General features: G+C 35.7%; 51 protein-coding genes and 1 tRNA gene. 5 read left to right on the forward strand and 47 right to left on the reverse strand.

All coding sequences use genetic code 11. The features are described 5' to 3' along the window. Positions 1-430: 430 nt before the first annotated feature. From lysS to D2K62_RS13185, 16 genes are all read right to left on the reverse strand, one after another. Positions 431-1,918 (reverse strand): lysine--tRNA ligase, encoded by a 1,488-nt coding sequence (gene lysS / locus D2K62_RS13110; protein ID WP_112179212.1) that lies wholly within the window; start codon positions 1,916-1,918, stop codon positions 431-433. A gap of 402 nt (positions 1,919-2,320) precedes the next feature. Beyond that, the gene (locus tag D2K62_RS13115) at positions 2,321-2,548 is read right to left on the reverse strand and encodes a helix-turn-helix domain-containing protein (RefSeq protein ID WP_112179210.1); all 228 of its coding nucleotides are present in this window, start codon (positions 2,546-2,548) and stop codon (positions 2,321-2,323) included. After that, positions 2,518-3,030 (reverse strand): 2-amino-4-hydroxy-6-hydroxymethyldihydropteridine diphosphokinase, encoded by a 513-nt coding sequence (folK, locus tag D2K62_RS13120; RefSeq protein ID WP_112179209.1) that lies wholly within the window; start codon positions 3,028-3,030, stop codon positions 2,518-2,520. Before folK ends, D2K62_RS13115 begins: the two co-directional genes overlap by 31 nt. Then, positions 3,027-3,392 (reverse strand): dihydroneopterin aldolase, encoded by a 366-nt coding sequence (gene folB, locus D2K62_RS13125; protein ID WP_112179208.1) that lies wholly within the window; start codon positions 3,390-3,392, stop codon positions 3,027-3,029. Before folB ends, folK begins: the two co-directional genes overlap by 4 nt. Continuing rightward, entirely contained in the window at positions 3,385-4,221 is an 837-nt protein-coding gene (gene folP, locus D2K62_RS13130; protein WP_232828019.1) for a dihydropteroate synthase, read from the reverse strand. The genes folB and folP overlap by 8 nt, the downstream gene beginning before the upstream one ends. Before the next feature lie 204 nt (positions 4,222-4,425). After that, entirely contained in the window at positions 4,426-5,352 is a 927-nt protein-coding gene (gene cysK / locus D2K62_RS13135; protein ID WP_112179206.1) for a cysteine synthase A, read from the reverse strand. Between the two features lie 101 nt (positions 5,353-5,453). Beyond that, positions 5,454-6,353: a peptidylprolyl isomerase gene (locus D2K62_RS13140; RefSeq protein WP_112179205.1), complete on the reverse strand. Its 900-nt coding sequence runs from the start codon at positions 6,351-6,353 to the stop codon at positions 5,454-5,456. Positions 6,354-6,364: 11 nt separating this feature from the next. Further along, entirely contained in the window at positions 6,365-7,234 is an 870-nt protein-coding gene (gene hslO, locus D2K62_RS13145; RefSeq protein WP_117161596.1) for an Hsp33 family molecular chaperone HslO, read from the reverse strand. Positions 7,235-7,268: 34 nt separating this feature from the next. Further along, positions 7,269-8,048, reverse strand: coding sequence for a type III pantothenate kinase (locus tag D2K62_RS13150; protein ID WP_112179201.1), 780 nt, complete (start codon positions 8,046-8,048; stop codon positions 7,269-7,271). Positions 8,049-8,747: 699 nt separating this feature from the next. Further along, entirely contained in the window at positions 8,748-10,760 is a 2,013-nt protein-coding gene (gene ftsH / locus D2K62_RS13155; protein WP_117149409.1) for an ATP-dependent zinc metalloprotease FtsH, read from the reverse strand. A gap of 126 nt (positions 10,761-10,886) precedes the next feature. After that, on the reverse strand, positions 10,887-11,429 hold the full coding sequence (hpt, locus tag D2K62_RS13160; protein WP_112179197.1) for a hypoxanthine phosphoribosyltransferase: 543 nt from the start codon (positions 11,427-11,429) through the stop codon (positions 10,887-10,889). A gap of 10 nt (positions 11,430-11,439) precedes the next feature. Continuing rightward, positions 11,440-12,843 (reverse strand): tRNA lysidine(34) synthetase TilS, encoded by a 1,404-nt coding sequence (gene tilS / locus D2K62_RS13165; RefSeq protein ID WP_117149410.1) that lies wholly within the window; start codon positions 12,841-12,843, stop codon positions 11,440-11,442. A gap of 110 nt (positions 12,844-12,953) precedes the next feature. After that, positions 12,954-13,922 carry a protein kinase domain-containing protein gene (locus D2K62_RS13170; RefSeq protein ID WP_117149411.1) on the reverse strand — a complete coding sequence of 323 codons (969 nt, stop codon included), beginning with the start codon at positions 13,920-13,922 and terminating at the stop codon, positions 12,954-12,956. Next, entirely contained in the window at positions 13,891-14,676 is a 786-nt protein-coding gene (locus D2K62_RS13175; RefSeq protein WP_255421368.1) for a vWA domain-containing protein, read from the reverse strand. The genes D2K62_RS13170 and D2K62_RS13175 overlap by 32 nt, the downstream gene beginning before the upstream one ends. A 52-nt stretch (positions 14,677-14,728) precedes the next feature. Further along, complete coding sequence (gene spoIIE, locus D2K62_RS13180; RefSeq protein WP_112179189.1) at positions 14,729-17,176, reverse strand: stage II sporulation protein E; 2,448 nt, start codon at positions 17,174-17,176, stop codon at positions 14,729-14,731. 339 nt (positions 17,177-17,515) lie between these two features. Further along, a complete protein-coding gene (locus tag D2K62_RS13185; RefSeq protein ID WP_117149412.1) occupies positions 17,516-18,088 on the reverse strand; it encodes a histidine phosphatase family protein in 573 nt (190 codons plus the stop codon). A 485-nt stretch (positions 18,089-18,573) separates the two neighbouring features. Here D2K62_RS13185 and D2K62_RS13190 point away from each other — a divergent pair. Continuing rightward, positions 18,574-18,647: transfer RNA gene (locus D2K62_RS13190), tRNA-Met, on the forward strand. A gap of 45 nt (positions 18,648-18,692) precedes the next feature. Here D2K62_RS13190 and D2K62_RS13195 read toward each other — a convergent pair. The 5 genes from D2K62_RS13195 to D2K62_RS13215 all read right to left on the reverse strand — a co-directional run bounded on the left by D2K62_RS13195 (position 18,693) and on the right by D2K62_RS13215 (position 23,517). Further along, entirely contained in the window at positions 18,693-19,505 is an 813-nt protein-coding gene (locus tag D2K62_RS13195) for an energy-coupling factor transporter transmembrane component T family protein (protein ID WP_117149413.1), read from the reverse strand. Next, positions 19,502-20,359, reverse strand: a complete 858-nt coding sequence (locus D2K62_RS13200) for an energy-coupling factor transporter ATPase (RefSeq protein WP_117149437.1) — start codon at positions 20,357-20,359, stop codon at positions 19,502-19,504. The genes D2K62_RS13195 and D2K62_RS13200 overlap by 4 nt, the downstream gene beginning before the upstream one ends. Continuing rightward, a complete protein-coding gene (locus tag D2K62_RS13205) occupies positions 20,350-21,165 on the reverse strand; it encodes an energy-coupling factor transporter ATPase (protein WP_117161597.1) in 816 nt (271 codons plus the stop codon). The genes D2K62_RS13200 and D2K62_RS13205 overlap by 10 nt, the downstream gene beginning before the upstream one ends. A 365-nt stretch (positions 21,166-21,530) precedes the next feature. Then, the gene (gene menA / locus D2K62_RS13210; RefSeq protein WP_117161598.1) at positions 21,531-22,472 is read right to left on the reverse strand and encodes a 1,4-dihydroxy-2-naphthoate polyprenyltransferase; all 942 of its coding nucleotides are present in this window, start codon (positions 22,470-22,472) and stop codon (positions 21,531-21,533) included. A gap of 1 nt (position 22,473) precedes the next feature. After that, the gene (locus tag D2K62_RS13215; RefSeq protein WP_232828020.1) at positions 22,474-23,517 is read right to left on the reverse strand and encodes an FAD:protein FMN transferase; all 1,044 of its coding nucleotides are present in this window, start codon (positions 23,515-23,517) and stop codon (positions 22,474-22,476) included. 409 nt (positions 23,518-23,926) lie between these two features. Here D2K62_RS13215 and D2K62_RS13220 point away from each other — a divergent pair, with 409 nt between their 5' ends. From D2K62_RS13220 to D2K62_RS13230, 3 genes are all read left to right on the forward strand, one after another. Next, positions 23,927-25,801, forward strand: coding sequence for an FAD-dependent oxidoreductase (locus tag D2K62_RS13220; protein WP_117149414.1), 1,875 nt, complete (start codon positions 23,927-23,929; stop codon positions 25,799-25,801). A gap of 239 nt (positions 25,802-26,040) precedes the next feature. Continuing rightward, the gene (locus tag D2K62_RS13225) at positions 26,041-26,571 is read left to right on the forward strand and encodes a Gx transporter family protein (RefSeq protein WP_112182603.1); all 531 of its coding nucleotides are present in this window, start codon (positions 26,041-26,043) and stop codon (positions 26,569-26,571) included. A 29-nt stretch (positions 26,572-26,600) separates the two neighbouring features. Beyond that, positions 26,601-27,581: a polyprenyl synthetase family protein gene (locus tag D2K62_RS13230; RefSeq protein WP_112179177.1), complete on the forward strand. Its 981-nt coding sequence runs from the start codon at positions 26,601-26,603 to the stop codon at positions 27,579-27,581. 68 nt (positions 27,582-27,649) lie between these two features. On the opposite strand, the gene D2K62_RS13235 is transcribed toward D2K62_RS13230, so the two are convergent. Then, the gene (locus D2K62_RS13235; protein WP_112179175.1) at positions 27,650-28,585 is read right to left on the reverse strand and encodes an ATP-grasp domain-containing protein; all 936 of its coding nucleotides are present in this window, start codon (positions 28,583-28,585) and stop codon (positions 27,650-27,652) included. Between the two features lie 216 nt (positions 28,586-28,801). On the opposite strand from D2K62_RS13235, the gene D2K62_RS13240 reads away from it, so the two are divergent. After that, positions 28,802-30,475, forward strand: a complete 1,674-nt coding sequence (locus tag D2K62_RS13240; RefSeq protein ID WP_112179173.1) for a methyl-accepting chemotaxis protein — start codon at positions 28,802-28,804, stop codon at positions 30,473-30,475. Positions 30,476-30,567: 92 nt separating this feature from the next. On the opposite strand, the gene D2K62_RS18980 is transcribed toward D2K62_RS13240, so the two are convergent. The 25 genes from D2K62_RS18980 to pth all read right to left on the reverse strand — a co-directional run bounded on the left by D2K62_RS18980 (position 30,568) and on the right by pth (position 57,043). Then, positions 30,568-30,738 carry a hypothetical protein gene (locus D2K62_RS18980; RefSeq protein WP_198663184.1) on the reverse strand — a complete coding sequence of 57 codons (171 nt, stop codon included), beginning with the start codon at positions 30,736-30,738 and terminating at the stop codon, positions 30,568-30,570. Between the two features lie 70 nt (positions 30,739-30,808). Next, positions 30,809-31,651: an SDR family oxidoreductase gene (locus tag D2K62_RS13245; RefSeq protein WP_112179172.1), complete on the reverse strand. Its 843-nt coding sequence runs from the start codon at positions 31,649-31,651 to the stop codon at positions 30,809-30,811. A 135-nt stretch (positions 31,652-31,786) separates the two neighbouring features. Then, the gene (locus tag D2K62_RS13250) at positions 31,787-33,181 is read right to left on the reverse strand and encodes a DHA2 family efflux MFS transporter permease subunit (RefSeq protein WP_117161599.1); all 1,395 of its coding nucleotides are present in this window, start codon (positions 33,179-33,181) and stop codon (positions 31,787-31,789) included. A gap of 103 nt (positions 33,182-33,284) precedes the next feature. Next, complete coding sequence (locus D2K62_RS13255) at positions 33,285-35,144, reverse strand: ABC transporter ATP-binding protein (protein WP_117161600.1); 1,860 nt, start codon at positions 35,142-35,144, stop codon at positions 33,285-33,287. Continuing rightward, the gene (locus tag D2K62_RS13260) at positions 35,141-36,868 is read right to left on the reverse strand and encodes an ABC transporter ATP-binding protein (protein ID WP_117161601.1); all 1,728 of its coding nucleotides are present in this window, start codon (positions 36,866-36,868) and stop codon (positions 35,141-35,143) included. Before D2K62_RS13260 ends, D2K62_RS13255 begins: the two co-directional genes overlap by 4 nt. A gap of 29 nt (positions 36,869-36,897) precedes the next feature. Continuing rightward, a complete protein-coding gene (locus D2K62_RS13265; RefSeq protein WP_112179164.1) occupies positions 36,898-37,347 on the reverse strand; it encodes a MarR family winged helix-turn-helix transcriptional regulator in 450 nt (149 codons plus the stop codon). Between the two features lie 208 nt (positions 37,348-37,555). After that, positions 37,556-38,485 carry a methyl-accepting chemotaxis protein gene (locus D2K62_RS13270; RefSeq protein ID WP_117149420.1) on the reverse strand — a complete coding sequence of 310 codons (930 nt, stop codon included), beginning with the start codon at positions 38,483-38,485 and terminating at the stop codon, positions 37,556-37,558. Continuing rightward, positions 38,482-39,084 carry a hypothetical protein gene (locus tag D2K62_RS13275; RefSeq protein WP_117149421.1) on the reverse strand — a complete coding sequence of 201 codons (603 nt, stop codon included), beginning with the start codon at positions 39,082-39,084 and terminating at the stop codon, positions 38,482-38,484. The genes D2K62_RS13270 and D2K62_RS13275 overlap by 4 nt, the downstream gene beginning before the upstream one ends. 258 nt (positions 39,085-39,342) lie before the next feature. Then, on the reverse strand, positions 39,343-39,549 hold the full coding sequence (copZ, locus tag D2K62_RS13280) for a copper chaperone CopZ (protein ID WP_112179160.1): 207 nt from the start codon (positions 39,547-39,549) through the stop codon (positions 39,343-39,345). A 23-nt stretch (positions 39,550-39,572) separates the two neighbouring features. Beyond that, positions 39,573-41,960 carry a heavy metal translocating P-type ATPase gene (locus tag D2K62_RS13285; protein WP_117161602.1) on the reverse strand — a complete coding sequence of 796 codons (2,388 nt, stop codon included), beginning with the start codon at positions 41,958-41,960 and terminating at the stop codon, positions 39,573-39,575. A 39-nt stretch (positions 41,961-41,999) separates the two neighbouring features. After that, the gene (locus tag D2K62_RS13290) at positions 42,000-42,320 is read right to left on the reverse strand and encodes a metal-sensing transcriptional repressor (protein ID WP_112179156.1); all 321 of its coding nucleotides are present in this window, start codon (positions 42,318-42,320) and stop codon (positions 42,000-42,002) included. Positions 42,321-42,469: 149 nt separating this feature from the next. Then, on the reverse strand, positions 42,470-43,018 hold the full coding sequence (locus tag D2K62_RS13295; RefSeq protein WP_112179155.1) for a hypothetical protein: 549 nt from the start codon (positions 43,016-43,018) through the stop codon (positions 42,470-42,472). A gap of 274 nt (positions 43,019-43,292) precedes the next feature. Continuing rightward, a complete protein-coding gene (locus D2K62_RS13300) occupies positions 43,293-43,697 on the reverse strand; it encodes a S1 domain-containing RNA-binding protein (protein WP_112179152.1) in 405 nt (134 codons plus the stop codon). A 75-nt stretch (positions 43,698-43,772) separates the two neighbouring features. Continuing rightward, entirely contained in the window at positions 43,773-44,153 is a 381-nt protein-coding gene (locus tag D2K62_RS13305) for an FtsB family cell division protein (RefSeq protein ID WP_112179150.1), read from the reverse strand. Between the two features lie 7 nt (positions 44,154-44,160). Beyond that, positions 44,161-44,760 carry a spore cortex biosynthesis protein YabQ gene (gene yabQ / locus D2K62_RS13310; protein ID WP_112179148.1) on the reverse strand — a complete coding sequence of 200 codons (600 nt, stop codon included), beginning with the start codon at positions 44,758-44,760 and terminating at the stop codon, positions 44,161-44,163. Next, positions 44,757-45,059 (reverse strand): sporulation protein YabP, encoded by a 303-nt coding sequence (gene yabP / locus D2K62_RS13315; RefSeq protein WP_112179145.1) that lies wholly within the window; start codon positions 45,057-45,059, stop codon positions 44,757-44,759. The genes yabQ and yabP overlap by 4 nt, the downstream gene beginning before the upstream one ends. Positions 45,060-45,123: 64 nt before the next feature. Continuing rightward, positions 45,124-45,381, reverse strand: coding sequence for an RNA-binding S4 domain-containing protein (locus tag D2K62_RS13320; RefSeq protein WP_112179143.1), 258 nt, complete (start codon positions 45,379-45,381; stop codon positions 45,124-45,126). Positions 45,382-45,407: 26 nt separating this feature from the next. Beyond that, positions 45,408-46,859 (reverse strand): bifunctional methyltransferase/pyrophosphohydrolase YabN, encoded by a 1,452-nt coding sequence (gene yabN / locus D2K62_RS13325; protein ID WP_112179141.1) that lies wholly within the window; start codon positions 46,857-46,859, stop codon positions 45,408-45,410. After that, positions 46,843-48,456, reverse strand: a complete 1,614-nt coding sequence (locus D2K62_RS13330; protein WP_112179140.1) for a putative polysaccharide biosynthesis protein — start codon at positions 48,454-48,456, stop codon at positions 46,843-46,845. Before D2K62_RS13330 ends, yabN begins: the two co-directional genes overlap by 17 nt. Before the next feature lie 100 nt (positions 48,457-48,556). Then, positions 48,557-50,575: a glucose-specific PTS transporter subunit IIBC gene (gene ptsG, locus D2K62_RS13335; RefSeq protein WP_112179138.1), complete on the reverse strand. Its 2,019-nt coding sequence runs from the start codon at positions 50,573-50,575 to the stop codon at positions 48,557-48,559. A gap of 245 nt (positions 50,576-50,820) precedes the next feature. Beyond that, positions 50,821-51,663, reverse strand: a complete 843-nt coding sequence (gene glcT, locus D2K62_RS13340) for a glucose PTS transporter transcription antiterminator GlcT (protein WP_112179137.1) — start codon at positions 51,661-51,663, stop codon at positions 50,821-50,823. Positions 51,664-51,805: 142 nt separating this feature from the next. Further along, complete coding sequence (gene spoVT / locus D2K62_RS13345; protein ID WP_112179136.1) at positions 51,806-52,339, reverse strand: stage V sporulation protein T; 534 nt, start codon at positions 52,337-52,339, stop codon at positions 51,806-51,808. A gap of 115 nt (positions 52,340-52,454) precedes the next feature. Continuing rightward, the gene (gene mfd, locus D2K62_RS13350; protein WP_117149426.1) at positions 52,455-56,006 is read right to left on the reverse strand and encodes a transcription-repair coupling factor; all 3,552 of its coding nucleotides are present in this window, start codon (positions 56,004-56,006) and stop codon (positions 52,455-52,457) included. A 155-nt stretch (positions 56,007-56,161) separates the two neighbouring features. Beyond that, positions 56,162-56,392, reverse strand: a complete 231-nt coding sequence (gene fin / locus D2K62_RS13355; RefSeq protein WP_112179132.1) for an anti-sigma-F factor Fin — start codon at positions 56,390-56,392, stop codon at positions 56,162-56,164. A 90-nt stretch (positions 56,393-56,482) separates the two neighbouring features. Continuing rightward, on the reverse strand, positions 56,483-57,043 hold the full coding sequence (gene pth / locus D2K62_RS13360; RefSeq protein ID WP_112182602.1) for an aminoacyl-tRNA hydrolase: 561 nt from the start codon (positions 57,041-57,043) through the stop codon (positions 56,483-56,485). Positions 57,044-57,671 lie beyond the last annotated feature (628 nt).

Consider the following 57,671-nt stretch of genomic DNA (forward strand, 5'->3'; position numbering starts at 1 on the left):
AGCGTTCGTCCTGAGCCAAGATCAAACTCTCCATAAAATGCGAGCTTGCTGCTCAAATACTTAACTAGCTTGTTGTTTCTACTTACTTAACATACTGTGTGTTTCGTTCAGTTTTCAAAGATCAATTTATTTTGCTGTTGTTTTCGACAGCTTTTATATTATATAAAACTATTTGATTAAAGTCAAGAATTTTTTATAATAATTTTCGTTTGCTATTCTTCAGTCGAAAAGTAGCGACCTAATTAATATACCATTGTCCAGATATATTGTCAACAAATAATTTCTCTCCGCTGATTACGTTCTGTACAACAGCAATTAATATATCATTATTATGATTGAAATGCAATCCTATTATTATGATTGACTATAAAAATATTTAAAAACCTCGCAATTATGTGGCTGCAAGGTTTTTAAAAGTACTACTAGTTTATTATTCACCACGGTTTCGCATTTGAGGAAACAATAACACATCACGAATAGAAGGAGCGTTTGTTAAAAGCATTACTAAACGATCAATACCAATTCCTAATCCACCTGTTGGAGGCATGCCATACTCCAACGCTTCTAAGAAATCTTCATCCATTTCATGTGCTTCATCATTACCTTGCTCTTTTTCTTTCACTTGTGCTTCAAAACGTTCACGCTGATCGATTGGATCGTTTAACTCCGAAAATGCGTTTGCATGCTCGCGTCTAACAATAAATAATTCAAAACGATCTGTAAAACGTTCATCTTCTTTATTTTTCTTTGCAAGTGGCGATATCTCAACAGGATGTCCATAAACAAATGTTGGTTGGATTAACTCCTCTTCTACCCGTTGCTCAAAGAATTCATTAACAATGTGTCCATAAGTCATAGAATCTTTAATTCCAATGTTATGTTGTTTCGCTAATGCTTTAGCTTCTTCATCGGTCATCTGTTCCCAGAAGTCAACACCAGTATATTCTTTAATGGCATCAACCATATGAACCCTTTTCCATTGTGGTTCTAAATTCACTTCGTCTTCTCCATACATAATGGTAGTAGATCCATTTACCTCTTTTGCAATGTGGGATACCATTTCTTCCACTAATGCCATAACATCATGATAATCAGCGTAGGCTTCATATAATTCTAGCATAGTAAACTCTGGGTTGTGACGTGTTGATACTCCTTCATTACGAAATACACGGCCAATTTCATATACTTTTTCCATACCACCTACTACTAATCGTTTTAAGTGGAGCTCTATAGCAATACGCATGTACAATTGCATATCTAATGCATTATGATGTGTAATAAACGGTCGGGCAGAAGCTCCACCAGCAATCCCGTGCATCATCGGCGTTTCTACTTCAAGAAAACCCGCTCCATCTAAATACCGGCGCATTGATTGAATGATTTTACTACGCATAATGAATGTCTCTTTACTTTGCGGATTTGTAATAAGATCTAAATAACGCTGACGATAACGTTGTTCTACATCCTTTAGTCCATGAAATTTTTCCGGTAGTGGACGTAAAGATTTAGTTAGAACTTGAAATTTAGACGCTTTTACAGAAAGCTCTCCCACTTTTGTTTTAAAAACTGTTCCAGTTATTCCAACAATATCACCTAAATCCGCTGAGTTGAAAAGCTCATATGCCTCTTCTCCAATTTTATCTGTACGAATATATAATTGAATTTGTCCACTAAAGTCTTGGACATGAGAAAAACCAGCTTTCCCTTTCCCCCGCTTTGTCATAATTCTTCCTGCTATTGTTGTTTCAATCGCTTTTTCTTCAAGTTCTTCTTTTGTAAATTGATCATATGCTTCTATTAAGTCAGACGCTAAATGAGTACGCTCAAACTTATCCCCGAACGGATCAATTCCCTTTTCCCAGAATACTTCTAATTTATCGCGTCGCACCTGCATATGTTCATTCAATTCTTCTGACATCTACATTTCACTCCCGTTTACTCATTTAGTTTATTATGTATAAAGGAAATTACACCCTAAACCTTCTTTAATTAGTAATCTGCTTCTAATCATAACATATTAACAAAGAATTACACCTATAAAGGACTGCCAGTGTATACTGCGCAGTCCTTTATTTCAATATAAGTTAGTTGAAGACTATAAACTTACCGTTCGCTAACCTTACCATTTCCTAATAAGCCATTATAGATGTAACGCTTCTTTTTACATATCTCCATTATCACTAATCTTCATACATTTGTTCTTCATCAATCGCATACCAAATATTTGTAAGTTAGTAGGTTTCTCTCATCGTCCATATATAGCATTTCCTTCATTTTCTTATTTTATTGACAGTACTATACATCTATATTATCTCTTTATTTAAACTTGTTGTACTTGATCCTCAAGCTCAGGCTGCAATTCTTCTAATGATATTTCTAAAATTTGTGTTGCCTTAACCAAAAAATCATGTGGAGGATTTCGCATCCCTCGTTCAATTTCTCCCATGACAGATACAGAAACCCCAACTTTTTTTGCAAATTGAATTTGTGTATACCCTTTTAATTTACGAAATGCCTTTATTCTTCTTCCCCAGTGCATGGAATCCATTTGATTACGCCTCTTTTCTCTTCTGTTGGTAAGTCGTTTAAAATACGTGAGACATCTTTATTTATAGATTGGATATGAATATTAGGATTCACATCCTGTAACGGCACTAATACAAAAGCACGTTCGTGCATTCTGGGATGTGGAATAATTAATTTATCCGTCTTCATATTTTCTTTATTATACAATAAAATGTCAAGGTCTATTGTTCGGGGCCCCCACCTTATATCTCTATTACGACCAAGCTTTCCTTCAACAGCTTGGCATGAATCAAGTAAGTTAAAAGCGGATAGGCTCGTCTCAATTTCAATAACCATATTCAAGAAATTTGCTTGATCTGTATATCCAACAGGTACTGTTTCATAAACATCTGACTTATTTAAAACTACGACTTTCGCAATTTGTTCCAACTCTTTTATTGCTTTTTTTAGATAAGAATATCTCGGCTCTATATTTGATCCTAACGCGATATAAGCTACTTTCATTTTGTTTGTTCCCGATATATTTCCACAGCTACCGCTTGATAATGGCCTGGAATTGGTGGATCTGGTTTATCCACTTTCACACGGCATGCAGCTAATTGATCAAATGTCTGCAATAATCTTTCCGAAATATTTTCAGCAACAGCTTCAACAAGCCGATATGCCTTCCCTTCAACAATTTCTTTCGTAATTTGATAAACATGTCCATAATCAATTGAGTCCTCTATTTGATCAGACTTCCCCGCTTTTTGCAGATCAATTTCTAACTCAAGATCAACATAATACCGTTGGCCTAATTTATTCTCTTCTGCAAATACACCATGATATCCATAAAACGCTAACTTATGTAAATAAATTTTATCCATCTACTTTACCACCTTTTCCGATCATCGCATCCATCATTTTTGTCAGTTGAACAGTCATTTCAACATTATGCACACGGACAATATCAACACCTTTTGTTATACCAAAGCATGTAGTTGCACACGTTCCCACATCTCTTTGATCAGTAGGTAAATCTAATGTTTTTCCGATTATTGATTTTCGTGATGTTCCTAATAGTAACGGATAATCTAGTGTTAACAATTGCTCCAGATGTCTTATAACTTCCATATTTTGAACGGCATTTTTAGCAAAACCTATACCAGGATCCAAGATTATTTGTTCTTGTAACACACCTTTATTCAAGGCTATATTTATACTTTCTCTAAGATCATCTAATACATTTTCAATTAAAGATGTATACACGTGATCTGCACGATTATGCATTAAAATAATCGGAACTTTATGTGTAGCAGCAACCTCAGCTATTTCAGGCTCCCTTTTCGCACCCCATATATCATTGATAATGTCTGCCCCTGCAGAAATCGCTTGTTTTGCCGTTTCCGCTTTGAACGTATCAATTGAAATTGGCACAGATACTTGTTCTCTTATTTTTTTTATAATAGGAATAACACGCGCTATCTCCTCTTCTTCAGAAACCGGTTCGTGACCAGGTCTTGTAGACTCTCCACCTATATCTATAATATCCGCTCCCGCACGTTCCATCGCAATAGCATGTTGAACCGCACGATCACGTTGATCGTGCTTGCCTCCATCAGAGAAAGAGTCAGGTGTCACATTAAGGATTCCCATTACTACTGTCTTTTTATCTAAGTTAATATTACCATGCCTTGTTTTGATATTTCGATACAACTTGATCGCCCCTATTTTTACATCTATTGTACATCAAACAAACAAAACAATCAGCCGTTACACATGCAATTGTAAATTATTTATAACTTTTAATCTACTAGTAAATTGCATCTAATTGTTACAATCAAATATAAGTTTGCTCATAAAAAAAGTAGCCTCCATTGAAATGGGGCCACCTTTTTATATCACAATGCTAACAAATGCTTATTCTTCATCAAATTGATAAAGCGGTGTAGATAAATAGCGTTCTCCATTACTCGGAATAACAGCCAATACCTTTTTCCCTTTACCTAACTTCTTCGCCACTTGTTTTGCTGCATGGATAGCTGCACCTGAAGAAACACCACCTAACAATCCTTCTGTACGCGCCACTTCTCTTGCAGTTGCATAAGCATCTTCATTACTAACTGTAACAATTTCATCATATACTTCTGTATTTAGCACTTCTGGAACAAATCCAGCACCGATTCCCTGAATTTTATGAGGACCTGGTGTACCTCCCGATAGAATTGCAGAGCCTTCAGGTTCTACAGCTACTATGCTGATATCTTTATACTTTTCTTTCAACACTTTACCTGCACCTGTAATCGTACCACCAGTACCAATACCAGAGATAAATGCGTCTAGTTGATCACCCATTTGTTCAACAATTTCTTTACCTGTTGTGCGTTCATGTACAGCAGGATTCGCTGCATTATTAAATTGCTGTGGCATAAAGTAACCATTTACTTCTTGTAATTCCTCAGCCTTCTTAATGGCACCTTTCATACCGTCTGCACCTGGTGTTAGAACTAGTTCAGCACCATATGCACGTAATAAATTACGACGTTCCATGCTCATTGTATCCGGCATAACAAGTATTGCTTTATAGCCCTTAATTGCCGCGACCATTGCTAACCCAATTCCTGTATTACCACTTGTTGGTTCAACAATTGTCTTATCCGGTGTTAACTCTCCACTTTCTTCAGCCGCTTCGATCATCGCTAATGCAATACGATCTTTTACAGAGCTACCAGGATTCATGAATTCTAGCTTCACATAAATCTCTGCATCCCCTTGATTACCAGTACGATTTAATTTAACAATTGGTGTGTTACCGATTAATTCACTAATTGATTGTGCTATTTTCATTTTATCACTCCTAATCCCGAGTATTCTTATTCGTTTAATTACACTGTACGCCACATCACTTAGCTTTGTCAACTTATTTACAAGAATAAACAGAAAATTTTTTACTCATAAATCCATTCAATTTCTAACTCATTCCATAAACTTGCCGCTGAAGGGGACACTTCCATTTTTTCTAATGCTACTTCTCTTCGAAGATGATCCTTCAGCGCGTCATAACTTAAATCTATTTCTGCTAGTTCTCGATGTAAGTATAGGATTGCAACCCCACCATCGACTATAAATGGTTCACTATACGTATGCTCTTGCATGGACATCGCTTGGTCATAATAAGCACTAGGTAAAAAACTACTCGTTTCCGTATAGTAGCCTAAATAACCACCGTCATTACGCGTCTCTTCATCCACCGTATACTCACGCGCTAACGAAGTAAATGAAGCTCCAGCATCCAATTCATCGATTACTTTGTTCGCTGTGGTTTGATCTGAAACTACAATATGTGATAACTGTATAGTTTGAGAAAATTGGTATTGATCACGATATTGGTCGTAATAGGTTTGTAATTCTTGATCTGTTATTTCCATATCTTCTGTTATTAGTTCTTCCAAGTATAGTCTATTTCTAATACTCTCTGACCATTCCTCTTCTTTTTCTTCTACTTCTGCTTCGGACAGTATACCTTCCATCGTGAATAATAGTGATAATTCAAGCTCAACTACCTCTTCGTTTATCGAGATGTTTTTTTCCTCTGCCAATTGTCTAATTACCTTTTCATTTATTTCCTCTTCCAAGGCCTCCCGACCGTAGGCCTTCTCTAAATGATTGATCCACTCTCCATAGGTAATCTCATCTTGACCAATTGTAGCAACTGGTTCATTTTGATCAAAATCAACAGTAAATTCTTCGTCTTCATTATCATTTCGATCAATCATCCAGATAGCAATTGTTACAATATTAGTAACCAAAAGCAGAACAATCATCCCCAATAGTAACTTACGTGTCATGTGTTTTCTCCTTATGCTTGTTTTAATGCGTTTAAATCATCCACATCTAATTGGTACTGCTCATTGCAAAAATGACAAACAGCCTCTGCTCCACCGTCTTCTTCTATCATCTGGTCAATTTCCTGATTTCCTAAACTTTTTATCGCGTTTTTAATTCGATCTACCGAACAAGAACATGTAAATTGGACAGGCATTCTTTCATGTGTCTTCATGTTCTCTTCCCCTAATATAAGGGCTAAAATTTCTTCTGGCGTTCTTCCTTGTCGAATTAACGTTGAGATCGGATCAATTGTTGAAATTTTTGTTTCTATACCACCAATTGTTTCATCAGTTGCCCCTGGCATTACTTGAATAATAAAACCGCCCGCAGCTAAAATAGAGTGATCCGGATTAACCAATACCCCAGCTCCTACCGCAGATGGCACTTGTTCAGAGTTAGCAAAATAATAGGTGAAATCTTCCCCGATTTCGCCTGAAACAATCGGCACTTGGCCAGTAAAAAAGTCCTTTAAACCAAGATCTTTTACAACACTTATATTTCCTGACGTACCAACTGCACGTGCTACATCCAATTTACCTTTGTTATTTAAATCAAAATCAACATGGGGATTCGTAATATATCCTCGAACCTCTCCCTTTGAATTAGAATCGACAACGATAGGTCCTACAGGTCCGTCACCTTCAACCTTTACAGTCAACTTGTCTTCTCCCTTTAACATCGCTCCCATCATTGTAGAAATTGTAATTGTCCTACCAAGGGCAGCAGATGCAGTCGCCCATGTGTCATGGCGTTTTCTTGCTTCTTCTACAGTTTCTGTTGATTGAATAGCATACGCTCTTACTGTTCCTTGAAAAGCTGTTGCTTTAATTAAATAATCCATCTATATAAACTCCTTTATTCCAATGATTTTAACCTTATTCGGTATGATGATTCAATTTTTTATAGATAACATATAAACCTTTTAATGTTAATACAGGATCTACAATATCAACCATACTTGATTCTCCTGCAATTAATGTAGCCAATCCACCTGTAGCGACAACTTTAGTATCTTCAGAACTCACCTTCTTAAATCTTCTTACAACCTCATCAACCTGTCCCACATAACCAAAGTATACACCTGATTGCATTGCTTCAACAGTCGATAACCCAACAATCTCATTTGGATGTTTAATTTCAACTTTAGGTAATTTGGCCGCTTTTGAATACAGTGCCTCCAGTGAAATATTAATCCCAGGCGCGATGGCACCACCTACATATTCCTCATTTTCGTTCACATAGCAGTATGTCGTAGCTGTACCGAAATCAATAATAATCAAGGGCGCACCATAGGCTTCAATTGCTCCTACTGCGTTAACTATACGATCAGCTCCTAGTTCAGCTGGGTTAGGATATTTCATTTTCAAAAATAATTCAACTGCTTGATCACCAACAATTAAAGGTTTTTGATCAAAATACTTTTCAGCCATTCGGTCGAAGGCATACATAATAGGAGGAACGACAGAAGAAATAATAATACCGTTAACATTAGCAAATGTTAAACCTTCATGCTCAAATAACGATTTAATTAACATCGCAAATTCATCTTCTGTTTTTTCTCGATCCGTTTTAATTCTCCACTGGTATTTCAATTCGTCTTGGTCAAAAATCCCTAAAACAGTATTTGTGTTACCAACATCTAATACAAATATCATTACTCTTTCACCAACTCTACCATATTTATTTTTACCATCATATCATATTGTATTACACTTCGTTAATCTGGCGACTTTCTTAAAAAATTACAGTAAAAATGCTATCGATCTTAGACTTTACTTTTAACTCTATTCATACACCATATTTCAGAATGACTTTATTCACAAACATTGTTACTTTTCACTCTTCAGACTTGAGAGAAACTTAGTCGTAACATAACGCACTTTATAAAAAGTGCAATACAAAGTAATTTATATCCCGCTCCTCAAGCGAAATGGGCTCCCTTTCCGCAGGCACGACTTCAGCTAACTCGGAAGCAAAGAACGCCTCCGAGTGGATCTTCAGCCCGTGCTGTTCCTGCAGGAGTCTCGCCCATTTAGCTTGATCCACTAGGTTTTAGTCCGCTAAATAAAATGGCGTAAAAGACGCTATAATTGGTAATTAACGGCTAACTAAAGCATGAGTTATAAACAATAAAAAGTAATTTTATCACCTGTATAGAACATAGATACACTATCCAGCGAAGGGAGACCATTTGCTACCGTAGCGTGGTAGCAATCAGTAAATTATTTAAGTAGCCGATAGCAGTGTTACGACAGAGCCTTTGGTTATTTAGTCATAAACAACAGTCTTTTAAAAAAGATATTTAGATAAAAAAATGGTGTAATCAATTAATTGATTACACCAGTTGGCATATACTATTCTTTTTTATCTGGATCTGATTCTTCAGAAGTTTCGTCATCATTCGAATCAAACTCGGAAGAAATAGATGTATGATCTTCTTCTGATTTTGATTGAATGTTAACTTTTACATCTTTAGAATCTGAAGATTGTTTATCTTCTCCACTCGTATCCGTTTCATTTTGTTCAAAAACAACTGGATCCGGTAAGATACCATCTTCAAAAAGACCTTTAATTTGTCTTGCATCTAACGTTTCGATCTCTAATAATGTCTTCGCAACTAATTCTAATTTATCTTTGTTTTCCGTTAGAATTTCTTTTGCACGAGCATAACACTGATTAATAAAGCTTTGAACTTCTTTATCAATTTCATATGCTATTGCTTCACTGTAGTTAGATTCATTTTGCATGTCTCTTCCTAAGAATACTTGACCACCTGAGCTAGCAAATTGAACAGGACCTATTGCATCACTCATGCCGTACTCTGTTACCATCTTACGAGCAATATTCGTTGCACGTTCAAAGTCATTGTGAGCCCCCGTACTAACTTCACCGAATATTACTTCCTCAGCAACACGCCCACCAAGTAAACCAGTAATCTTATCTAATAGCTCTGGTTTCGTCATAAAGTAACGATCTTCCTTTGGTAGCATGACAGCATAGCCACCAGCTTGCCCACGAGGTACGATTGTAACTTTATGAACCATATCAGCATCGTCCAGCACCATTCCAATAATAGTGTGTCCACTTTCATGATATGCGACGATATTTTTTTCTTTTGGTGAGATAACTCTGCTCTTCTTCGCAGGTCCTGCAATAACACGATCAATTGCTTCATCAACGTCGACCATTTCGATCTTCGTTTTATTCGTACGTGCTGCTACTAACGCAGCTTCGTTAAGCAGGTTTTCTAAATCTGCACCTGAAAATCCAGGTGTACGCATCGCGATTGTTTTTAACTCCACATCGTCACCTAGTGGCTTATTACGCACATGTACTTTTAAGACATCTTCACGACCACGTAGGTCAGGACGATCAACTGTAATTTGACGGTCAAAACGGCCTGGACGTAGTAATGCAGGGTCTAAGATGTCAGGACGGTTTGTTGCGGCAATAATAATAATACCTTCATTTTCACCAAAACCATCCATTTCAACAAGTAACTGATTTAACGTTTGTTCACGTTCGTCATGACCGCCACCAACACCAGCGCCACGTTGACGACCAACTGCATCAATCTCATCAATAAAGATAATACCTGGTGCGTTCTTCTTCGCATTTTCAAACAAATCACGTACACGTGATGCACCAACACCGACAAACATTTCAACGAAGTCGGAACCACTAATAGAGAAGAATGGCACACCAGCTTCTCCGGCAACTGCTCTTGCTAATAACGTTTTACCTGTACCTGGAGGTCCTACTAATAAAACACCTTTAGGTATTTTTGCTCCAATAGCATCGAACTTACGAGGATCTTTTAAGAAATCTACTACCTCTACAAGCTCTTGCTTTTCTTCATCGGCACCAGCAACATCCTTAAATCGGACTTTCTTTTTCTCTTCACTGTACATCTTCGCTTTACTCTTACCAAAGTTCATGACTTTGTTTCCGCCACCCTGAGATTGGTTAAGAAGGAAGAAAAACAGGACAAATATGATAACAAACGGGATCATCGTAGTTAAGAACGTTACCCATCCGCTTGGTTGCTCTTCTTCTTGTACATCTATAATACCTTGCTCATTTGCTTTTTGATAAACATTCGCGACAATATCATTGTTATCCGGAACGTTTGTGACAAATGTAGTAGGTTCTTCATCCGTACCTACTAGCTCTCCTTCAATTCGCATAACACCATTTGAAGGTCGCATTTCCATACTTGCTATCGTACCATTATCAAGTGCTTGCATAAATTCACTTACATTATATTCTTCTTGTTGATTATTTTGTCCAGTGAAAACATTCATTACGGAAATCACCACTAAAAATATGACAAAATAAAAGATCACATTACGTACTATTCGATTCATTGCCTACCTCCTCCAAGTGAGAAAACTATAGTAAATAGTATCATATAAAAAAGGACGATTACAACTAATTGCATTTCCTTTTTTAAAGATATGCTACTTTTTGATCTGTCATGTTACATACTCTTCTTATTCTCCACCATATATGTGCGGTTTTAAAACACCGATATAAGGTAAATTACGATACTTTTCTTGATAATCTAATCCATATCCAACAACAAATTCATTTGGCACTTTAAAACCAACCACATCAGCAACAATGTCAACAGTACGGCCTGCAGGTTTATCTAGCATAGTAACAATCTTAATTGAATTTGCTTTACGATATTTAAATAAATCAACCAAATAGCTTAATGTAAGTCCACTATCAATAATATCTTCAATTATAAGCAAATCTCTACCTTCAACTTTTGTGTTTAAATCTTTTACAATTTTCACTTCACCTGAAGAACGCATTTCTCCACCATAGCTGGAAACATCCATAAAATCCATTTCTAAATATGTATCCATAGAGCGAAGAACATCCGACATAAATGGTAAAGCACCTTTTAATACCCCAATCGCTAGTGGAAATCGATCTTTATATTCTTCAGATAATTGCGCGCCAAGCTCTTTACATTTTTCCTCAATTTCTTGCTGTGATACTAATATTTTTTCGATGTCTTTGTGCATCCCGATCCTCCTAGATTTTTTCATTACTTCTATATTCAATTTGAATAAATTGACTCCCGCCAGAATATCCTTTGACCGCACCTTTTGTTAACCCAATTACCCACAGAACATTTCCTTGTTGATCAACTATTAACGGCCATGTATTCCTTTTATGTAGAGGGATTTTCTTATCAATGAAGATATCTTTTATCTTTTTTCGACCATCTAACCCCTTTACATACATGCGATCACCATCTTGTCGATATCGAACGGTTAGATGCACATCTTGCTCTATATCACTTATCGGAATGAATAGTCTATTCTTACCTTCTTGCACAGTGGGGGCCGTTACAAAAGAGGCTGAAACCACCGCTCCTGTCGGTAGATATACTTGACTAGGAACAGATAAATATGCAGAAAAACATGCTATCTCTTCTTCTCGAAAGTGAAAATACAGTGTTTGATACGATTTCGTTATCTGTAAATCTTTCGGCAAATCTATCGTTACATTTGCCCGTTCACTATGTATAAGATCAAAAAACTGTTCCTCATGACCAAAATGTAAACCATTCGGTAGTACATCATATAGATGACTTAATATTAGATGAAATATGCGCCTTTGTAAAGCAAACGGATGCTTTTTAAAAAGTTTAATTGAACATGTCACTTGCTTTTCTTCATTTGATAGTTGTACAATTTCATCCATCACTTTTTCCGCTTGTTCATTCATGTACGCATTATCCGCTCTAATCGACTCGCTTAATTTTCTGACAGAACGATGTAAATTAGGATTTTGTTTTTTCAATAAAGGTAACAAATGAATTCTGAAATAATTTCGAGTGTAGACATCTTCTTCATTTGAGGGGTCTCTTCTTGGTATAATCCCATTCTCCTGGCAATACGATTCAATCTCTTCCTTTGTCACGGATAATAATGGTCTCACAAGCTCGCCGTCAGCAAACGGACGTTTAACAGGGATTCCAGCTAAGGATGATGGATTAGCCGTCCGGGTAAGACGCATCAAGACTGTTTCGATCTGGTCATCACCATGATGTCCTAAAACCAAATAATCCGCTTTATGTTGATCCATTTGATCAGCAAAAAAACGATACCTCATGTTACGCGCTGCTTCTTGTGTACCTAGTTTATGCTCTTTTTTAAATGATGGGACATCTAACGCCGTGCGATAAAATGCTATGTTTTGTTCCGCACAAAAGGCCGAAACATAATCCACATCTACTTTTGATTCTTCTCCACGCAATCCATGGTCTACTGATACAACAATTAACTGAAAATCCCATGCTTTTTTAATTACATTTAAGTAATGAAGTAAAGCCATCGAATCTGGTCCACCTGATACACCAATCAACAACGTACTGTGTGGTTTGAATAATGCATAGCGTTTAATAAAGTTATCTACTTCTTGTTTAAACATTTTACCGATTCAACTTCTTTCATTAGCATGGTAAACAAGTCTATCCTAACATGTTCCCTACCACATAGGAAGTCTTTCGCTTAGGTTTTACAAAAGAATGACCATCTGACTTACGTACTTAGATAATAGATAACAAAAAACACAAAAGCCACCATTATAATTGCGAAACTTTCCAACCACGCACTCCATACTGTATTCACATGGTTTTTTGATGCAAGTTGTTTTTGGTTCATCATGGAAGTTGGATGATTAGTAGTTTTAGGTTTTGTTATCTTTAATAATTTCAGGCTTAAATCTTTTTCCATTTCAAGACTTGATATGTATTCTCCTTTCAGCGCCCTTTCTAAACATGTTTGATAGGGAGATAATTGTTTTGATTGTCTGATTTTTTCCTGCAATGTTTTAATTGGATACTGTCCACGATCAAATTGGTTTGGATAGGCATAGTGTAAAGCCATCATTGCTAATGCAAACAAATCATAGCTTGGCTCAGCTTTCCTAGATCCAACCTGCCAATAACCACGGTCATAGAATTCAGTATATTCCTTAATTGATCGACCAATTAGTGTCGTACCACCAACATCAATCCAGCGTAAGCGTGGTGGTGAAAAGGTAACAATGACGTTATCCAGCTTTAAATCTCCAAATACCCACCCTTGTTTATGGAGACGTTCCAAGTCTTTTAACAATTGCACAAACAAGATACCCAACCAGCCTTCTCCTCGTTCTCGCAAGAAAGCTGGTAAGTCTTTACCTTTTACATACTCCATTACATAGAATGTATAGCGCATTCCCGTTGGGTCCGTCCAATCATCAACATCGTATAAAGAAGGCCCAAGGTTTGACCCTTGGACCTTTGAAAGGTGCTTCAATACATTAACCTCTGTCGTAATGGAATTCGCCTTATCACTTATTTTTAGCGCGCCTTCTTTTCCGTCCTTCGTTTTGCACAAATATACTGAGCCTATAGCACCCTGCCCCAATTGTTTACTTATAACATAAACTTGTTTGTGCCACTTTCCCCTCATAACAGTTCCTGGCCTTAGATTAATTCCCTGTTTCTTCGATGTTTGATTCATCGTTTTGATTCATACTCCTTGTTAATCTTGATTTCCCAAACTGATACATCGCTTCTTTTAGTGCAGGGCCTGTAGGTGTAATACCCCCACTTGTTAATTTAGGGAAAACAGAAGAAATAGAATCTAGTTTATTTGACCAATCTGTAATTTTAGTTAATGGCTTTCTTTTGCCCGGAAATGATGAAATTGCAAATTTATTTTTTCCAATTCGAGCATTCATACTAATAGATAGATCAATTAATGCTTCTTTAACCGTTGGTAGTTTATTCTGCATACTAGCACTTGTATCAACTAAAACGAAAACTTCTATATTACACGTCTCGCCTAGCTCCTCTACCACTTCCATTACTTCTCCTCGTTGTTCCGGTGGTAGCGACTCGATGGTTTGATTTGGTCCTAATATTTGCTTTAACTCTTGATTTACAACACCTTGCAATGTTTGTGTCATTGCTTGCTTTGTCACCGTTTGAATTGTTTGAGAGAGTGCTTGTTGGTAAACAATCTGACTAACACCTTCTCCTGCTAACGCAATCTCTTCCACCTCTTCTAGCCCCATTGGATTCTCACTTTGATCATCTTCTAACACACCGATAACATTGACGGTTATACCTTGTTGTGCAATCAAAGCCGCTACCATAGAAGGGTCTTCGCCTTTATTCGAACATCCATCCGTGATCAATAATATTTGCTTTAATGTCCCTTTCTTCATCCCATCTTCCTCCTTTGCCTTTCTTCTATCGCTTTTACTTAGCATCATTGTCGACAAATTAAAGGGACTTTATACTATTAAGTTATCAAAAAGCTTGTTAATTTGCTTGCTTTTGATAAACCGGAATACTTGACCACCTAGGGTTGAATTTGGTTATTTTAGCTACTAAAACAGTCATATCATCTTCAATCACCCCTGCCGTCGTTCGAACAACTTCTTCTAATAATAGGTCGGCAATTTCTTGTGGATCATTTGTCTCCAATTCTTTTATTTTACGTTTTAACCATATATCTGGGTTTTCGATATGCTTTGGCCCCTCAAATACCCCATCACTGGTCATAATCAATATGTCTTCATCTTTTAATTGAAAATCCACAACATCTACGTCAAAGTCTTGGATAATACCAATTGGTAAATTACTAGCTTCTATCGTATGAACTTGTTCTCCTCGCTTAATAAAACTTGGAGTAGAACCAATTTTTAAAAATTGAACTCCTGCATGATGAAGGTCTATCATCGCTAAATCCAATGTCGAGTAGATCTCATCATTTGTTCGTAACGATAAGATGGAGTTTATCGACTTAATTGCGACTTGTTCATCAATACCAGAATGTAGTATCTGTTTTAATAGTTTTAATGTCTCCGTACTTTCTTCATGTGCACGTACACCATTTCCCATTCCATCACTAATAGCCAAAGCATGTTTACCAGAACTAAGTTCCATTGTTGAATAGCTATCACCAGAAATAAATCCTCCACCTATCGCAGCGTGTGCTAATCCAATATTGGTAGTATATTTTCTAGCGGATGTAAAGCTAAGATGACAGTAACCATTTGGTAAAGGGGAAATCTCTTCTTCTTTTATAACGATAGTTTCTTCTAAAATATCAGAAATAACAGGGGCAATTAGTTTTGGGCCCTCTCCATTATATTGATAAACAGAGAAATCAAGTTCAATATCTATATCACCTTTTTTTAAACTATAGATTTCTAATTTATCTATCTCTACTCCTAAATGTTTTAATGCAGCGATAATCTCTAATTCTTGTTGTTCATGATTTTCTTTTTCTTTCACTATTTCTTTTGCAAAATCGCCCATCACTTCAGCAACACCAAGTAATTGATCTGCTACAAAACGTCGACTTTCTCCAACTTGTTTTTTTAATTTTTGATTTGCCTCATAATAAGACAATTCTTCTTTCATTACTTCTACTACCTTTTGTGATTTCACACAATGGTTAGAAAACTTTGATTGCGTTATTTTATTTGGTGATTGTCCTTTTTCCAAGTCTTGTTTCAAGGCTGTCATATAATCATATGTTTCATCAAAATGTTGTCCCCAACACCAATCCTTCTTAAAACAACTTTGGCAAGTCTTCTCCGTCACATTACTTAAGTAGTAATCCAATTCTTTCTGATCATGATCATCTTCTATATCTTTCTCTGGTTGTCCTTCAAAGCTTTTTGATAACGCCTCAAAAACATCAGAGAACTGTTCGATTCGATTGGCAGTCACATCTCGTACTTTTTGGACATATTGCTGTTGTTCGATCGTGTGTTCATTTGTTCCTGGTATATATCTAGACATTTGTCTTATCCATTGATCAGGTGTACAGAAAAATAATAAAATAGCGATACTCGTCTCTAATAAAGAAGGAAACAGCGTCGCAATTCCACCGCCATAAATTCCGATTAATACTGTTCCGACAAATAAACCTAAACCAACCCCTAGCTTCTTTCCTTCCTTCAATAGACCTCCTAGTAGTCCCCCGAAAGCTAATAAACTCATTTGGTAAAGGCTACTAACACTTGCCAAACTTAGAATAAGACCCGTAACAACCCCTACCGTGGAACCTATCGCGGCACCACCAATATAAGCTAACCATAAGACAAGGTATCTTGAAGCAATCTGTTCTACATTGGCGCCTTGTAGTTCCCAACCAATCGTCCCAGTCAACACGGAAGCAAGTAAAATAATTAAAGAAATAATTTCTTCATTTTTCAGTGTAGGTTTATATCTTTTTGGTGATAAAAGCGGAATACTCTGCATAAATATCAATACAAGGACAGCACTTAATACTGCCTCAACAATTGCTAATGTCCATTCAAAAGAATTGAGCGTATCAAAAAGGGCATAGTGTGTAACCCGTGGTAATAAACTAGCAAAGAAAACAAGAAATGGTATAATCTTTTGTTGGTTCTTTACTTGCTTTACTATCGCTGCAAAGAAAACAAAGACAAACGAGGCTGTAGCTATAAATAAACCATGCTCAATACCTACTGTTGTAGCACCGATAATCATTACTATTATTAACGGCCTTACTTTCTCCTTACGAACAAACCAAACAGAGGCTAAATAAGCTAGAGCAAATGGCGACAATGATTCCAAGATAACTGCTCGTCCTAATAAAAAGGCAACAAAATATAATAATCCCCCTTGTTCAAATAGGAGATTCCGTTGTTTTTCCTTCCACCATTTTTTTAACTGATCCGCTTTATTCGTATGGATGGGTAATCCTTTTGTTCCTGTTATTGTATCCAACATACTTTCACTCCTCGTTTAGTATGCTGTTTATTAAAACACAATTCTTTTCATTTTTTTGTCAAAACAACAAGGGTCTCGTATGAAAATGTTCGACTTCATTCCGTACAGATAAGCTAGTTTCAACATAAAGTGAAAAGTTAGTCCCTATTTAACTATCACCTTAAAACATCACTTCTAAGTGCTTATAGCCTGTCTTGATAGGCATATAAGTCAATCTTCTCATATGTCGAAAATGCATTAAACGACGAAAGAAAAAAGTTCACTAGCAAAAACATCTATCGATACGATAGATGTTTTTGCTAGTTGTTGTATGCCATCAATAGATGATTCGTTTTCTTCTTACTTATCCACTGTTAAATGATCAATTTGATTATAATTATGTACGTGCCATTTATCTTTCGTGTATTCTATATTACTCAAACATGCATTTAAGAGTTTCGTATTAGTAAAATCTATTTCTTCTCCCGACGTTACAGATAAAATCGCATGAATTACAGCACCATGTGCAACAAGTAACACTTTTTTATTAGGAAAAGTCTTGTTAATCAAGTCTATTCCAGCCATTACTCTGCTTTCCAAATCTTCTTTTGACTCCTGACCTGGATAGTTACCATCCGGAAAAAGTTTGTTACGCTCTGCTAAAGTTAGACCTTCTGCTTCACCAAACGTTCGCTCTTTAAAGTCGGACATTTCCACTAAATCTACATTTAATGCTTTATTAATAATCTCTGCTGTACGCTTTGCTCTTTTCATAGGACTAGCAATAATTAAATCCCAATCTGCACCTTCAAAATATGTTTTACATGCCTCTGCTTGTTTAACGCCATTTTCATTTAATTCAATATCTGTGCCCCCTTGTATTCTTCCTTGTAAATTCCAATCAGTTTCCCCATGTCGAATCAAACAAATCATCTATTTTCTCTCCTCTAAAAATATTTTCTTTAGGCTGTTTTTACAAAGCTAGCTTTTTACAGAAAATCTATACACTCCGACGTAACTTACCCGCTACGGAAGCAAATGGGTTCCCTTCTCGCTAGTACAGTTAAAGTATCGTAGATTTAGATTAATCCACTAGTTTTTTTTATAATAAATTAACTATGTAAAAAATAGAAATATGGAGTTTAATTTCTCTATAAAATATGATTTTCAACTCACGAGAGGATACCTCTTTCTAGCGATGGAAATATACAGAGACTCCTATACCCACGGAAAGCGACGTATATGTCAGAGCAGTATGTTACGTCGGACTTCCCAACTATATTTAATATTCAAAAAACACCTTTATCTATTATAGCAAATTTTTGTCTTACTTGATTCATTATAAACATTTTAATGAAATTCTATTGACACAAGTTAAGCGCTATTGTATGATATCACTTGTGCCTTTGAAATAACGTAGCGGCGTAGCTCAGCTGGCGAGAGCGTACGGTTCATACCCGTGAGGTCGGGGGTTCGATCCCCTCCGCCGCTATCGAAAAACCTTCTTGATATATCAAGAAGGTTTTTTTCTGTTCATTTATAAATAAGTAACTACGTTAGAACGTAAGACAACAAGTACTACCGTTAAAATCGCCATTACTAACAAACTAATGGTATCTGATTTTTGCCAAGCTAGCCTTCGAAAACTTGATCTAGGCTTGTCTGATTGATACCCTCTCACCTCCATTACATCAGCCATATTTTCCGCTCTTCTTAAAGAACTAACAAATAACGGCATGATGATAGGAATGAGTTTTTTCATTTGATCTACTAGTGATCCTTCTCCAAAAGTAGTACCTCGTGCCCGTTGTGCATCCATCACTTTTTGTGTTTCATCTAATAAATTCGGAATAAAACGTAAAGAAATAGAAAGCATCAATGCAATTTCATCAACAGGAAGCTTAAAAAAACGTAACGGACGCAGTAAGGAATTAATACCATCTGTTAAGTCGATAGGTTTTGTTGTTAATGTTACAACGGTTGAGATAAAGATAATCATTACAAATCGGCAAAATATATATAGTCCATTTAGTAAACCGAATGTTGAAATCGTTATGGGACCCCAATCTATATAAACCGTTCCACCGGCAGTGAATAATACTTGAAGGAACACCGTAAATAATATTAACCAGATAAGTGGACGCACACCACGTAAATAGGTTTTTATTTTCACTCCCGAAAGAAACATGACGATAAAGGTGAAAAGACCTAACAATACATAAGTTTGCCAGTTATTCGCAATAAATATAATACCTATAAAATAAATAGCAGTAATTAATTTTGCTCGTGGATCTAAAAGATGTATCCGTGAATCGCCCGGAAAGAAACGACCTAATATTAGCTTATTCATGCCAAGCCCACCTCAATTAATCCTTCTGTCAGTTCATCGATTGTCAAACATACATCTGGCAGTTTAACACCTGTTTGTCGCTCTATTTTTAATTGCAGCTTTCTGGCCTCTGGCAATTCCACATGCCATTTTTCCAATCTTTCAGGATCTGAAAAAAAGGTTTTTACTGATTGGTGGGCGGCAATCGTTCCTTTCTCCATTACTACTACATCTTCAGCATATTTAGCAACATCATCCATATCATGCGTAACAATAATTGTTGTTAGTCCTCTTTCTACATGAATCTTTTTTATCATTGATAAAATGCCTCGTTTCCCCTCCGGATCTAAACCTGCTCCGGGTTCATCTAAGAGTAAGACATCTGGATTCGTCGCTAGAACACCAGCAATAGCCACTCGTCTTTGTTGTCCTCCTGACAAGGAAAAAGGTGACATTTTTAATATGGCTTCATCTAATCCCACTGCATAGATCGCTTGTTTCGTTCTTTCCTTTACTTCACCCACTGATACACCAAAATTCATCGGCCCAAACTGAATATCCTTTTCAACTGTTTCAGCAAATAATTGTGCTTCTGGAAACTGAAACACCATTCCTACATGTTTCCTTATTTTCTTTAGTGCTTGTTTTTCCTTATTTGCTGTTATTACTGTATTGCCAACGATGATACTTCCCGTACTTGGTAATAGTAATCCGTTAACTGTCTTCAATAAACTTGATTTACCGGCACCAGTGTGGCCAACTATTGCTGTAAATGACCTTGTTGGCAGTGTCAGCACTATGTCCTTTACTACGTTTGCATTTTTTAGCGGTCCTATTTGATAATCTGCTGTTACATTTTCAAATTTTATTTGCATAACCATGTCACCAGTTCATCTTCTGTCATATAAGTCTCCGGTATGTTTCGACCACGGGCTTGCAAGTTACGTCGAAGTTGTTCTGAAAAAGGAGCTTCTAGTTGTTTGTTTTTCATAAAAACCTCTCTTGGCGTACCTTCTTGTACAATTGTGCCATTATCCATCAACAGGATTCTGTCAGCAAGTGCTGCCTCATTTCGGTCATGGGTAATAGATATAATGGCTATTGACTTTCTCTCTTTTAACTTCTGTAAAGTAGCAAATAATCCACTTCGGCTTTTTGGATCTAGCATAACAAACGCTTCATCTAAAATGATTAATTTAGGTGTTAAGGCAAGAATACCTGCGATCGCAACTCTTTGCTTCTGACCGCCAGATAATTGCGAAGGATCCGTTAATGCATGATTTCGCATTCCCACTAATTCTAGTGCGATATCTACTCTTTTCTTCATTTCATCATAGGGCATATTAATATTTTCCAAACCAAACGCGATATCATCTTGAACGCTTGTACCTATAAACTGATTTTCAGGATTTTGGAACACGATCCCTACTTGTTTACGAATATCCCATTTTGATAGTTCATTTAATTCAAGGCCATTAATATTGATTGTTCCTTTTTCCACTTCCATTAATCCAACTAGTAATCGGGCTAAAGTGGATTTTCCTGATCCATTATCTCCAACAATTGCAACCCATTCGCCCTTTTTCACAGAAAGGGAGACATCAGATAAAGTCTGTTTTTTCACTCGTAAATCATAACGAAATGCTAGATCTCGTACTTCTAAAATTGTAGATAGCTCCATCAAACTTTCTCCTTTCCCTTCTAACATATATTAAAGAATTCAACCTTCGCACTATAAAACAGTCGCTTAAATCTTGATATAACAAGAATGATCCAAAACAGAAGTTAACTTCACGCTACTTTGTAATCATCCGTGCGTTTGACTTGACGCACTGAGAGGAATTCTGTCATAAGAGGTATAAAGTTCTTACCCGCTCCTCAAATGAAATTGACTCCCTTTCCGTAGCAGAAATCAACATGGTAGTTACGACAGAGTCTATGGGTATGCAGTAATAAACATTTTTAAAAGTGTCAACCTTTATAATGAACACACGCCAAACTCATAACAGCCAATTTTTAGCGCTTTTTTTAAGTGAGAAAGTTGAGTTAAAGAATAAATATCGATATCATTAACATGGTTACAACCGAACCATTTACTAACACCAGGTTTTTTATCGCTACAGAAAATGTTTCTGATTTAATCTGTTTCCGATTAAATTTACGAACTAGCTGATAGACTGGATAACTAACTAATAGTGCAATAATAACAATAGGTGGTAATAGACCGAGAATTACTGCGACTAAGATTGCTAAAAATGAAAGAAAATATAAACCATTAAACAGCCAGACAGCATATTTTTTCCCAATGTAATAAGGCAGTGTAAAGCGATGATTGGCAATATCCTCTTTTAAGTCACAAATATTATTAGCTAGCATCAAATTAGCTATGGTAAACATACATGGGAAGGAAACTAACATAATCTCTAATAGTAATAGAATATCAGCTTCAAAGAGAACTGTCCTACCTTCCCATAATAAATGTAAAATACCTTGATCGAATGCATTGACATATACAGATAAGAATACAATACCGAATCCCATTGATACACCAGAGAATAACTCACCAAGTGGCATGCGAGACAAGGGAATCGGGCCAAATGTATAAAAAATGCCTATTGTAAAACAAACCATTCCAACTAATAACACGAATAAATCTGTCCGGAACACAAGCCAGATTCCTAAACCTGTAGCCAGGGTTAATAAACTTAAAATTGTAATAATGACTACAATCTCCCTGATTTTATATTGACCAATCACATTGTGGTTCTCTCGATAGCTTTCAGATGAGGCTTTTCTAAAATCCATATAATTATTAATCGCAGTTGTTGTTAGATCAAAGGAAAGCATCGCAACAAAAAAGATCGCTGTATTTAATGGTTGGAACGTATCATAACGATAATAAACAAATAAGCAACCAATTAAAAATGGAAAGACGCTCGCTATCTTAGTCTGAATTTCTACTAATTTTAGAAATGTTGAAATAGACATTTTATTCGCTCCCTTCATTTTTCAAAGAACTATCTCCGATTATAAAGGATTCATTCGTTAATTCGAATTCATCCTCCAAGCCAGAAGTAAGAAAGATCTTGTTATCTTTATCCACAAAGATTGCTTCCACACCATCCTGTTTTTCGATAAACGCCATTCCATCCTCTAACCCTTTCGAAAAAATTAATGTTGACAACGCATCCCCGTCTATTGACTTCTTACTAACAATTGTTACGCCTGCGATTTCATTATCAAATGGATAGCCTGCTTTTGGATCGAGTAAATGATGGTATCTTTCACCATCTACTTCTAAATACCTTTCATAGACTCCAGAGGTTACAATGGATTGATTACTTGCTTCTATCTTACCGACCGTTTCCCCACGTGTTGAGAACGGATCTTGAATTCCAACAGTCCACTCTTTACCAGAAGGATTGGTTCCTTCCACATAAATATTTCCACCTAAATCGATAATAGCTGTTGTCACATCATTTTCTTCAAGCACTTTGTTAACTTGATCAGCTATAAAGCCTTTAGCAATTGCACCCAAGTCTATGCGCATATCTTTCTCTTTTAAATAAACCGTATGCTTCTCTTCATCTAATATAACCTTTCGATAATCTATTAATGGAAGAACGGCATCAATCTCTTCTTGATCAGGTTTACGCGCATCATCATAGCCAATATGCCATAGTGACGTTAAGGGACCTATCGTAATATCAAATGAATACTCAGCTTTTTGACTATAATCTTTGCCTGCTTTTATTAACTGAAATATTTCTTCCGATACTATAACAGGTTCTATACCCGCTTGAGCATTAACCTCGTCAATTTGTGATACCCCCGCATCCTCTTCTAAACCAATTTGACTAGCAAGGACTTCCATTCGTTCAAACACCTTTTTTAACACCGTTTCTTTTTCTTCATTATAAATTTTAACCGTGACCACTGTGCCCATTAAAAACTCTGTTTGCTTATAAGGTGTTTCCATCACACCGTTATCATCTGAACTACAGCTTGTTAAAAAAAATAAAACAATAAACATTATAATTGCTGTGTTTTTTATTTTCATCACTATCAAAACCTCTCTATAAAATAATAGACTTACATCTGTCTTATAATCTAATAATCTAATTGTGAATAAAATCACATTATTATTTTATAAGTATAGCATCGCTTATTTTTAGTGTCTATCTAACGATCCGTTCCTTTTCCACGTTTATATGGAGAAAAGCCTGTTGTATAGCTGTTTCTTTAAATATGAAAACTTAATGAACTTTTTAGTTTATTTTATTTTATTACTAACTTGTGAACTTTATAGAATTATTTATATATAATCTTTAAAAACTCTAGACACTTTCTAGAACTAGCTGTAAAATATAAATTAGTTGTTCAATGATTCACAATGGAAGTTTTCAGATTTCTAAATTTTATTAGAGGAGTGCAAATTTATTATGACAAACAAGAATATCATTGTTATTGGTGCTGGTTATGCTGGCGTTCATGCCGCACAAAAACTTGCAAAAAAGTACAAAAAAGATGATTCTGTTACGATCACTTTAATTGACCGTCATTCTTATCACACAATGATGACTGAATTACATGAAGTCGCTGCTCACCGCGTAGAGCCTGATGCAATTCAATTTGACTTACGTCGCTTATTTAACCGTACGAAAGTGAAATTAGTAACAGACAATGTAATCAATGTAGATCACGATGCAAAAAAAGTTACAACGGAACATGGAGAATATAATTTTGATTATTTAATTCTTGGTATGGGTGGAGAGCCAAATGATTTCGGAACTCCTGGTGTAAAAGAAAATGGTTTCACGTTATGGTCTTGGGAAGATGCTGTGAAACTCCGCGAGCATATTGAAAAAACCGTTGCACAGGCAGCTGTCATAAAAGATGATGGAACACGTTGTGCGATGCTGACATTTACTGTTTGTGGTTCTGGATTTACTGGAATTGAGATGGTTGGGGAATTGGTAGAATGGAAGGAACGTCTAGCAAAAAACAATAAAATTGATCCAGATGCTATTACATTATATGTAGTAGAAGCTGCCCCAACGATCTTAAATATGCTTGAGCGTAGAGATGCAGATAAAGCAGAAGCTTATTTAGTAAAAAAAGGCGTTAAAATTCTCAAAGATTCCCCTATAGTTGAGGTTAAGGAAAATGAAATCATCTTAAAATCTGGTGAAACTGTACCTACACATACATTAATTTGGACAGCTGGGGTCAAAGCGAATTCAGATACCAAAGATTATGGTATGTCCACAGCACGTGCAGGTCGGTTAAAAGTAAATCAATATATGGAATCAGAAGACTTTGAGAATGTCTATGTAATTGGTGACTTAGCTTATTATGAAGAAGAACCAGGTAAAGCAACACCACAAATTGTTGAAGCAGCTGAACAAACAGGTATGACAGCAGCTAAAAGTATTATTGCTGAAATTAGTGGTGGAGAAAAAGAAGCGTATGAAGGCAAATATCACGGAACGATGGTGTCAATTGGCGCTCGTTACGGTGTAGCTGATTTAATGGGTGTTCACTTAAGTGGTTGGTTAGCAAACTTTATGAAGCACATGGTTAACCTTTATTATTTCTTCGGAATCAGAAGTGGCTATTATATGTTTCATTATATCCGACACGAATTCTTTGAAACAAAAGATAAACGTAATATTTTCCGCGATTTCTTAACAAGACATGGAAATGTACTATGGAGTTTACCATTACGTCTTTTCGTAGCAGGTTTTTGGCTAGTGGAAGCTGGTGCGAAAATATGGGGTAAAGAAACGTGGGAAACAGCAACAGCTAGTTTTTCAACTATTCCTCAGCTATTTAATGGCCTAGGAGAGGATTCATGGTTAGTCGGATCAACAGTCAGAATGCCGTTTGAATGGTTACAAACGACCACAAGTGGTGCAAGTGAAGCAGCAGAAACGGCTACAGAATGGTCAACACCTATTTTCAGCAAGATGCCTGGTATTTTTGAATGGTTTATGCAAATAGTCTTGCCTACGCCTGAAATGGCTGTTTTCATGCAGAAATTCATGGTGTTTGTTGAATTGGCAATTGGGTTAGCAATTCTTGCTGGTCTATTCACATGGTTAGCAAGTGCAGCAAGCGCTGGATTCCTCGTAATGTTTACTCTATCCGCTATGCTTGGATGGGATAAAATATGGGCCCTTCCAGCAGCAATTGCCTTATTAAATGGCTCTGGACGTACGTTCGGTTTAGACTACTGGGTAATACCTTACATTCAGCGCAAAGTAGGTAACTGGTGGTATGGGAAAGAACAAGCAATTTATCAAGATAAGAAGTAGGTTGAAGAGGAATAGTGAGAGGTTCTTTAAGCCTTTCACTATTCATCCCCTCATTTTTTAAAAACAATGAAGGGAAAATAAGAAGGATGCACAATGATGGTGCTAAAGTAATGAAACATTGGTATCATAGTATTATTAACGCATGTTTCTTTTTTACCTTTTGTTGTTTTTTAAGACAACAAATATGAAGTCTAGTTGAAACACGAGATTCTATGCAGCAAGAGATTGGAAGTGGCACGATGACCAAAAATCAACGTCTTGTTTATATATCGTTATTAGCTGCGCAAGCGGTGATTATTAGTTTATTAGAACGTGCAATCCCTTTTCCTTTTGCAATCGCTCCAGGAGCAAAACTTGGTTTAGCTAATATTATTACATGCATGGCCATATATACCTTATCCGTTAGAGATGCAGGTAAAGTTGTAGCCATACGTTTAGTCCTAGCCACCCTACTAGGAGGCACTATTTCTACTTTTATGTATAGTGCCGCTGGAGCTATTCTTAGTTTTATCGGGATGCTAGCAGTTAAGAAACTCGGCTCGAAACGGATAAGTTTAATCGGTGTCAGTACTACAGGAGCTGTGCTCCACAATGTCGGACAACTTACCGTAGCCAGTTGGATTGCTCAAACATGGACCGTTCTTTTATATTTACCTGTATTAGCTTTTATTGGAATTCTATCTGGTATTGCCATTGGAATTGCTGCTAACTACCTATTAACACATATTGAAAAGCTACATTATTATAGAGACTTACAAGAATTAAAGTAACATGATTTTTAATGAAAGGGGTTTTCATCATGCGTGTACATCCTATGTGGAATAACTACCCTGCTTTAAAAACGGACTTAGAAAAAGGGTTAGAACTAATCAATGCGCATATTCGTGTTCGTGATAAAACAATTGAGAAAACAATTAAAGACCTCATTTACTCAGGTGGTAAATTACTGCGTCCTGCTTATTCCTTACTTTGCTCTGAAATAGGACCTGAACAAGATAAAGAGAAAGCAATCGCTGTTTCCGCAGCATTAGAAACATTGCATATGGCTACATTAATTCACGATGATGTAATCGATGGAGCGTCATCAAGACATGGACAACCGACTATTCACACCACACACGGCAATCAATTTGCGATTTATTCTGGTGACTATTTATTTTCCGTTTGTTTTACTATTCTCTCAAGACATGCTACATCATTAGCACACTTAGAATTTAACTCGCGTAGTATGGAGAAAATATTAAGTGGCGAATTAGATCAATTACATTCTCGATATCAGCCACCTACTAGTGTAAAAAGTTACCTAGCACGAATTTCAGGGAAAACAGCACAACTATTTGCAGTCAGTTGCTATTCAGGTGCTATTGAAAGCAAGGCCTCACGTAAACAGACAATGACAGCATGGAATATGGGCCATTATATCGGGATGGCATTTCAAATTATGGATGACATTCTTGATTATAGAGGGAATGAAAAAACGATTGGTAAACCGGTCATGTCAGATCTGCAACAGGGGATCTATACCCTTCCATTAATTTATGCAATGCAAAGTGACCCACGAACATTAAAAAATATATTGAATAAGCAAGAACCTTTTACCGAACAAGAAAGACACCTAATCATTTCAACACTTGAAAAAGAAAAAGGAGTAGAAAAGGCGCAAGCACTTGCTGAAAGATATACAAAAAAGGCGTTAAAAGAAATGCAAAAACTTCCCGATGGCACTTATAAAGATACTTTATATCACGTTACTACTAGTTTACTAAATAGAAATCGATAGTTATAAGCTAATTCTAAAAACCCCTTATCCAATAGACTAATAGGATAAGGGGTTTCTTATATCGCATATTATTGTTCTTGTTTCAAAGCGTTTCCTAAAAGTGTTGCAAGTTCTAACATTCCAAATTTATTCGCCTTGGCTTCTGCATCTGAATTATAGTTTGTATTTGTATTAACATCATAGGTGAAAAGCTCACCTTTATCATTACTAATAAACTCAATACCCGCAACAGCAATATCATTTTCACGAAGGAAATTCTCATATTTTTGAATTAGTGCTGTATCCATATCTTCAATAATTTCAAACATTAGTCTTTCTTCCTCTTCTCCTACCGGACAGAACTTATCATCAATTCGGCAAGCATCAGCTGGGCATAACTCGAATCCTTCAGATGTGTCAACCCTGACTGCATATATAAATTTGCCACCGACGAACTCCGCTCTAGTAATGAAAGATTTTGGTGATTCTATATATTCCTGGATCAGTGTTATACCATCAATTGGTTCCTCAAAGTCATCTCCGTCTAAATACGACGCTAGTCCTTCAATTGAATAGAACAATTGAACTCCTAACCCTTTACCCGCACGATTATGTTTTGTGATAAATGGTACTTTTCCTAACTTTTTAGCTGCCTCAACAATCTGGTCACGTCCAACTGCTCCAATAGTTTTAGGTGTCTTTATACCACTTCTCTCTAATGCAGCGTATTGATTAATTTTGCTAAGTTCAAGATTTAATGCTTTACTCCCATTAAATACAGTACGATCATGACTTTCCAACCATGTTAGCACAGCACCTGTTAATTCGGGGGCAAATCGGTGCCCTCTTGAATGGGAAGATGCACTCATTCGATTATAATAAACACCTTCTGGAGGTATAGAGCTGAGATCTATAATTCCTTTATCTAAATGCCATAATTCATAAGGAAAACCCAATGCCTCTAAACGTTTCGTTAAATGTTCAGTCCAATCATCATTTTCATGAATTACAACTATTTTTGACATAAGCTTAACCCTCTTTTCGCAAGTTTAGTAGGCTACTTTTAACCTTCTTCTATTACTGAATTATACATATTGTAACATCCTGTCGCAAATTAGAATAATCATTTTAGTTTCATTATTCTTTTAAGAAAAAAATTTACCTTAACTTCATACTAGCTTCATATAAGTTCTGTATACTCCTATAGATAGGACAATTGAACTACTATTGGAGGTTAATTAATGAAGAAAATCATGAAAAAGTTAAATTTAAGTACAAGGCTTAGTCTATTATTTATTTCCTTATTAGGAATTGCTATCATTCTAGTTGGATTTAGCTCTTATACAAAAGCAAAGGAATTAACGATTCAAACAATAGAAGATAGATTAGTACGAGAAGTCGACTTAATGCAATACATTGCAGAAAACTTAAACTTTGTTTATGTAAGTGACCCATCATATTTCCTACAACAACTGGAAACAAATGTACGATCTCAACAAGAAAAACTGAAGCAAGATGGGATAAATTCTGACTTCTTTTACATCAAAAATAATGAAGTTATTCCTTTTCAAACTAGTAGTGAATCTCTACCCACATTATCAGAACAATTTATTGAGGATTTATCCAAAAATAGCAATGGGATTATGCATCAAAAAATTGATGGCGTAGATTATACACTCTCTTTCCATGAGATGAAAGAGATAGATGGTATTTACACGATGATTGTACCTACGGATTCCTATATGGGGCAAATATACAATCTTGGTTATTTTATTATTATTGTTACCGCCATTAGCATAATAATTACCACTTTACTCAGCATGCTCTTTGTACGATCAATTACCAAGCCACTTAACTACCTTCGTAGCACAATGAAATATGTTCGCGAGGGAAATCTAAAGTTTGCACCAGCTATTCAAACTACGATACCTGAACTTATTTCATTACATAAAAGCTATAATGCAATGATTGAAAACATGATAAATATGATAACTGAAGTGAAAAATACGACAAATGCATTGTCATCTACAGGCGAAGAGCTAAAAATCGCTTCAGAACATACCCTTTCAACTAGCCATCAATTCATATCTGCTATTGAAATTGTAAAAGTTGGGGCAGAACAAACAGCAAGTAGTTCAGATGATAGTCTATCAACCTTTAAAACAATGAATACCAAAATGAAACACATGTTAATGAATATGGAGCGTGTGTCTCACCGCTCAGAACAAATGAATCAATCTGCCCAAACAGGTGAAATGAATATTGGCAAATTAATTCTTACATTTAGTGAATTTGAAACAGAGTTTAATCAATTAACACTCACGATCAAAGAGGTAAAGAAAAATTCCCATGCTATTCTAGGTCTTGTTGATTTAGTAAAAACGATTGTCGATCAGACGAAATTATTAGCACTAAACGCTTCAATTGAAGCAGCCCGTGCTGGTGAAGCAGGAAAAGGTTTTGCGGTAGTAGCACAGGAGGTTCGTAATCTAGCTGACCAATCTTCACTTGCAACTGAAGAGATTACTAAGACTGTTACAAACATGGAAGGGATAACGAACGAAGCCGTCTTAGCATTTGAACATGTACTACTTAAAACAACCTCAACTTTAAAGATGGCAGATACCTCTAAACAATCATTTGATCTATTAATGAATGAAATAACGGATGTAAGTAGTAGAATAAAACATATGCATACTGAATTAACAGATATAACAAGAGAGTTGCCACAGTTAGAGCTTTCAGCAAATAATTTAGCTTCTGTATCGCAAGAAACACTGGCAAGCTCAGAAGAAATGGTGGCCGCTAGTGAAAATCAAATTGAACAAATGGAAGGAACGAATGAAATTGGCAACAAGCTTTTACAATTATCAAATACGTTAGCACATACAACAAGTAAATATCATACCGATTAATACTATAACAAGTTAAAAAACACCAAAATAAAACGCATGTGATTTACATGCGTTTTATATCTATATAGACATTTTTTTAGATGGGAACGTAATCAACCGCCAACTTTTCTTCGTGTATTACTTGGTTTTTTCGTTTGTTGGCTTTTCATACGTTGACTTGAACCATTTAAGTTCATTGTATTTTTTCCATTAGCTTGAGCTTGTTTCTTTCTTTCCAGTTGTTGCTTAACTATTTCTTGCGTACTAAGTTTCTTTTCGGTCATCATCTATCTCCTCTTTAGCATTCTTTTATTACTAGCTTATTATAATACAATATAGCAAAAAATGATCTATTTATTTTAATATCGTATGAATAACTAAACGTTCCCAACGCCTCCATGGCAACAATTGTTTCAATCTAAACTGTAAACTTACACCTCTTCCGATTGGATATCTAAATTTATCCACACGCTTCATCATTGCAAGCTTACAAATTAGATCAGCCACCATTCTAGGATCCCCATGTCTTTCTTTTCCATTGTCTAATGTTGTTAGTAACTGTTTCATATACGTATAATAAGGTGATTGTTCATCATACGTGCCGTTTACAATTTCCATTCCCGATGACCAAATATTTGTTGCAAATGATCCAGGTTCAACTAAAGCAACTTGTACACCGTATGGTTGCATTTCTAAACGTAAACTTTCTGAATAACCTTCGATGGCATGTTTGGATGACACATAGGGAGAAAGACCAGGAAAACCAACTTTACCACTTATACTGCTCATATTAATGATGGTACCTTTTGCTTGTTTTCGTAACTTTGGAATTACTGCCTGTGTAACAGCCATCAATCCAAATACATTTGTTTCAAACTGCCTACGATAGTCATCAATTGAAATGTCTTCTACAAATCCACCAATCGCAATACCTGCATTATTGACAAGTACGTCAAGACGATTTAAACTCTCGACCTTCACACGAAATTTTTCAACAGACTCCGCATTGGTAACATCTAAGGCGAATACTTCGATTTTATCTAATATTGCATGCTTTGTAGTAATCGTTCTGAATATATCCGATTTGTTAGGATCACGCATTGTTGCAATGACAGTAAACCCCTTATTCGCTAAGGCAATCGTTGTAAATAAACCTAAACCGCTTGAGGAACCCGTAACAACAGCCACTTTCTCCATCTAGTATTTCCTCCCGCCTATATTTTCTATACAAAAAACCAAGTAATTACCATGAAAATTATTCATAATAGTTACTCGGCATTCGTTTTTATTACTACTAATAGAATATCATAACTTAAAAACACAAATTTCCAGTTACTCCTTAACTTTACCTTTAATAAAGAAAGCTAATACAAAACCAATAATTGCTGTAAAACCCGCAACAATAAACGATACATTTACACCTCGAATAAGACCACTCATTCCTTCTTCAGGCAATGCACTGCTAGTCATAACAGTTACAAGTAATGCGACACCAACAGCTCTTGCTACTTGACGCATCGTATTATTCATCGCGGTACAATGTGGTATTAAATCAATAGGTAGCTGATTTAAACCTGCTGTTGTAGCTGGCATCATTACCAGTGCAACACCAAACATTCTTCCTGCATTAACAACTGCGAGAAAAGTAAAGGTCGTTTCTACCGTTAAATTGGTAAACATGAACGTTGTAATGGTTAAGATTAGTAAGCCAATAATTGCAAGCCATCTTGCGCCAAATCTATCAAATAACCTTCCAGCAATAGGACTCATAACACCCATTAATAAAGCTCCTGGCATTAACATTAAACCTGATTCTAATGCCGTAAAACCTAGCATGGTTTGCATAAATAAAGGTAAGATTACAGATCCACCAATCATAGCAATGAAGACGATCATACCAAGAATGGTCGTTATAGTGAAAACTTTGTTCTTAAACACTCTGAATTCAAGAATGGGTTGGTCTAACTTCAATTGTCTTAATATAAACAATAATAGACTTATAGCACCGACAATCATTGCAATAATTACTTCTAAACTACCCCAACCACTATTTCCTGCCGTACTGAAGCCGTATAACAAACCACCAAATCCAAAACTAGATAACATAATCGATAGTATATCAATTTTTTGATCTCTTCGCTCTGTTACATTTCTAAGAATGAAGTAAGCGACGATAATATCAATAGCAATTATCGGCAGAATAACATAAAACAAGCTACGCCAAGGAAATTGATCGACCAGATAACCGGATAAAGTTGGTCCAATTGCTGGTGCGAAAGCAATTACTAATCCAAACATCCCCATTGCGCTTCCCCGTTTTTCAATTGGGAAAATAAGAAACAGAATGGTTTGCATTAGTGGCATGATAATACCTGCACCAGAGGCCTGCAAAATTCTTCCTACCATTAACAACGAAAAGGTCGGAGCTACTGCACAAACCAATGTGCCAACACCAAACAATCCCATTGCTGTAAGAAACAAACCACGTGTCGTAAATCTCCCTATTAAAAACGCTGTAATTGGTATCATTATTCCATTAACTAACATAAAAATAGACTGCAACCATTGCGCTGTGTTGGCATCTAAGTTCAAATCTTCCATAATATGAGGCAATGCTGTCGCTAAAAGCGTCTGATTCAGAATAGCAGCAAATGCGCCTGATATTAGTACGATCATAAGCGGTACTTTATTAAGTTTTTGTTCGCCTTGAGCTTGATTGTTAACCATGTTGTGTTCCTTCTTTCTAATATATAAACTGCTCCTATCGTATCTACTAAAACATAGTTAGATCATAAGAGAAGTGTTTATAAAAACCACATTCTTGCTATACCTAAAAATCAGGCGCTGTCTCCAAAGTCTTTTGAGTTGTAAATTGACTATTATAAAGCTCTGCATAGAATCCTTCTTGACGTAAAAGTTCTGCATGCGTTCCTTGTTCAATCACATTCCCTTCATTCATAACGAGAATACAATCTGCTTTTTTAATAGTGGAAAGTCTATGTGCAATAACAAAACTCGTTCTGTTTTTCATTAGTTCATTCATGGCAGTTTGAATAAAACCTTCTGTTCTAGTATCAACACTACTAGTAGCTTCATCAAGAATCATAATCGTAGGATCAGCCAATATTGCCCGGGAAATAGTTAATAACTGCTTCTCCCCTTGTGAAAGATTAGATGCTTCTTCATTTAATCTTGTGTCATAGCCTTCTGGTAATGTTCGAATAAAATGGTCAGCATTAGCTATTTTAGCTGCTTTTATAATATCCTCCTCATTCGCTTTTTCGTTACCATAAGCAATATTCTCTTTAATTGTTCCATTAAATAACCATGTATCTTGAAGAACCATACCGAACATACTTCTTAGACTCTCACGCTTTAATTCTGTAATATCTACTTGGTCAATCGTAATTTTCCCTTGATTAACATCATAAAAACGCATAAGCAGGTTAATTAACGTTGTTTTACCTGCACCTGTTGGCCCCACAATTGCAATCGTCTGACCCTTCTTAACATCAATATTCAAATCATTAATGATGATCTCATTATTATTATATCCAAATCTTACATGTTCGAAAGTCACATCACCCTTTGGCGATGAAATTACCTTGGCGTCAGAAACTTCAGCCGGAAGTTCTTCTTCATCTAATATTTCAAAAACACGTTCTGCTGAGGCAATTGTTGATTGGATAATATTCGAGATATTTGCTGCTTGTGTTATAGGTTGAGAAAATTGTCTTGCGTATTGAATAAACGCCTGGATATCACCAATTCGAATTGTACCGCGTGTTACCAAGACGGCACCTACTACACAAATCAACACATAACCAGTATTGTTTACAAATGCCATAAGTGGTTGAATAACACCAGAAACAAATTGAGCTTTCCATCCATACTGGTAATGTTGCTCATTAATTTCTTCAAATTGCTGTTCTGCTATTTCCTCTCGTTTAAACGCTTTTATTATCGGGTGACCCGTGTACATTTCTTCCACATGTCCATTCAAATCACCTAATGTTCTTTGTTGGCCTTTAAAGTACCCTTGTGATTTTTTAACTATTATCGTTGTCAAGACAATACTTAATGGCAAAGTTAGAAGTACGATTATTGTCATTAATGGACTTATTGTCAACATCATGATGATAATACCGATAATTGTAACAATAGAAGTAATTACCTGTGTGACACTTTGTTGAAGTGTATTGCTTATATTATCAATATCATTAGTAGCACGGCTTAAAATGTCACCATTAGAATGTGAATCTAAAAACTTTAAAGGTAATCGAGTTACTTTTTCATTTGTATCTTTACGTAATTTATATACTATCTTTTGTGAAACTTCTACCATGATAAACTGTTGAACATAACTAAAAGCAGCACTAAACAGATACAAAAAGACTAAAATAAATATTAGTTGGCCAATATAGTCAAAGTCAATTGTTATACCCGAAACACCATTTACTTTAGCCATTAATCCTTCAAAGATCGTAGTTGTTGCTTTTCCCAGAAATATTGGACTTAAGATTGTAAATATTGTGCTTATGATAGCTGCGAAGAATACGACTATTAACCTCAGTTTATGTGGAGCCAAATAGCCAATCAAACGTTTGAGTGTTCCTTTGAAATCCTTTGCCTTTTTCACAGGCATCCCTAGGCCTTTTCTCGGTTGTTTATCATGTATCTCCCTGCTCATGCTATTTCCTCCTCTGATAACTGTGAGGATACAATCTCTCGATAGACGTTACAATTGGACATTAACTCTTTATGGGTACCAATACCAGCTGTTTTACCTTCATTTAAAACAATAATACGATCTGCATCCATAACAGTTGCTACTCTTTGTGCAACAATGATAACTGTAGCTTTTTTGACTTCCTGTGATAAAGCATCGCGTAGAGTTGCTTCTGTTTTAAAGTCAAGCGCAGAAAAACTGTCATCAAACAAATAAATTTCTGGTCGTTTCACGAGTGTTCGAGCAATAGCTAATCGTTGCTTTTGTCCCCCAGATACATTAGAACCACCCTGTGTAATGGATGCATTATAGCTACCTTCCATTGATTCAATAAATCCATTTGCTTGAGCAACTGTTGCTGCATGTATTACCTCTTCATCTGATGCATCTTGTTTACCATACCTAATATTTTCAGCAACTGTCCCTGTAAAAAGCGTTGCCTTTTGTGGTGTTAATCCAATCTTATCTCTTAAATCGGCTTGTGACATATCACGAATGTCTACTTCATCAATTAAGATGCTACCGCTAGTCACATCGTAAAAGCGAGGAATAAGATTAATTAAACTTGATTTACCTGAACCTGTTCCACCGAGAACTGCCGTTACTTCACCAGGCTTTGCATCAAATGTTAAATCAGAAATGGCGGCCTGTTCTGCACCAGGATAACTAAAGTTCACATGATTAAATGCGATGTATCCTTGTTTATTTTTATTGTTTTTTTGTTTTATAGGGTCTTTTATTTCAAATTTCATTTCGAGTACCTCATTGATTCGTGTTGATGAAACTTGGGCTCTGGGAATCATAACAAAAACAATCGAAACCATAATAAATGAGAACATAATTTGCATGCCATACTGAATAAAAGCCATTAAATCTCCGACTTGCATCCCACCATTACTTATTCGGATACTTCCAAACCAAAGGATTGCGATAGTAGAGAAGTTCAGGATGATCATCATAATTGGCATTAGTGATACCATAATTTTATTAACGGTTGTAGCTGTATCCATAAAGTCAATATTTATCTTGTCATACCGCTTCATTTCATAATTTTCCCGATTAAATGAGCGAATTACTCTTATTCCGGTTAAATACTCCCTAAAAACAAGATTTAAATGATCTAGTTTTTTCTGTAAAGCCTTAAATAATGGCATTCCTTTAATGGCTATTAGTGATATAGTTAAAATAAGTATTGGAATAGCAACCACAAAAACAAGCGATAACTTTGCATCTTTAGAGACCGCCATAATGATTCCACCAATAGCCATCATTGGTGCAGCAAGTAACATACGCAAGAGCATTATCGTCACTTGTTGAAGTTGATTTATATCATTTGTGGTTCTTGTAATTAATGATGACGTACCAATCTGATTAAACTCATGTAATGAAAAATTCTCTACATGATTAAATACACGTCTTCTCAGATCTTTACCGAATCCTACTGCGACTTTAGCTGAAAAGAAACTTGCAAGGATAGAGGCAACCATCGTAATCAAGGCTACTACTAACATAAACGCACCAATTTTTGTGATATAAGGGATATCTCCGTTTACAATTCCATTATCAACAATATCAGCCATTAATGTCGGTAGATACAATTGTGATAACGTTTGTATAGACACAAGTACCAGGACAAAACTTATAAATACTCTATATGGTTTAAGCATTTGAAATAATTTTAACATTACTATTATTCATCTCCGTATTGTCTATATTAAATTTTCTTTTTGTCATTATAATAAAGGAATACTTTGTCCATTAATTTAATTAATTGTTCACTTTGATCATCACCTAAGAATTCAATTAATCCATTAATTGATGCGGCATATTTTTCTGCTGCTTGTTCAGTGATTACATCTCCCTCATCTGTTAACGTTACTTTAATTGACCTTCTATCCTCTTTATTGATCTGCCTTTCCACTAAGCCACTTTCATCTAGACGATTAATTATTTGCGTAACAGTAGGTGATGTTACACGGAGAAATTTACTAATATCTGAAACAGTGACGTCTTGTTCTTCACCTAACTTTCTAATACAAAATAGTACTTCTATCTCGCTTGGTTTAAATTTACCAATCGTCTCTTTATTCCAATCAAGCTTTCTAAATTGCCGAGCTGATTTTATTAATCGTTGAGAAGTTGAGTCTTGATTCCAAAAATTCATCTAGTACACCTCGTATTTCTTTATCTTACTTAGATAGGTTACCTAACTAATAATTAGGTAACCTACCTATTATATTTGATGTTTATAATTTTTGTCAATAACTATAAGACCAAAAAAACCCTTTCTTCTTCAAGAAAGGGGGACAAGCTTCTTATATTTTAAAATTCAGCAATAATTTTATAAATTTAGAGAAGTTAAAATATATGTGTTAGGATTTGTTACCAAGGTCAAGCGTAAGGGTATTTAGCTCATCAACAAGATCATTTAAAGAGTTAGCAATTTCATTAATAGTTTCCATCGATACTTGTTGTTTTTCTGATGCGCTCGAAATACGGTCACTACTTTCTGCGGTACCTTTACTAACAGCCAACATGTTTTGCATCGATGTAGAAACATGTTCAGAACTAGCAGCTATTTCGTCTGATGTTGTTGATGTTTCATGTATTTGTTTATAAACCTTCTCCGCAGATACAATAATGCTTTCAAAGACGGTACCCGTTTGGTTAACTAAGCGGATCCCTTCTTTGACTTCTTTTGTTCCAGTTTGCATAGATTTAGTTGCAGTATTTGTATCAGTTTGAATCTCTTTAACCAAATTCCCAACCTTCTCAACAGACTGTTCCGATTGTTCAGCTAATTTTCTAACTTCATCTGCTACTACAGCAAATCCTTTACCATATTCCCCTGCTCTTGCTGCTTCAATTGCCGCATTAAGTGCTAATAAATTTGTTTGCGATGAAATATCCGATATAACAGTAATAATTTCATTAATTTCTGATGACCGTTTTTCTAGATTAACAATAACTTTTGATAAGTCTTCAAAAGAATTAGAAATTACATCGATCTGATCGATCGTTGCAAACACAGTTTCTTTTCCTAGTTTAGCTTCTTCCGTTGTTTGACTCGAAGCTTTAACAACAATTGATGCACTAGATGCTATTTGCTGAATACCTGCAGTCATTTCTTCTAAAAGCGTGCCACTTTCATATGCCATTGTAAGTTGGGTATCCGTATCGGCGGTCATTTGTTGAATAGACGTTGTTATTTGATTACTCATAAGTTGTGATTCTTGTGAGCTATCCTTTAGATTCTTAACTGTATCTAAAACCTTTTCACTCGTATCTGTTAATTGCTTCATGATTGCTTCATGATTTCTTCAATGATTATATGATTATTTTCGTTTTCATTTTGTAACAATGCCGTATGTTTTGCCTTAGATAAGATCTGCCACGTAGTAGCTCCAGTTGTTATAGCTAGAAAAAGAGCATGCAGTAACAACATAGAAAAAGAATACTCTAAAGCGCCAAAAATAAATACAGTAAAACTAGGGACAAAAAATCCTAGTAAGTGCTGTAAAACCAAAATACTCGTCATAATGAACAATAGCTTTATATTTTCATAATAGGCTAAGATAGCAACTACCATAAATAAAGAAAAGTGATATTCAACCATGCCCTCCCCACCAGTGATGGTACTTATACTAGCGAATGTTAACGTAAGTGTAATCAACAGTGGAATGCTATGGTGATCTTTTTTCTTTGCATAATAAAAACAAGTTACAATCAACAGCAGGATTGGTATAACTAAAATAATAGTAGAAACTAGATTGTAGTAATCTGGTAGCATGATCGTTCCATGCATCGGACTTATCAAATGAAGTTTATGAAGAATATGTACAACCACCGATATAAAAACGACACCCGATGCCAACATGAGCATTAATTTATTTTTATTCATTTAGTTTATAATTCCTTTCTTTCTCTATAGAGCTTAATATAATTAATAACATAAAGATATTTATTGTCCACTTCTTACATCGACATATTTCGACAAAATTAAAGATTTATAAAAAAAGGGTTCGAAGATAATGAAATAAATGGGATTTACTTAAGTGGCTATTCTTTCATCTTTCTGACCTTTTAAAAAAGATGACTCCGATTATATATCGAAGTCATCCTAGAGGTGAACTATTAGGAAAAATAAATTATTAGGATATTACGCTACATCATATCCCTGTTCTTCAACCGCTTCTTTCATTTTATCTTGATCAACTTTAGATGCATCATAGCTTACATCAACTTTTCCTGTTTCAAGGTTTACTTCTACCTTATCAATTCCATCTAACTCAACTAGTGCACCATTTACCGCTTTTTCACAATGATTACACGTCATACCCTTTACTTCTAATGTAATATGCTTCATTACTAATTCCTCCTAGTTATTATTTATATTTTCGTGCGTTTTAAACGTAGAGCATTGGACACAACAGATACCGAACTGAATGCCATTGCCGCACCAGCAATCCATGGTTGAAGAAGTCCTAAAGCAGCAATAGGAATTCCTGCTGTGTTATACGCTAATGCCCAAAAAAGGTTTTGACGAATGTTTGTCATTGTTTTTCGACTTAAACCAATCGCTTTAGGAATATTACCAAGGTCTCCACCTACTAATGTAATACCAGCAGTTTCAATGGCAACGTCTGTACCTGTTCCAATAGCAATGCCTATATCTGCAGTCGCTAAAGCGGGTGCATCATTAATTCCGTCACCTACCATTGCAACTTTTCTGCCCTGCTCTTGAAGTGATTTCACATGATTCGCCTTATCTTCTGGTAACACTTCTGCAAATACATTAGTAATTCCAACCTGTTTCGCAATGGCATTTGCAGTACGTTCATTATCACCAGTAATCATATAGACACCAATGTTTTGTGCTTTTAGCTGCGTAACAGCATCTTTGGCATTTTCTTTTACTGTATCAGCTACAGCAACTATTCCAGCAATTTTATTATCCATTGCAATTAACATCGCCGTTTTACCGTCTATTTCATATTTCTCCATTTGATCCTCATAGCTACTAAATACTATATTGCTTTCTTTCATTAATTTACGTGTTCCCACAAGTATACATTTTCCGTTTATATCTGCCTTAATACCATGACCAGGTATGGCTTCAAATGTATCTGTTTCTAATAAATCAACATTCTCTTTCTTACCATATTCAACTATAGCTTCAGCAAGTGGATGTTCAGATGACTTCTCAGCGGCAACTAAATAGGCTAGCGCTTCAGCTGTAAAGTATTGCATATCCGTTACTTCTGGCTTACCTTTTGTTAGCGTACCTGTCTTATCTAATATAATTGTATCGATTTTATGTGCTGTCTCTAGATGTTCGCCACCTTTAAAAAGCACTCCAGTTTCTGCACCTTTTCCTGTTCCAACCATAATGGAAGTTGGTGTCGCCAATCCTAATGCACAAGGACATGCAATAACAAGAACAGCAATTGATGCTTCTAAAGCTGCTGGCCAATTTTGTGGTTCTACCACAAAGAACCAAATTAGAAATGTTAGGATCGCAATACCTACTACTATTGGAACAAAAATTCCGGATATAACATCGGCTAATCTTTGTATAGGTGCCTTTGATCCTTGTGCATCCTCTACTACCTTTACAATAGTTGCTAAAGCAGTATCCTTTCCAACTTTTGTAGCTTCTATTTGTAATGTGCCGTTTTTATTAATCGTCGCACCAAAAAGATGATCATCAATTGTTTTCTCAACGGGAATTGATTCGCCTGTAATCATCGATTCATCTACAGCTGATTTCCCAGAAACAATTACACCGTCAACAGGAATCTTTTCTCCTGGTTTAACAACAACCTTATCTCCTAAAACTACTTGTTCTAACGGGACTTTCATTTCAACTTTATCCCGTATGACGGTTGCGTCTTTTGCTTGCAAACTTAACAACTTAGAAATAGCCGCGGTTGTTCTTCCTTTAGCCATTGCTTCAACTAGTTTCCCTACTAAGATTAACGTGATCAATACAGCGCTTGTTTCATAATATAAATGTGGCACGTAACCTGTGTTCACTGTTGCTCGAATACCTTCTACTAAGCTATAAAAGTAAGCAGCGGATGTTCCCAATGCGACAAGCACATCCATATTAGCACTCTTATTTCTCAAACTCTTATAGGCACCTGTGTAGAATGGACCTCCAATATAAAATTGGACCGGTGTTGCTAAGATAAACTGGATCCAAGGATTCATTAAGACACCAGGCATAGGGAGACCTATATCCCAAGGCAGATGACCAACCATCGCATAAAGTAGCGGTAATGTTAAGGTGGATGAGATTAATAACTTAATTTTCTTTTCACTAATTTCAGCTTCTTTATGATCTTTTTGTTCTTCCCTATCTTGACTACTTTTTGCCTCATACCCTAACTTAGCTACTTTTTCGGTAATTTGATCGACACTAACAATACCAGGTTGATATTCGACTAAACCTTTCTCTGTTGTTAAGTTAACAGAAGCTTTCACACCGTCCATTTTGTTTAAAACTTTCTCAATTCGAGCGGAACAGGCGGAACAAGTCATACCATATATATCAAACTCGACCTTTTCAGTTCCAATATCATATCCAATTTTTGATATTTTCTCCGAAAGATCAGTAACTGAGACTTTTTCTTCATCATATTGAATCGATGCCTTTTCCAATGCAAGATTAACGTTTGCTTTTACACCATCCATCTTGTTTAGCGCTTTTTCTATTCGGGTAGAACAAGATGCACACGTCATTCCTGTAATCGCAACATCAATTTTTTTAGTCATAAAATTCACCTCCAATTAAAGCTTTCTTATATCTTTCTACTACTTTGAAAACTGTTGCATAACTTTCATTAGTTCATCAATTGACTCTTCACCATTTCCTGTCGTAATTGCATGTGAAACACAATGATGCATATGTCGTTCAAGTAATTGAAAACCTGTATTTTTTAACGCGGAATTAATTGCACTTATTTGAACTAATATATCAATACAATATCGTTCTTCCTCGACCATTTTTTGAATTCCTCTAACCTGACCTTCAATTCGCTTTAAACGATTAATAACTTTTTGTTGCTCCGATTCACTTCGTGGTTTAATTGGTTTTTTATCGCTATCAGTCGGTAAATTCACTTCATTAATCATGTTACACACTTCCTTTTACTATTTATACATATACCCTACCATAGTATTGTATCCAATTTCAATAAAAAAAATCACAGACATCTGTGTTTTGTTAGTTGAATCAAAAAGCTACCACATGTTTCATGGTAGCTTTTTTAATACAGTAATAATTATTCTACAGTAGTTTCACCGGAAACTTCACCTGATATATCAGCTGAATCTTGAAATTCTTGAGTTGCAAATGTAAGATTTCCATCTATATTTGCTGATTCATGAAGTTGAAAGCCATTAGCCTCTACATAAACATCACCAGCAAGTGTACCGCCTTGGAAATTTAAGTTTTCACTTTGTACAGTTAATTGTGGAACTGTAAGCGTGAAGGAATCAGTGATATTATGATCGTCATCTTGCGTGTATACTGCAATTTTACGGTAAATATCCTCTGCTTCATCGCCACTATTGTGGAACTCTCCAGCTACTACAACTTCTTGATCGATTTCAATGTCATTTAGTGTTGCAATAATCCAAGTTCCGTCTTCACTAACTGCATCAACAAAAGCTTCTGCTTCGTCAACGATTGAAGCGGTTGTTACTACATCTGCTTCTTCTTCTGTTGTTTCCTCTTCTGTACCTTCTGTTGACGAAGCATCCTCATCAGATCCACAAGCCGCTAATAAAGATACTGAAAGAATCATTGCTAAAAATAGTTTGAATTTCATTTTTATTTCCCCCTATTAAGTATGATTGATTACCTTACAAATAAATCTTATCATATATTTAAGACTTATAGAGATTGAAAGTATGTATATTTTGTGAAAACTTGAGCAAATTTTATGTTACTAGATAATCTTATATTTTTTAAGTCTTATTACATCAAAAAACCACCATCGCAGAAAACGAAAGTGGCCTTTTTAATGCTGCATATTAAAATTTGTATTTAACGTTCACTGTATTTTTAGGCTAGCATTTTATTCATATCAATTAGACAGTAAGTTAGCCTTTCTTAGCACCTCTACCACCTCGTTTTGACTCCGTGTTTTTACGTAAAGATGCTAAACGATCTTCAGAATCTTTTAAAAAACTACTCATTTTATCTTCAAACGATTCGGCGCGCTCTCGGCTTTTCTTCGGATTCTTGTTCTTTCGATTACCTTTTGATGGGTTATCTATTGCCTTTTTAATTGACAATCCAATTTTGCCATCTTTTTCGACATTAATTACCTTTACCGTTACTTGATCACCGACAGTTAGATGTTCATTAATGTCCTTCACATATTTATCGGCAACTTCGCTAATATGCACTAACCCTGTGGAACCTCCTGGTAGTTCGATGAATGCCCCAAAATTAGTAATACCAGTTACCTTGCCCTGCAACTTACCGCCTACTTCAATTGACATAAAAAAAATGCTCCTCCTTAAGATTTTAAAAAAGATGTTCTACATCTATATTATATCTAAGCACTGAAAAGCGTGTCAATAGGCGGGATCTTCTTGTGGAAGCTTGAAAACTATCTCGCCTTCCTCTGTAAAAAAGTAATTCGTTTTAGCAATTTGAAGAACGTATTCCTCATCTTCTAATAACTTAATTTCCTCTTCTAAGTCTTTTTCCGTATTCGTCAAGGCTGTTGCCTGTTCTTCTAATGTTTCTAACTGTTCTTGTTTTTGTGCGTATACCACACGTTGACTAATATGATACGTTAAGACGCTTGCAAAAGTGACACCTACGATGATAGCAAATAGTGTTAGGCGACGACGCAGTCTACTCTTTTTCTTTCGTTGTCTTTGTACATGTGCATCATATTGTTCCATATATCTAGAGTTTATCTTTGCTACTTTTCTTTCTCTTCGTCCCACCTAGCAACTACCTCCTTTTATTCCAGCTGTTTTTCCACCTTTTACTTATATTATTCTCTATTCTACTATAAAATCCTGCTAAAGAAACGAAGTAATTTTTCACAGTCTTAGGTAATAGAAGCCAACAGCCTTTACCTATCAATTGTAATGGCCAGTAAATAATACGAAAAATAATTCGTAATACAAAGTAAAGAACACGGCCAAACAGTAACAGCAAAGCCAATAACAGTTGAATTAGCCACATAATCGGTTTAATGAACATAACTTGTACCAATTGATAAAAAAATCGATAAATAGCACGTATACAAACAATAAAACGTTCTAATAGACCTAGATAAACAGAAACAAATAAGCTCTTATATGTCGCAAAACCACATAATATAGCAAGGAGAATATAAACTCTTAATTCACCTTGATTAACCAAGAATAATGAATAGAACAAGATAAGCGTTTGTAAGAGCCAGAAACTTATTTCCATTCCGTAATGAAACAGAACATTTTTATTCCAATACACTTCAAACCGTCGAAACGTATCAAGTGCAGCACCCAAATAAACTCCGCTAATAAACATTACTGCCATCGTAACAAATTGCGTTGTCAGCGTCATTTAAAAAGCTTACTAAAGAGTCCTTTAGCTTTATCTCCTTGTTGTTCATCAATATAAGAGAGTTCAAATATTTTACCTTTTATCGCTATATTCCCTTCACCAACATCTAAATTCTTGATTTGTAAATTCTCACCACGAATCATGATGTAACCCATAACAGTTTGCAATAAAAATTCCTGATTATCAAAGCTATCAACTTCTTTAACGCCACTAATATCAATACTTCTTCGATTATTTATACGAACCTGATGTTCTGTTTGGACAGTCGTTGATGGATAGTAATTCGTCTCATTAACCATGAAAAGTCCCTCCCTTTATCCATACAATGTATGTCAGGAAGGACAAGTTTAGAACAAAGAGAAACTAATTAACAGCTTCTTCCTTTTTAACTGTATATAAGGTGGTTGCCTCGTCCTTCTTCACAACTTCTCGGACGGATTCAATTAGAATCGTTAATCGTTTTTGACCAAATTGAATGATTAACTCATCACCAACCGCCACATTCGATGATGCCTTTGCTTGGTTACCGTTGATACTAATACGACCTTGATCCGCTACTTCTTTTGCCAATGTACGGCGTTTAATTAATCTGGATACTTTTAAAAATTTATCCAATCGCATAATGTATTTGCTCACTCCCTAAACTTTTATTCTAATTTTTTAGCTTCTTGCCATAATTGATCTAATTCTAACAGAGTCATTGACTCCAAAAGCGATTCTCTTTTATTTACTTCTGCTTCGATGTAATGAAACCTATCTATAAATTTCTGGTTTGTTTGCTCTAGAGCAATTTCACTGTTAATTTTATAATATCTTGCTAGGTTAACAATAGCAAATAGAATATCTCCAAATTCTTTTTCAACTTGCAAATTCGTTCCATTTTCAAGTGCATCCTTAACCTCTGCTAGCTCTTCTGTAACTTTATCCCAGATAGGCTCCGGGTTTGTCCAATCAAACCCAACTTTTGCTGCTTCTTTTTGTAATCCTTCTGCCTTTATTAACGGCGAAGCTGCATCTGGTACCCTGTCCAAAATTGATATTGGACGCTGGGTTTTCTCTTGCCTTTTAATTGCTTCCCAGTTAGCTATTACCTCTAATTCATCATTTACTTCCACTGTATCAAATACATGTGGGTGCCTTCGAATCATTTTATCCGTAATCCCTTTTATAACATCATCAATTGTGAAATAACCTGCATCTTCTCCAATTTGACTATGTAACATAACTTGTAATAATACATCACCAAGTTCTTCTGCAATTGCATCATCATCTTCTTGATTAATCGCATCAATTAATTCATAAGCTTCTTCTATTAAATAGTTGCGCAAGGAATGGTGTGTCTGTTTTTGATCCCATGGACATCCATCCGGTCCTCTCAACTTAGCTATTACGTCACGTAGACGAAAAAACTTCTGATTAATCTGGTCTTCTTTAACCGGAGGTACATATACACTTGTTAAATTACTTAGCGTAACACCTTGATCCAACTCGACTAGCGGGATCGTATGCAGCGATTCATTCCCGCTTCCTACTGCTTCTACAATAGTAATAGGATGCTCTGGTGGTAGATCCTCTAATAAGGTTAACTTTACTTCAGAAGCAACAAAACTATCGTACACCTGACAAAAAACAATCTGATTACGGTAATCAATTTGACTTCGTTGGTAACTTGTTGCGTCCAAGAATTGAAAACCATCAATTGGATCAATCTTTAATGCTGTGAACAATGCGTCCAAATAGCTTTGTCCTCCGATTATAGTTACATCTACTTCTGTTTGTTGCAGTAATAATTGGACCGTCTTCTCAGCAAGCATAGGATGACCTGGTACAGCGTATAAAATAGATCCAGTATTTTTTGCTGCTTCTACTAACTTTTTGGCAATCGTTTGATAAACTCCTTCAAATTGGTCATTTGCTTCATAAATAGCATCGAAGGAAGTATATGTAATGTCATCTGCTTTTAACGCATCAATAACAGGGTGATCGACTGTCCGTAAATAAAGCGGTAATTCCTGCTTCGTTAACTTTCGATAAATGCCAAGCGGAAGTTGATCAATATCCCCAGCACCTAAACCTACTATTTCAATTCTTCCTACCATTTTTTTCTTTCTCTCCTTTCATAATTTGCGAAATAAAGTTCCCAAACGGTATAATGTCGATTTCTTTTTCAGTAAAAGCCTTTAATTGTATTAATAAGAAAAGATAAATCAAGGCCCCTATGATAATTATCACTAGTACAAAACCTAGATGATCCATACGTGATTGCACCTGCAATAACTGATATCCATATCGGTTCATTCCAAATATAAAAGTGAGCATTCCACTAATTGATAGGAAAAAACGTAACCATGGTACATCAATTAGTTTTAAACGTGGTAATGTTTTTTTAATTTGGTAAAGGTTAAAAACAAATACAACCGCGGCACTTGTTACCGTTGCCATTGATGCACCAACAACTCCAAAGTATGGTACCAAATATATATTTAGCACCCACTTTAAACCTACTCCGATAAGTACAAATAAAGCTGTTCGATAGACATATCCTAGCCCTTGTAAAATAGTTGCTGTAGTAATACTTAAGGACGCCAATACAATTGTGATAGATAGTATTTGTAATGTAACCGTACCACTTGTATCTTTAAATAACAAAATATTCACATAAGGAAAAAGGGCAATCAATCCCGCGGTGGCACCAGCAGATAAATAAAGGCTGAATTTCCACGAGCTTTTTATATAATCGTAAAATTGATCTGGTTTACTGTTTAAACGCTGTGTAGTGATTGTTGGAAGTAATGCTAATGCTAGTGAGGATCCAATGACGATTCCTAACTGAACCAATGGTTGACCGCGGTCAAATATGCCTTTCCAAGTCTGCGCTTCTAATAAGACTAAATCGCTTTTCAAAAGACCTGGTATTAGTGTAAACGCATCTGCAAATTGAAATAACAGTAGTAGCATATGATTAATGCTAATTACGATGCCATAGACAAGGATAACACGAACGGTACGCTTCCAATCAATAGACCGCGTTTCAAAGCCAGTTGTTTGTCTTTTTTGTTTTCTCCAAAATAGTAATAATACAACAGATGCGCAAATAGCACCTAAAAATGAAGCTAAAGCCGCTCCTGAGCCAATCATGTATAACGATTTTTGGTTTGAAATTATAAAAATTGCGGTCATAATTATAAACCCAACACGTACAATTTGTTCCATAATCTGTGAACTAGCAGTTGGTAGCATATTATTATACCCTTGGAAAATTCCCCGCAATCCAGATACAAGCGGAATAACTAAGAAAGGTAGTGCCGTCATTCTTAGCGGATCAATTAATTGAATATCACCCATTAGTTGGGCTATAAAAGGGGCACAATAGTAAATAGCCACTACTAGGCTTATGGAAAAAAGGGAGGTTAAACCAAATATCGGATAATAAAAAGAAAGAGGCATTTGTCCATCGTCGGTCTCATTTTGTTCCGCAACTAATTTCGATATCGCTGAGGGAAATCCATACAAACCGAGCATCAATGCCATTCCTAAAAAAGGGTATATTTGTTGATATATATAAAAACCTACATCTCCTGTAATGTTTTGTAATGGTATCCGGTAACCTGCACTTAAGATCTTACTAATTAACCCTGCTAGTGTGATCAATAGAGCTCCTTGAAAGAATTGTTTATCTGATTTTTCTTTTTTCATAGCATGTGCCTTTCTATGTCTAACATCATACTTTCTGGATGCTATTATACCACAAAAAAAAACCTCTCTAACCTGTTAAGGATAGAGAGGTTACATTTATTTATTTTATCTCGACGATTCCGCCTTGATTTTCATTTACTTGTCCTGCTTTAACTTCTATAGATTGACCTTCTTGTAGATTAGTGAAAATAATCGGTGTGATCGTTGATGCAGCATTTTCAGCAATATAATCTAAGTCTACTTCCATCAAGATATCTCCTTGTTTCACTTCTTGTCCTTCTTCTACTTTTTGTGTGAAACCTTCACCTTTAAGCTTCACTGTGTCAATTCCGATATGGATCAATAGTTCTAATCCATTTTCTGCTTGAAGACCAATTGCGTGCTTCGTAGGGAAAATATTTAGTACTTTTCCGTTTACTGGAGCAACTACTTTTCCTGCAGTTGGTTTAACCGCAAAGCCATCACCCATCATTTTTTGTGAGAAAACCTGATCTGGCACTTCCGAAATTGGTAAAATTTCACCTGCCATTGGACTACTTAAGTCGATTTTACCAGAAATCATAGGCGATGTTGAATCACTTTCTTCTTCCTTTTGACGTGGTGTTTTGCCATCAATAATATCTTGCATTTGGCCACGAATCGTGTCTGAAGATGTACCAAATATTGCCTGAATGTTATTGCCGACTTCCATTACACCAGAAGCACCTAAGTTTTTCAGACGTTTTTTATCTACATTTCCTTTATCAGCAACACTTACACGCAGGCGTGTTATACAAGCATCTAAATTCGTGATGTTTTCTTGTCCGCCCATTGCTTTAAGTATCTCATATGGACGATCATCTTCGTCGCCACTCTCTTGTATATCATCATCGCCTTCTTCTGCTTTTTCACGACCTGGAGTCGCTAGGTTGAATTTCAAGATTGCCCAACGGAAACCAAAGTAGTAAATGACAGCAAATACAAGACCAACAACAATTACCCAGAACCATTCCGTTCTATTTGGCATAACTCCAAATAGGATAAAATCAATTAGCCCACCTGAAAATGTCATACCAATTTTAACATCTAACAAGTACATCGTCATAAATGATAGACCTGCAAAAACTGCATGAATACCAAATAATATAGGTGCTACAAATAAAAATGAGAATTCAAGTGGTTCTGTAATACCAGTTAAGAAAGATGTAAGTGCAGCAGAACCCATGATACCTGCAACAAGCTTTTTCTTTTCAGGTCTAGCTGTGTGATAAATTGCTAGTGCAGCTGCTGGAAGTCCGAACATCATAAATGGAAATTTACCAGTCATAAAGTTACCAGCTGTAAAGTCTACACCATCTTTTAATTGTGCGAAGAAAATCGTTTGGTCACCACGTACAATCTCTCCAGCTGCGTTGGTATATTGTCCAAACTCAAACCAGAATGGTGAATAGAAAATATGGTGTAAACCAAACGGGATTAATGAACGTTCAATTACACCAAAGATAAATGTTGAAAGTGTACGGTTTGTTTCTAACATTAAGTGTGATAATGCGTTTAAGCCATCTTGTGCAAATGGCCATACAAATACCATGATAATACCTAAAATTAGTGAACTAAATGCTGTAATAATTGGCACAAAACGTTTCCCAGCAAAAAAACCTAAGAATTGTGGTAATTCAATATTAAAATATCTATTATAGAGAAACGAGGCAAGCAAACCGACTATAATACCACCAAAAACACCAGTTTGTACGGTATCAATTCCTAACATATTTGTGTAGGCTGGTTCATTTGCTGCCATGTCTGGTGTTACATTTTCGAATACACCCATCGTTACATTCATAATCAAATAACCAATGATTGCAGCAAGTCCTGCCACACCGTCTCCTTTAGATAATCCGATCGCTACCCCAACAGCAAATAGTAGCGGTAAGTTATCAAATACAATTCCCCCAGCTGCTTCCATTACCTCTAAAACTTTTAATACGCCCGGATTAGCAAACCATGTAAACTGCTCTGTCCATTGATCTTGAGCAAAACTAGTTCCAAATGCAAGTAAAATACCTGCAGCTGGTAATAACGCAACAGGGAGCATAAGTGCTTTCCCGACTTTTTGTAATGTACCAAATATGTTTGACATTACGAATTCCTCCTTTTTATAGTAATGCAGGTTCTAGTATGTGTAATAAATTAAATATAATGAATGTAATAGCGTTTTTCATAATTGTAAAATCTCACTAGAACAACTAAATCTAATAGTTATAGGTTATAAACACACAAAAAAGGCATGAGTATAAAAGTTCTTGTTATTGGTTGGATACGTGTATCCTATCAATAACTAAGATAACTTCTGTACTCATGCCTGATCGTATCAGTAACACGTAACTAAATTTTATCAGTTAAACGCTGTAGATGAATTGTCAAATATAATACTTCGGTATCATCTACTGGCCTATTTAATTGTCTCTGCATCACTTTGATTAACTTCCATGAAAGATTATAGCATAAAGGATAAGTCATCTTCAACATTTCTGCTAATGTTTTTTGCTCACCTAGTTTTTCCCCTTGATAAACACGGTCAATAGCTCTATGTAAATGTTGAATTAAACGATTGTAGTTAACATTTCCTTTTTCTACTTTTACCTCTAAGTTCTCCTCTATTACTTTAATCATCTTAGTAATTAACTGATGATGCTTATTAATATCATGTAGCGATTTATCTGTGACTGCGCTATGAATATGCAAAGCAATAAATCCAACTTCTCCATCTGGGAAAACCACATCTAACCGTTCTTTTATCTTAGCCACTACTTCAGTCGCTACTTGATATTCTTTTGGATAAAGTGATTCAATTTCAAACAAAAATGGACTGTTAAACTGAATATTTTTATGCACGCGATTAATCGCAAATGCTAAATGATCCGTTAGTGCAACATGAATATGCTCATTCAAAGAATGTCCCATTCGCTCTTCGATATAAAACAAAATATCATTCATAAAGCTAATAAGCTCATTATCTAGATGAGCTAATAAATGCATATACTGTTCTTTTTCTTGCTTATCCTTTAATAGAAAAGTCTTATCTGCTTGATCAAACGGAACAGCATCTCCCTGTTTCTTGTTAAAACCAATGCCTTTTCCTATTAAAACAACTTCCTTATAAATCGGATGAGTTGCAATAATGACATTATTATTTAAGACTTTTTCAACCATAAGCTCTTGTTCCATAACAATCCCCCAAAGCTATTGCCATTCATCCCATTACTACTATTAATCCTATATGCAAACGTTATAATTGGCAAGTACTAAGTAATAATAAAGCAAAAAAAGTGATGGCTAACCATAAGGCCCATCACTTTTTTTCATATTCTCAATCCATTTGTCTCGCTAAGAAACTTGCTGCTGTCTCTGCTGCTTTTTGCTCTACGGTTGACATTGACTTTTCAGTTGAAAATATAATGACACAGCCAATCGGATCTCCATTTGCGATAATTGGATGCATGACGTAAGAAGCATTCAATATTTCTTGATCAGCAACTAATTCTAATGCGACATTATCAGGTTTCATTAAACCTGTCCGATCTTCCATAACTTTTTCTATTGATTGTGATATATTTTTTCCTAAATAGTCCTTTTTAGATTCACCTGCTACCGCTATAAAGTTATCACGGTCACAAATTAAAACTCCATTTCCGATAGATTCAAAAATAGCTTCAGCATATTCTTTTGCAAAAGTTCCAAGTTCACGAATTGGTGAATATTTCTTTAATATCACTTCCCCTTCACGATCAACAAAGATCTCTAATGGGTCCCCTTCTCTTATTCGTAACGTCCTTCTTATCTCTTTTGGAATAACTACTCTTCCTAAATCATCAATGCGACGTACAATTCCTGTAGCTTTCATTATGAGTGTTACCTCTCTTTCTCTGATGATTATTACACTGGTTCTGTTTCTGAATGGCTATATAGAAACAGAAATAACCCGTTGTAATATTTAGTATGGTTGCTTGTTAAAAGAACTATACATCCTTTTTAATAACATCTCGTTGCATTGCTCCTAAAGCTTTGATAAAAGCTAACACGTGTTCATAGCGCTTGGGATACACTTTTTCTGTTAATGTAAAACTAATTTTCAAATTTAGATTATCTGTACCAAGTTGCATATCGCGTCCAAACTGCGTGGTATATTCAAATAATTTTTCTCCATCAATCTCTTGGCTTTTTTGTTGATCTACTATTATTTCAATTTGTTTCTTCTTCTCTTTAATCGATTCTACGCTATTCTTTTTCGCTTCCACTTTCAAAGTTGTAACATCAATTAGATTTGCAACTTCTAATGGATAATCGCCAAAACGATCGGTTAATTCTTCACGAACATCTTCTACATCTTCCAACGTAGTAATCGCTTGAAAACGTTTATACATATCGATTTTTTGTTTACCATCTGGGATATACGTATCTGGAATATAAGCATCTATCGTAAGCTTCATTTCAGGTTCGAATGGTACAACTTCCACTTCATCTGTCAAGTCAACTTTCCGCTTATCAATGGCTTCTTTTAGCATTTGTGAATACATATCAAAACCTACTGAATCAATAAATCCATGTTGTTGGGCACCTAGAATATTACCAGCTCCTCGAATTGATAGATCACGCATTGCAATTTTAAAACCTGATCCAAGTTCAGTAAATTCTTTAATTGACTGTAATCGTTTTTCCGCAACTTCGGTTAATACCTTATCCTTTTGGTAAGTGAAGTAAGCATATGCAATACGATTACTACGTCCTACACGTCCTCTTAACTGATAAAGTTGACTTAGTCCCATACGATCAGCATCATACACAATTAATGTGTTTACATTTGGTATATCCACACCAGTTTCAATGATAGTAGTGCTAACAAGCACATCATACTCACCTTCTAGAAAACTTAGCATTATATTCTCTAACTCTGACTCATTCATTTGGCCATGAGCTACGGCTACTCTAGCATCACCGACTAATGAACTAATCTGTTGTGCCATTCTTTCAATGTTTTCAACACGATTGTATAAGAAGAATACTTGTCCACCACGTCCCATTTCACGTTCTATTGCTTCTCTTAGAAAAACAGGATTATACTCCAATACATAGGTCTGAATCGGAAAACGATTTGCTGGAGGTGTCTCAATTACAGATAAGTCTCTGACTCCTAGCATAGACATATGCAATGTTCTTGGTATTGGTGTTGCTGTTAAAGTTAACACATCAATATTTGTTTTTAATTGTTTAATCTTTTCTTTATGCTTCACACCAAATCGTTGTTCTTCATCAACAACCAATAAACCAATATCTTTGTAAATAACATCCTTAGATAACAAACGATGTGTACCAATCACTAGGTCAACAAGACCCTTTTCCATACCTTCTAGTGTAGCCTTTTGCTCTTTTCGGGTACGAAAACGACTTAACAAGCCAATGTTAATTGGATAATCTTGAAAACGTTCCGTAACCGTCTCATAGTGCTGTTGAGCTAATATCGTAGTTGGAACTAAAATAGCGACCTGTTTGCCTTCTGTGATCGCTTTAAAAGCTGCACGAATCGCTACTTCTGTTTTACCATACCCTACATCACCACAAAGCAAACGATCCATTGGTTGAATACGTTGCATATCTTGTTTGATTTCTTCGATACACCGTAGTTGATCCTCTGTTTCTTGATAAGGAAAGACATCTTCAAACTCACGTTGCATAGCGGTATCCTCTGCAAAGGCATATCCTTTTGCGGCCTCACGTTCTGCATACAATTCAATTAAATCATCTGCAATATCTTCAACTGTAGATTGAACTTTACTTTTTACTTTCTTCCATTCCGTTCCACCAAGCTTATAAAGTTTTGGTTCTTTTCCTTCTGATCCTACATATTTTTGTACTAAGTCAATCTGGTCAATTGGTACAAATAACTTGTCATCACCAGAATATTTTAATAGCATATAATCTTTATGAACTTCATTTACAACAAGTGTTTCAATACCAACAAAGCGACCTATTCCGTGATGAACATGAACAACATAATCACCAATTTTCAATTCTTGGTAATTTTTAATTCGTTCTGCATTTGAAATGTTTTGTTTTTGTTTCCTTTTAGGACGTATCGTATTTTTTTTGAATAATTCATTTTCTGTTAAGATCGCCAACTTATGTAGCGGTAACTCAAAGCCTCCATTAAGCCCACCAATCATAATGGTGATATTCTGTGTAGGTAACGAAATGGATTGGTCAGCAAGAACAGCTTCCATATCATAATCCCGTAATATGGACTGAACCTTTTCAGCTCTTTGGGCGTCTGGAACTAAAACAATAATGGAATAATCGCCTTTCTTCCAACGATCCATTTCATTTTGCAATAAATTCATTTGTCCATGAAACTCTTGCATGACACGACAAGAAAGATTGACAATATTTTGTGGTGTTGTGTTTGGAACATGACGAAGAAATACCGATAAATAAATTTTCGGGTGTGTCATTTTTTGCCAAACTGTATGCCAATCATAAGAGATAAATAAAGCACGTACCATTTTATTAACTTCCAACAGCGAGTTATGCCATTGGGCTTCTTCTTCGTCTAGATGTATAGCGGTTTCTTGTATACGACTCATCTCTTCTAAAACAATACAACCGTCTTTTGGTAAATAGTCTAGTAAACTAGCAGGAGTCTCATAGAAAAAACCACCATACTTATACATTTCTTGAAAACGTTCTAGCTCTTTCATTCGATCAATATCGTGACTAATTGTTTCTGACAACACTTCTTTTGCACCAGAGTCTTTTAATTTTTTTAACGATGCAGCTAATTCTGCTTCTAATCGATTTGCACCTAGTTGTATATCCTTATTCGTTAAAAGAAGCTCCGTAACAGGAGTTATTGTCATATGATCTAATTTCTCTAATGAACGCTGGGATGCGGCATCAAAAAAACGAATTGAATCCACTTCCTCATCAAATAGCTCGACCCGTATTGGATTTGACTCTGTAATCGGATACATATCAATAATCCCACCGCGCATACTGTATTCACCAGGACTAGATACCATGTCGACTCGATCGTAGCCCATTTCCAGTAATGATGTCATATACTGTTTAATTGGGATCTCCTTTCCAATCTCAAAACTTAATTGATAGGTATCCCAATAATGTTTTGGTGGCAATACTCTTTTTAAAGCCGAAACAGGTGCAACTAATACGCCATTTTTCGCTTGAGACCACTTTGTTAGAGCGGTAATTCGTTGACTTCGCATTTCTGGACTTGCTATAGCGATTTCGGATGCTACTAATTCATTTACTGGATAAAGATATACATTGTCTTGATCTGATAATTCAATTAAATCATCATAGAGCTGCTGTGCTTGAGTTAATTGATGTGTTACTAGTAAAACCGGCTTATCAACTGCGGTTTGTAACATAGCAACTAACGTACTACGTGCTGAACCAGATAAACCACTAACAAGTTGCTCACTTAGACCAACTTTTACGCCGTCAATAACCGAATTAAAATCATCATAGCTATTTAAATACTCTTTTATTCCTTGCATAATGTTTCCCCCTAAAACGATGCGATACAGTGTATGCTTTCCAATCCATCTATAACGTACAAAAATGCCTTGGTTAACAAACCAAAGCCATTTTCGCTTTTCTACCATTTTTTATCGACTGTTTTTTCATCAAAAACTCCATTACACCAAAATTCTTATTGAATAAAATAATCTAACGCGTGATATTCAGGGTTATGTTCTAATGTTTCCTGACAATCCTCACATATCGCATGGATTTCAATATCACCATTTGATTGATAATGGATCATTTCTTTCTTTTCTTGTAATGATAAATGTTGCCAACCCAAAGTATTTGTGTCTACCATTTGTTCTTCTAAAGTTCCTAGCACTTGGCTACAATGTTTGCATTTATAATTTATTGTCATGCATTTAACCTCCAACAGCGCATTTTCCCTTTTATTAGTCTGTCCACTGGAGGTATCTTTATACATCATTTACTGTTCTCTATTATATGTCTATTGATTAAAATCATTCATGACTTCTTGAAAAGACTTTTGCATCCAAGATTCTGAGGCTTCTACTGCCTTTTCAATACTATCATTTACTAATACTAGTTGTGACTTATCAAATTTCCCAAGAACATGATCAACTACAGACATGTTAGTTATTGGACGATCAATCCCGATACGTAATCGGTTAAAATCTTTCGTACCCAATTGATCAATTATTGATCTTATACCATTATGTCCACCATGACCACCTTTTTGTCGTAAACGTATTTTACCAGTTGGTAAGTCTAAATCATCATATACGACAAGAACATCCTCAGCTTCTAATTCATAAAATTCCATTAACGGGCGTAATGATTCACCAGATAAATTCATAAAAGTTTGCGGCTTCAATAAAATTATTTTTTCTTGATTAACCATTTCAATTGTATAATCACCATTAAATTTTTTTTTATTAATTTCCCACTTATTGCGTCTCGCTAGTTCATCCATAACCATAAACCCAATATTGTGTCGCGTATTTTTATATTTCATACCTGGATTTCCTAATCCAACAATACATTTCATAGCGTTCACGTCTTTCTCTTACTATTTACTTTATAACTCAACTTTCACAGTGTAAAGTGTACAACAGGCACTTAATCATTGGTTTAAAAAGGAAGTATTACAATCCAAAATTGAAGTTTCCTTCATACTTCTATTAAAATCATCTGCATTTTTATCTGACGAACTTGAGAGAAACCCCGTCGTAGCTAGAGTTTATCACCAGCTTCTCAAATAAAATTGACTCCCTTTCCGTAGGCACGGCTTCAGCTAACTCGGAAGCAAATAACGCTTCCGAGTGGATCTTCAGCCCGTGGGATTGCGATTACTCATCCCATCGAAAACATTTGCTGTTCCTACTGGAGTCTCGTCAATTTTATTTGAAATACCATAGACTCTGTCGTAACTGCCATGTTGATTTCCGCTACAGGCAGTCGCTTTCCGCGGGCAAGTCTTCAGGCTAACTTCGTAAAGAAAAATCGCTTTACGAAGTGGATCTTCAGATCTTGCTTTTCCCGCAGGAGTCGACTGCCTTACGCTACAATCAATCAGCACAAAGTGAGCCCCTGTTGTAATAAGCATAATAAAAATCTGTGACAAGCAGCTAATATATTAATTTTAACCTCTATCAAGCGTACATGTTAGAAAGCAG

The sequence above is a fragment of the Paraliobacillus sp. X-1268 genome, from assembly GCF_003426095.1.
GTDB lineage: Bacteria > Bacillota > Bacilli > Bacillales > Amphibacillaceae > Paraliobacillus_A > Paraliobacillus_A zengyii.

Excerpts from the sequence above, each read along its gene's own strand:
- D2K62_RS13330 (WP_112179140.1), bottom strand. The coding sequence starts at position 48,456 with ATGAAAAAAGAAAAATCAGATAAACAATTCTTTCAAGGAGCTCTATTG.
- ftsH (WP_117149409.1), bottom strand. The coding sequence starts at position 10,760 with ATGAATCGAATAGTACGTAATGTGATCTTTTATTTTGTCATATTTTTA.
- yabP (WP_112179145.1), bottom strand. The coding sequence starts at position 45,059 with ATGGTTAATGAGACGAATTACTATCCATCAACGACTGTCCAAACAGAA.
- spoVT (WP_112179136.1), bottom strand. The coding sequence starts at position 52,339 with ATGAAAGCTACAGGAATTGTACGTCGCATTGATGATTTAGGAAGAGTA.
- D2K62_RS13265 (WP_112179164.1), bottom strand. The coding sequence starts at position 37,347 with ATGAATTTTTGGAATCAAGACTCAACTTCTCAACGATTAATAAAATCA.
- D2K62_RS13185 (WP_117149412.1), bottom strand. The coding sequence starts at position 18,088 with ATGATTTGTTTGATTCGACATGGGGAAACTGATTGGAATTTACAAGGA.
- D2K62_RS13295 (WP_112179155.1), bottom strand. The coding sequence starts at position 43,018 with ATGAAATTCAAACTATTTTTAGCAATGATTCTTTCAGTATCTTTATTA.
- D2K62_RS13320 (WP_112179143.1), bottom strand. The coding sequence starts at position 45,381 with ATGCGATTGGATAAATTTTTAAAAGTATCCAGATTAATTAAACGCCGT.
- D2K62_RS13245 (WP_112179172.1), bottom strand. The coding sequence starts at position 31,651 with ATGGAGAAAGTGGCTGTTGTTACGGGTTCCTCAAGCGGTTTAGGTTTA.
- menA (WP_117161598.1), bottom strand. The coding sequence starts at position 22,472 with ATGTCTATTTCAACATTTCTAAAATTAGTAGAAATTCAGACTAAGATA.
- D2K62_RS13235 (WP_112179175.1), bottom strand. The coding sequence starts at position 28,585 with ATGTCAAAAATAGTTGTAATTCATGAAAATGATGATTGGACTGAACAT.
- D2K62_RS13255 (WP_117161600.1), bottom strand. The coding sequence starts at position 35,144 with ATGAGCAGGGAGATACATGATAAACAACCGAGAAAAGGCCTAGGGATG.
- D2K62_RS13290 (WP_112179156.1), bottom strand. The coding sequence starts at position 42,320 with ATGATTAATGAAGTGAATTTACCGACTGATAGCGATAAAAAACCAATT.
- lysS (WP_112179212.1), bottom strand. The coding sequence starts at position 1,918 with ATGTCAGAAGAATTGAATGAACATATGCAGGTGCGACGCGATAAATTA.
- glcT (WP_112179137.1), bottom strand. The coding sequence starts at position 51,663 with ATGGAACAAGAGCTTATGGTTGAAAAAGTCTTAAATAATAATGTCATT.
- ptsG (WP_112179138.1), bottom strand. The coding sequence starts at position 50,575 with ATGTCAAACATATTTGGTACATTACAAAAAGTCGGGAAAGCACTTATG.
- mfd (WP_117149426.1), bottom strand. The coding sequence starts at position 56,006 with ATGCAAGGAATAAAAGAGTATTTAAATAGCTATGATGATTTTAATTCG.
- spoIIE (WP_112179189.1), bottom strand. The coding sequence starts at position 17,176 with ATGTTGGATACAATAACAGGAACAAAAGGATTACCCATCCATACGAAT.
- D2K62_RS13270 (WP_117149420.1), bottom strand. The coding sequence starts at position 38,485 with ATGAAGCAATTAACAGATACGAGTGAAAAGGTTTTAGATACAGTTAAG.
- yabQ (WP_112179148.1), bottom strand. The coding sequence starts at position 44,760 with ATGACGCTGACAACGCAATTTGTTACGATGGCAGTAATGTTTATTAGC.
- fin (WP_112179132.1), bottom strand. The coding sequence starts at position 56,392 with ATGACAATAAATTATAAATGCAAACATTGTAGCCAAGTGCTAGGAACT.
- D2K62_RS13250 (WP_117161599.1), bottom strand. The coding sequence starts at position 33,181 with ATGGTTAACAATCAAGCTCAAGGCGAACAAAAACTTAATAAAGTACCG.
- D2K62_RS13275 (WP_117149421.1), bottom strand. The coding sequence starts at position 39,084 with ATGAATAAAAATAAATTAATGCTCATGTTGGCATCGGGTGTCGTTTTT.
- D2K62_RS13175 (WP_255421368.1), bottom strand. The coding sequence starts at position 14,676 with ATGCTAAGTAAAAGCGATAGAAGAAAGGCAAAGGAGGAAGATGGGATG.
- D2K62_RS13170 (WP_117149411.1), bottom strand. The coding sequence starts at position 13,922 with ATGAATCAAACATCGAAGAAACAGGGAATTAATCTAAGGCCAGGAACT.
- pth (WP_112182602.1), bottom strand. The coding sequence starts at position 57,043 with ATGAAATGTATTGTTGGATTAGGAAATCCAGGTATGAAATATAAAAAT.
- cysK (WP_112179206.1), bottom strand. The coding sequence starts at position 5,352 with ATGAAAATAGCACAATCAATTAGTGAATTAATCGGTAACACACCAATT.
- D2K62_RS13195 (WP_117149413.1), bottom strand. The coding sequence starts at position 19,505 with ATGAATAAGCTAATATTAGGTCGTTTCTTTCCGGGCGATTCACGGATA.
- D2K62_RS13205 (WP_117161597.1), bottom strand. The coding sequence starts at position 21,165 with ATGGAGCTATCTACAATTTTAGAAGTACGAGATCTAGCATTTCGTTAT.
- D2K62_RS13225 (WP_112182603.1), top strand. The coding sequence starts at position 26,041 with ATGACCAAAAATCAACGTCTTGTTTATATATCGTTATTAGCTGCGCAA.
- tilS (WP_117149410.1), bottom strand. The coding sequence starts at position 12,843 with ATGTTTAAACAAGAAGTAGATAACTTTATTAAACGCTATGCATTATTC.
- D2K62_RS13240 (WP_112179173.1), top strand. The coding sequence starts at position 28,802 with ATGAAGAAAATCATGAAAAAGTTAAATTTAAGTACAAGGCTTAGTCTA.
- D2K62_RS13300 (WP_112179152.1), bottom strand. The coding sequence starts at position 43,697 with ATGTCAATTGAAGTAGGCGGTAAGTTGCAGGGCAAGGTAACTGGTATT.
- folB (WP_112179208.1), bottom strand. The coding sequence starts at position 3,392 with ATGGATAAAATTTATTTACATAAGTTAGCGTTTTATGGATATCATGGT.
- hslO (WP_117161596.1), bottom strand. The coding sequence starts at position 7,234 with ATGGATTATTTAATTAAAGCAACAGCTTTTCAAGGAACAGTAAGAGCG.
- D2K62_RS13140 (WP_112179205.1), bottom strand. The coding sequence starts at position 6,353 with ATGACACGTAAGTTACTATTGGGGATGATTGTTCTGCTTTTGGTTACT.
- hpt (WP_112179197.1), bottom strand. The coding sequence starts at position 11,429 with ATGCACAAAGACATCGAAAAAATATTAGTATCACAGCAAGAAATTGAG.
- D2K62_RS13115 (WP_112179210.1), bottom strand. The coding sequence starts at position 2,548 with ATGGATTCCATGCACTGGGGAAGAAGAATAAAGGCATTTCGTAAATTA.
- D2K62_RS13220 (WP_117149414.1), top strand. The coding sequence starts at position 23,927 with ATGACAAACAAGAATATCATTGTTATTGGTGCTGGTTATGCTGGCGTT.
- D2K62_RS13260 (WP_117161601.1), bottom strand. The coding sequence starts at position 36,868 with ATGTTAAAATTATTTCAAATGCTTAAACCATATAGAGTATTTATAAGT.
- D2K62_RS13285 (WP_117161602.1), bottom strand. The coding sequence starts at position 41,960 with ATGACTAAAAAAATTGATGTTGCGATTACAGGAATGACGTGTGCATCT.
- D2K62_RS13150 (WP_112179201.1), bottom strand. The coding sequence starts at position 8,048 with ATGATATTTGTATTAGATGTTGGTAACACAAATACTGTTTTAGGGATT.
- folK (WP_112179209.1), bottom strand. The coding sequence starts at position 3,030 with ATGAAAGTAGCTTATATCGCGTTAGGATCAAATATAGAGCCGAGATAT.
- yabN (WP_112179141.1), bottom strand. The coding sequence starts at position 46,859 with ATGGTAGGAAGAATTGAAATAGTAGGTTTAGGTGCTGGGGATATTGAT.
- D2K62_RS18980 (WP_198663184.1), bottom strand. The coding sequence starts at position 30,738 with ATGACCGAAAAGAAACTTAGTACGCAAGAAATAGTTAAGCAACAACTG.
- copZ (WP_112179160.1), bottom strand. The coding sequence starts at position 39,549 with ATGAAGCATATTACATTAGAAGTAAAGGGTATGACGTGTAATCATTGT.
- D2K62_RS13200 (WP_117149437.1), bottom strand. The coding sequence starts at position 20,359 with ATGCAAATAAAATTTGAAAATGTAACAGCAGATTATCAAATAGGACCG.
- D2K62_RS13230 (WP_112179177.1), top strand. The coding sequence starts at position 26,601 with ATGCGTGTACATCCTATGTGGAATAACTACCCTGCTTTAAAAACGGAC.
- D2K62_RS13215 (WP_232828020.1), bottom strand. The coding sequence starts at position 23,517 with ATGTTTATTGTTTTATTTTTTTTAACAAGCTGTAGTTCAGATGATAAC.